The organism is Streptomyces sp. NPDC052701 (assembly GCF_040678355.1).
Lineage (GTDB): Bacteria > Actinomycetota > Actinomycetes > Streptomycetales > Streptomycetaceae > Streptomyces.
Window position 1 is genome coordinate 73,129 of the sequence record NZ_JBFATO010000001.1, and the last position, 57,180, is coordinate 130,308.

Below are 57,180 nucleotides of genomic sequence, written 5' to 3' on the forward strand. Positions count from 1 at the left end.
CGTGGCCTCGTTCCCCCGGCCGGCGCCGCGGGGCCCGTCCCGCCCCGCGGGGCGGGACGGGCCCCGCGGCGCCGGCCGGGGGAACGAGGCCACGGGGCGTCAGGCGGCCCGCCGGGGCCCGTCACGGCAGCTCGAAGCCCAGGGCCCGCGCCGCCTCCTCCGGCGTCGGCTGCGACCAGTACTCCGCCACCGCCCGGTGGGAGGAGAGCGAGCGCGGCTCGGCCCGGTCCAGGTACAGCGTGCCGTCGAGGTGGTCCGTCTCGTGCTGCACGATCCGCGCGGGCCAGCCGCCGACCACCTCGTCCACCGCGCGCCCGTGCTCGTCCTGCCCGGTCAGCCGCACCTCGGCGGGCCGCGCGACCACCGCCTGCCAGCCCGGCACGCTCAGACAGCCCTCGAAGAACGCGGCCCGGGCGGCGCCGGCCGGCTCGTAGGACGGATTGACCAGCACCCGGAACGGCTGCGGCACCCGCCCGCGCGCCAGCCGCACCTCCTGCGGCACCGGCGCCGGGTCCTCGATCACCGCGATCCGCAGCGGGACACCGACCTGCGGCGCGGCCAGCCCGACGCCCGGCGCCGCGCGCATGGTGACGCGCAGCGCCTCGACGAAGCGGGCCAGCAGCGCGGGCCCCAGCTGACCGTCGTAGGGCTCGGTGCCGCGCCGCAGCACCGGGTCGCCGGCCGCGACGATCGGCAACGGGCCGTCGTCGGCGAGGAGTTCCTCGACCCGCTCGGCCAGGGGCACGCGCTCGTACGGAGTTCCCATCGCGCCAGGATGCCACGGGAACCGCCGCGCCCTCAGGTCCCGCCCGTGGCGCAGGCCACACGAACCGCGGGGAACTCCGGGCCGCGCCGCCCCGACTACTGCACCACCACGGTCCCCACGACGTCCCGGAGAAGCCCGCCGATGACCACCGCTCCCCCGACCGCCACGGACGAGGCCCCGCAACCGGCCCCGCCTGCCCCGCCCAGGGGCGCCTGGGCCCCGCTGCGCCCCCTGATCCTGCGCCTGCACTTCTACGCCGGTGTGCTGGTGGCACCGTTCCTGCTGGTCGCCGCCGTCACCGGGCTGCTGTACGCCGCCTCGTTCCAGGCCGAGGAGATCGTGTACCGCCACGAGACCACGGTCCCGGTCGGCGACCGCAAGCTGCCGGTCTCCCGGCAGGTCGCCGCCGCCCGCGAGGCCCATCCCCAGGGCACGGTCACGGCCGTGCGCCCCTCGCCCGAGGCCGACGCCGCCACCAGGGTGCTGCTGACCGGCGTACCGGGCGTCGGCGAGGACCACGTGCTCGCCGTGTTCGTCGACCCGTACACCGCCGAGGTGCGCGGCGCCCTCGAACAGTACGGCTCGACCGGCGCCCTGCCGCTGCGCACCTGGATCGACGAGTTCCACCGCGACCTGCACCTCGGGGAGAACGGCCGGCTCTACAGCGAGCTGGCGGCCAGCTGGCTGTGGGTGATCTCGGCCGGCGGGCTGGTGCTGTGGTTCTCCCGGCGCCGCGCCCTGCGCAGGGTGCGCGGCACCGCCGGACGGCGCCGCACCCTCGGCCTGCACGGCACCGTCGGCGTCTGGGCGGCGGCCGGGTTCTTCTTCCTCTCGGCGACCGGCCTGACCTGGTCGGCACATGCCGGCACCACCATCGACGAACTGCGCACCTCGCTCGGCCAGGCCACCCCCTCCCTCTCGGCGACCGCGGGCGGCGAGCACGGCGGCCACGGCGGGGCGGCCGGCTCCGGCGGGAGCGGCGAGCACGGCGTCGGCCTCGACAAGGTCCTGGCCGCCGCACGCGCGAAGGGCCTGGGCGACCCCGTGGAGATCGTCCCGCCCGCCGACGCGGAGTCCGCCTACGTCGTCAAGCAGGTGCAGCGCAGCTGGCCCACCAAGCAGGACGCGGTCGCCGTCGACCCGGCGAGCGGCGAGGTCACCGACGTCCTGCGGTTCGCGGACCACCCGGTGCTCGCCAAGCTCACCCGCTGGGGCATCGACCTGCACACCGGCGTCCTGTTCGGCCTGGTCAACCAGATAGCCCTGATGCTGCTCGCGCTCTGCCTGATCCTGCTGATCGTGTGGGGCTACCGGATGTGGTGGCAGCGCGGCCGCGACCGCGCCTTCGGCCGGCCGGTCCCGCGCGGTGCCTGGCAGCAGGTGCCGCCGCAGGTCCTCGTCCCCCTGCTGGCCGCGGTCGCGGTCCTCGGTTACTTCGTACCGCTGCTGGGCATCCCGCTGGCCGCCTTCCTCGCCGTCGACGTCGTCCTCGGCGAGATCGCGTACCGGCGGGGGAGGCGGACGTACGGACCCGGGCCGGCCGCGAAGTAGCGCCTCGGCCCCCGCCCCGCGGCACCGGTGCCCGACTCCGTGACAGAGCCGGGCACCGGTGCCGCGGGAGGTGTCTCACAGGTGCGCGAAGTCGCCCGCGAGGGCCGAGGCGATGCGCAGGTGCCGCTCCGCCTCCTCGTGCCGCCCCTGCCGCTGGAGGGTGCGGCCGAGCATCAGCCGGGCGTAGTGCTCGACCGGATCGCGCTCGACGATGACCCGCAACTCGGCCTCGGCACGGCGCAGTTGCGCCGAGTGGTAGTAGGCGCGGGCCAGCAGCAGACGGGGGCCGGTCTGGTCCGGCACCTCCTCGACCAGCCCGACGAGGACGCGTGCCGCGGCGGCGTAGTCCTTGGCGTCGAAGAACATCCCCGCGCGCTCCCAGCGCTCCGCCGGCGTTCCGTGGGCGTAGTACGCCGACTCGTATGTCGTGTCCACCGGTGACCTCCTTCGGCGCCGACAACCGGCCACGGCGGTCCGCTATTCCACCGGCGGGTTCCGCCGCCGGCCCGGGGCGGCCGGCTCGGCGTCGGCCCGCCCGGTGACCCGTGCCGGCACACGGCCGGCGGCGACCGGGTCCCCGTCGGCGTGCGCGTCGGCCGCGTCGGCCTTCAGCGCGCCCGTGACCCGCCCGGCGGGCGCGTCGCGTGCCACGGGGGCCCCGGCGGCGGCGACGAACCCGAGGGCCACCGACTGCTGGAAGGCCGTGCCGTGCCGGGCCGGTACGGACTCCAGGACCGTGCGGGCGGCGTAGTGGGCCAGACCGATGACGCGGCTGTCGGGGCGGGGTGCGGTGAGGGCCATGGCTGCTCCTCCACGGGTGCGCGGGCCGGGGTGTCCCGGGCGGACGCGATCCGGGCGGACGCGATCCGGGCGGACGCGACCCGGGCGGGCGTCTCGCCGGTGGGCGGCGGGGCCTTCCCGGACGGACCGGGCGGCGCGTCGAGCAGGGCCGCCGGCTCGCGCGTGGACGCACGCGTGCCGGGCCGGCCGCGACCGCGCCCGGCGACGGACTGACGGAGGCGGGCCGGCGGCATTAGGTTGTCGGCATGAGCGATCTCGAGCGCACGGCGGTTCCCGCCCCGTGCGGTGGCCGCGGCTTCGTGGTCGCGGAACCCGTGCGTGAACTCCTCAGCCCGCGCCGCGTCAGGCTCGGCGAGTCCTCCGAGGTCCGCCGGCTGCTGCCCAACCTGGGCCGCCGCATGGTGGGCGCCTGGTGCTTCGTCGACCACTACGGCCCCGACGACATCGCCGACGAGCCCGGCATGCAGGTGCCGCCCCACCCGCACATGGGGCTGCAGACGGTGAGCTGGCTGCACGAGGGCGAGGTGCTGCACCGCGACTCGACCGGCAGCCTGCAGGTCGTCCGCCCCCGCGAACTGGGCCTGATGACCTCCGGCCGGGCCATCAGCCACTCCGAGGAGAGCCCGAGGCCGCACGCCCGCCTCCTGCACGGCGCGCAGCTGTGGGTCGCCCTCCCCGACAGCCACCGCCACACCGACCCGCGCTTCGAGCACCACGCCGACCTGCCGGTCCTCACGGCACCGGGCCTGACGGCCACGCTGATCCTCGGCGACCTCGACGGCGCGACCTCGCCCGGCACGGCGTACACGCCCATCGTCGGCGCCGACCTGGCCCTCGCCCGGGGCGCCGACGTACGCCTCCCCCTGGAGCCCGACTTCGAGTACGCGGTGCTGTCGATGTCCGGCGAGGCCCACGTGGACGGCGTGCCCGTGCTGCCGGGCTCGATGCTCTACCTCGGCTGCGGACGCGGCGAACTCCCTCTGCGCGCCGAGTCGGACGCGGGTCTGATGCTCCTGGGCGGCGAGCCGTTCGAAGAGGAGCTGATCATGTTCTGGAACTGGATCGGCCGGTCGCGGGAGGAGATCGAGCAGGCCCGCCGGGACTGGATGGAAGGCACGCGGTTCGGCGAGGTGAAGGGGTACGACGGGGATCCGCTGCCTGCCCCCGAGCTGCCCGCGGTGCCGCTGAAACCACGAGGGCGGGTGCGTTGACCCGCGGAGACGGCTGATCGGCCGATGGCGGTCAGGCGGCTCACCGTCTCCTGCGGAAGGTCCGCAAGGTGTGAATGCCGTAGCGGTGAGCGCTTTTGGCGTTGCTCTCCCTTTCCGCGGGGAGGACCAGCCCCGTGTGCGCGGGCGTGACGGAGCAGCCCGGTCGGCAGGGGCCGGGGCAGGCCGCCGCCGGCGGGAGAGTGATGGCGCTGTGCAGCCGGCGGACTGGTCGGCGACGAGGTCGCGCCGGCGGCCCGTCGTCGTGATGCCGGGCGCGCCGTTCCCGCCGAGCGAGCCGTGGGCCGCCCGAACGCACCGGTGAAGGCGGCTTCGTCCGGCGGCCCGGTGCCGTCGTGGCCCCGGCGTCATCGAGGCAGGGCCCTGCGGTGCTGGTCCCGGGACCGGGAAGCGATGGGCGGGGAGCGCCACCGGGCCGCTCCGCGCGCCGCACGCTGGTGCGCACGCCGGGGGACGGGCGCGCACTGTCCGCCTGTCGCGTGCCGGTGCGTGCCGACACCGGCACGCTGGGCAGTGCTGCCGGATCACTTGATGGATGGGTTTGCCCGCCGCAGGCCCGGACGGGGGACCGCGGGCCTCCAGCATGGGGGCAGCGCGCGCCTCCGGCGGCACGGTTGCTTCGTGCAGGAACACCGGAGACGTTCCCCGCCCGACCAAGAGGACCATGCCGGCCTTCACCGGTGCGGGCAGTACCGCACCCGGCCGGAACCGGCAGACCTGCGACAACCCTCCGTGGCGGGCGGTCAGTGAACGGCGAAGGGATGACGATGAGCACTGCCCGAGCGGCAGCTACAGACGGCCCGCACTCCGCCTCCCCGATCAGCACGGTCGCGGGGACCGGGGTTGCCGGGTTCAAGGGGGACAACGAGCCAGCCGCCACGGCTCAGTTGAACCGCCCGTACGGGATCGCGGTGGACAGCACCGGCACCCTCTACTTCTCCGACTTCTACAACCACCGGGTCCGGAAGATCACGACGGACGGGAAGATCAGCACGGTCGCGGGAACCGGGGCCGCGGGCTTCGGCGGGGACAACGGCCCTGCCGTCTCGGCCCAGCTGAACTACCCGCGTGAGGTGGCCGTGGACGGCGCAGGCGCCGTGTACGTCGCCGATGCCAACAACCACCGGATCCGGAAGATCACGGCGGACGGGAAGATCAGCACGCTCGCCGGCACGGGCATGGCCGGCTTCAGCGGTGACGGCGGCCCCGCCACCGCCGCCCGGTTGTACGGCCCGTTCGGGGTGGCGGTGGACAGCACCGGCGTCCTGTTCATCGCCGAGTACAACAACCACCGGATCCGGAAGATCACGGCGGACGGGAAGATCAGCACGGTCGCGGGAACCGGGGCCGCGGGATTCGCGGGGGACGGCGGCCCGGCGCTTTCAGCCCAGCTGAACGGCCCGCACGGGGTGGCGGTCGATGGCGAGGGCGCCCTCTACATCGCCGACTACGCCAATCACCGGATCCGGAAAGTCACGCCCGACGGGAAGATCGGCACGGTCGCCGGCACGGGCAGCGCGGGCTTCGGCGGTGACGACGGTCCTGCCGCCTCGGCTCGGCTGAACGCTCCGGTAGGAGTGATGGTGGACAGCGGCGGTGCCCTCCACATCGCCGACTACGGCAATCACCGGGTGCGGCGGGTCACGCCCGACGGGAAGATCGGCACGGTCGCCGGCACGGGCAGCGCGGGCTTCGGCGGTGACGACGGCCCGGCCGCCTCGGCCCAGCTGAACTACCCGTTCGGGCTGGCTGTGGACTGCGTCGACACTCTCTACATCGCCGACCACCTCAACCACCGGGTCCGCAGGATCGCGTCGGCGAGGCTGGCCGGGCTGCCCGAGTCGGGCACGGTGGTCTCCTGGGCCAACGTCCGCAGCAGGCTGCGGATGGGGGTCCTGCGCGAGTCCACCAAGGACGGCGCCGAGATCCACCAGTCGCTGGCCGTGCCCAGGGATCACCAGCGGTGGCGGCTGGTCGCGGCGGGCCAGGACAACGGCGATGTCCTGTACAGGATCGAGAACGTGCGCAGCGGCAAGGTCCTGGAGGTCGTCGGGGCGCAGCAGAGGGCCGGGGCGGTGGTCGCGCAGCGCGCCTACGAGGGTGCTGACGCACGCCACCAGCAGTGGAGGCTGATCCCGGTGGGCCCTGCGAACGGCACCCCGCGGGTGTACGAGATCGCGAACCGGAACAGCGGTCTGCTGCTGCGCGTCGACACCAACACCCGCACGGCGATCACGCAGGACGGAGCGGAGGGCGACCACCAGGGTCGGCAGTGGCAGCTGCTGCCCCTGTGACGTGCGAAGGGGTCAGGGGCGGCCTCGCCCCTGACCCCTCGGAACCGGTGCGTTCAGTCGGAGGCAGACGGATCCTCGGCGGTCGGCTTGGGGGCCTTGGGGGTCTCCGGGGCCTTGGGGGGCTTGGTGAAACCGCTCTTCTTCGGCCTGTTCTCCAGGTCCTCGTCCTTCTGGAGGCCGCTGTGCTCCGTGACCGTCGTGCTCGATTCCTGCATGCCGGCGGCGGCCGCCGTGGACACCGAGCCGGGATTCCGGGCGTACCGGGCCTGTTCTCCGGCTGACGCCTGGGTGGTCTGGATGAAGGAGCCGAGGAAGCCCAGGACGGCCCGCGCCTCGGGCGACTGCTCCCGCACGACCTTCGCGCGGGAGGACGCCCCGTGGATCGCGGTGTCGAACAGGCTCGTGCTCGTGTCGTCGTACGTGTCGTCGCCGGCGTCCTCGAAGTCGACGTCCGCACCCGGCTGCGGCTTGGAGCCGCCGGTGGTCACCGAGAAGAGCCCCGCGCTGTTGCCCGCGAAGCCGAAGATGTTGTCGAACACCATGGTCATCACCTCTGGTCGTCGTCGTGGCGGTGCCGCCCGCCGGTCAAGGCTGCTTGTACAGTGCTCGCGGGCTGTAGGTCAGGCTCTCGACGTCGAACATCGTGTGGTCGACCTCCAGGGCGGAGACGACCTCGGCCAGCCCCTTCATCCGGAAGCCGCCGCCGGCCAGGTCGATGTCGCCGATGTCACGGGCGACCAGCTGGTCGAGACCGGGGTGGTTCCCCGGCTGCGGGGGAGACAGGACCGCCACCGGCACGTCGTACTTCACCGCGATCAGTCCGGAGAAGGTCACCGGGATCTCGTAGGTGTACTGCTTGCGAGTACGCCGCTGCGTGACGATGGTCTGCACACGGGAGTTCGCCGGGACCTGGCCGGAGATCTGCGATTTCGAGGCCCAGCTGGTGGTCAGGGAGCCGCCGACGGAGGCCGAGATGCCCAGCAGCAACGAGGCGTTGAGCGCCGCGGTGCCGGTGGCGCTGCCCTGGGTCGTGAACCCCACCGAGTTCGTCACCGTGTTCGCCGCGGAGTTCCCCGCCGAGTTCGTCGTGGCCGTGTCGGTGGCGTTGGCGTTGTCGACCCCGATGTTGTCCTTGCTGTTCTTGTTGGTCACGGTGGTCGTGTTCTTGTTCGTCATGTCGTTGCGCAGCTGCGTCTGCAGCTGCGACTGCAGGTCCATCCGCAGCTGGTTCTGCAGCTGCAGCTGGAGCTGCGCGCTGACGCTGCCGCCGAAGGTGAGCTTCGCCTCCCCGTGAAGCGACCACGTGACCCCGTTCGACACCGTGAAATCGACCGAGTCGGTGAAATTCATCGGGGTCTGGCTGCGGTTGACGTAGGAGCGCGAGGAGAACGTGTCGGGCGGCGGCTGGCTGATGTCGCCCCGCTCCTCGATCAACGGCTCCCCGAGATTCATGTAGGCGATCCAGCCCAGCTGGGACGCGGTCCCGGGAAAAGCGCCGAAGCTCGACTTGTTCACGGAGAACCCGACCGGCTTGTGCTTTACACCGTTGTTGTCGACGTAGACCAGGTTGGGGTGGTTCAGGATGGCCTGCCAGGTCTGCTCGATGTCGAGTTCCCGCAGGTTCTTCTTCGTCAGTGGCTGGCGCTTGGCGCGTTCCAGGATGTACGCGGTGGAAGGCATTACCCGTCCTCGGCTGATTCCGGTGAACCGCGCTCGGCGAATGGGAAACGGGCATCTGTGCGCGATCCGGAAATCGAAATTATCACGGTCCCATTTTCCCGGGAAGACGTCTCCGTACATCACCCTCAAACGAGTGACGAGGATTCCCCGGCTGCTCAACTCACCGATTTTCAAGGTAACTTGGTGAACTGTCGGTCGCTCGGCCGACGTCTTTCCGACAGCCCTGCGCGCAAGCCCTGCAGCCTCGTACGGTGCCGTGGACGACGCCACGTTTTCGGTCATCCACGTGTTTCCGGAGACGTTTCGACCGAGGGTGATCCGTCTTCCTGCAATTCCGCCTGACAGATCACGGCGCTGAGTGTCCGACGCGTTGTTCCCCGCATCCAGGACAGGTGAGGTTTCCGCGATGTACACCCAAGAACGCACGACGATGACGAATTTGGTGGTCGGCGGCCCGGTAGCGGTGAACAGCTACGACAACGCGATCGTGGCGGCGCTGGTCGAGAACCGGCCGGTCATGCTCGTCCACGCCTTCAACGGCGGCTACCTGCGGCCCGTCGAGCTGAAGGAGGAAAGCCACGACAAGGGCGTCCAGCTGGCCACCGCGCTCGATCCGGCCACCAAGGAGGCCAACGGCCACCTCTGGCACATCACCCCCGCCGGCTTCTTCGGGCAACGACCGCTGTACTTCGTCGAGAGCGCCGCGGGCCAGGTGTCGCCCAAGCCCGCCGCCGCGGGCCAAGCCGACGCCGGCCGCGGCGACGACGGCGCGCCGAAGCCTCGGCGCAGGCGCATCACCGTCCACCGGGACGCCCCCAGGAGCACGGCCGACACCGTCCAGGTGGGCCTGCCCGCCAAGGTCGGGGACAACTGGCGCGGGAAGAACGGCGCGATCGAGGACACCCAGCTCTGGATCGTCACGGTGACGCCGTGGGGCGGGATCACCTTCGTGCCGATCACCCACCCCGACGCCATCCTCGGCTTCAAGGACCACGCGGTGACAGCCAACAGCGAGGTGCGCGTCACCTACAACTGGGGCGGAGACTTCACCGGGACGGTGATCAACACGTTCTACCCGCGGCTGCCCAACGAGTGGGACGTCCCCTACCACCACGTCTTCACGTGATCGCCGGCCGCCGCGCCACACCCGTCCCGAGTCAACGCCCGCACCGCCTGGGAGAGGCACCACGATGCACGTGCCCACGGAAGAACTGAAGCTTCGGATCGTCAACGCCGCCACGGGGAAGACCCTCGGCGCCAAGGCCGCGCCGGGCACGGACGGGGCGCTCGTCGTCCGCGACTTCCCCGACGGCGGTCCCGGGCCGGAGCGGTGGCAGCTCACTCCTGTCCAGGCCACGCGGGACGAACAGGCCTATGTGATCCGCAACGCGGTCGGCGGCAAGGTGCTCGACGACCCCGCCGCCGCGGACCGCGGCGTCCGCCAGTGGAACGCCACCGCCGGCAAGAAGGGCCAGCAGTGGCACGTCGTCCCCGTCGAGGGCGAAGCGGGCCTCTACTTCATCGAGGGCGTGGCCGACGGTGCCGTTCTCGACCTCGCCGACCACGGCGAGGAGGAGGCCCGGGTCGTCCTGCGCGAGTACGACGACAGCGCGGAGAGCCAGCGGTGGCGGTTCGTCCCGGCCGAGCCCGAGCGGATCAGCGACCCCGTGCTGCGCTGGACACCCCTGAGTCACTGGAACGGCCGCCGGTCCTGGCGGCTGGCCCGCTCGGCCGCGCTGCGGCCGGCACCCGACGCGACGCCTTCCTTCAGCGACATGCTGCTGGTCCTCAGCCGGTTCGGGAGCGACCAGGACGCCGGCGGGTGGAGGAGCGACGGACCCCACCGTTCCCCCGGTGGGCAACAGGGCTGGTGGGCCGGGCCCGGTGCGCGGTTCCTCGCCGACACCACCGGAGGGGGGCGGGCGGACATCGTGGGGCTCACCTCCGCGAAGGGGGCTGTGACCTCGCCCGGCAGGGGCGACGGGACGTTCGGCGACGAGCGTGTCCTGCACCCCTGCGCGCCCTCCTCGGACCCGGCGGACCTGTGGACCCTCGTGGACACGACGGGCGACGGCCGGCCCGACATCGTCGTGCTCGCCGCCGACGGCGTCCGGGTGTCCGCCCAGGACGAGACGGGGGCGTTCGCGCCCGCGGGCGGCAAGCTGGTCCTCAAGGCGTTCGGGCACGGCCGGCAGGCCGGCGGGTGGCTCGCCGGCAGGCATCCCCGCTTCCTCGTCGACACCACCGGTGACGGGCGCGTCGACATCGTCGGCTGCCACGACGACGGCGTCCGGGTCTCGCTGCAGAACGAGGACGGCACGTTCGCGCCGATCGCCGACGAACCTGTTCTCCGGGCGTTCGGCCACGGCGAGAAGGCAGGGGGCTGGCTGGCCGGCAGGCATCCCCGCTTCCTCGTCGACACCACCGGTGACGGGCGCGTCGACATCGTCGGCTGCCACGACGACGGCGTCTGGGTGTCGCTCCAGGACGAGGACGGCACGTTCGCCGAGCCCCTGTACGTCCTCGACGACTTCGGGACCGACCAGGGGTGGAGCTCGGTCGAGGACCACCCCCGCTTCCTGTCCGCCACAACCAGTGGCGGAACAGTGGACGTCATCGGGTTCGGCCCGCAGGGCGTCGTCGTCTCACGCGGGCGCGGCGACGGCACGTTCGCACCCTCGAAGCTCGTCCTGAACGACTTCGGCCTCGCCCAGGGGTGGACGGGCGGGAAGCACCTCCGCTTCCTCGCCGACGTCACCGGCGACGGCACCCCGGACATCGTCGGCTTCGGCGACGAAGGGGTCTGGGTGTCGCACAACCGCGGCGACGGCCGGTTCGAGCAGGCCCAGCTGGTGTGCCGCGGGTTCGGGTACGACGAGGACGCCGGCGCCTGGCGGGTCGACCGCCACCCCCGTTTCCTCGCCGACGTCACCGGCGACGGACGCGTCGACATCGTCGGCTTCGGCGGCCCGGGAGTGTACGTGGCCCGGAACCTCTACCGCCGGTTCCGGACCCGGTAACCCTCCGAGGACCTCCGGCCGCAGCACGGCGACCGGCCATCGGCGTGCGGCGCCCGTCCCCCGCCCCGACGTGCGGCCCGGCACGCCTTCGCCCGTGCGGCCGCACGTCACAGCCGCAGCGACGGGCAGGGGGGCGCGGGCGCCGAGCGGGTGGCGACTCCCGCAACGGCGAACGCTCCGAGACCGTGCTGAGCGGCGTCGGGCCGGTGGGGACAGCCGTGCCCCGCGACCGCCGTCCGCCACCGGCGACGACCGGTTCGGCGACCTCGCCCGCCGCAGTGCGTACGCCGTGGCGGAACACGCCTCCCGCGCCCCTCTCACCCAGTGCCACGGACTGGCGGGCAACGGGGACTTCCTCCTCGACATGGCCGCCGCCACAGGCGACTCCACCTACCGCACCATGGCCGAAGGGCTGGCCCGCCTCATCCTCGCCGAACGGGCCCACCGCCGCGGCCACGTCGTCTTCCCCAACGAGTACGGGGACGTCTCGACCAGCTGGAGCGACGGAAGCGCCGGAATCCTGGCCTTCCTCCTCCGCCTCCGCCACCCCTCGCCCCGGCACTGGATGGTCCAGCCGCCGGCCTGAGCGGCAGGAGGCCTGCCGCTGCCCACGGAAAACGGAAAAGGGAGAAACCCATGGAAAACCAGGAACTCGAACTGCTGGCCCGGCTCCACGCCCTTCCCGAGACCGACCCGGTCGAGGTCGACGGAGCCCCGTTCTCCGCGACATGTGACTGTCCCGGCCTGCTGACTCTCCTGAACACCCTCTGCCTGGGCGCCACCTGTTAGGCGGCCTCGTGGCGATACCACTCGTCCGGCGGCTGCCCCCAGCAGCCGCCGGACGGAGCGACGGTCGAACGAAGCCGCGGGGAAGGGACGCTCCGCGGGAGGCCGCCGGCCCGCCGCGCGGCGCGGCTCCCGGGCTCAGCCGCCGGCAAGGGGGTCGTGGCCCCAGTTCATCAGCGAATGACGCCACCGGGTGTCGCGCACGTCTCCCGACGGCCGCTGCGCGAGGTGGCGGCGGATGTACCCGTTGACCTTGCGCATGTGCGCGTAGTCCGAGTCCGAGAGGTCGCCCTTGTCCTTGCGCAGGATCTCGACGATCCTGCGGCCCGAGGCGTGCCCGGTCGACTCGCCGCCGTCCGTGTGCTGCCCCGCCGCCTGCGAGGTGTCCGTCTCCAGCCACTCCTCCAGGGCGGACGGTGACATGTTGACCAGCTCCCGGAAGGTGTCCCAGGTCTCGCCACGCTCGTCGTCGCTCGTCGTGTCGGCCACGGCGTCTCCCTCGTCTCCTGCGTCCGGACGTCTCCTCCCACCCTGCTGGAAGGCCGCGCTCCGCGCACACGGGCGGGGGCCGGCCGGTTCGGTGGTTCACCCGCCGGCGCGCAGCCCCGGGGCGGCCGCCCGGGTCACGGCCCTCGCGCCGGACCGGCGGCGGCCGCCGCACGGCATGGCCGGGCCCCGGCGCGAAAAACGTTTCACGTCCTGTCGCGTTATACTTGCGTCGCCCGGAGGACCACTGTCGTGCCTGTTCGCACGGCCGTCAGAGCGAGGGGGTGGACGCCGTTCCGGCACGCCCCGCCCGCATCCAGGACGTCGCCGCCGCGGCAGGCGTCTCGGTGTCCACGGTGTCGAACGTCCTGAACCGGCCCGAGCGCGTCAACGCCCGAACGGCCGAGCGCGTCCGCACCGCGATCGAGGCCCTCGACTACGTACCCCACCCCGGAGCCGCCGGCCTGCGCACCGGGCACTCGTCCTCGATCGGGCTGGTGCTGCCCGACGTCGCCAACTCCTTCTACTCGCGCATCGCCCGCGGCGCCGCGGAGGCGGCCTACGACCACGGCTACTCCCTCGTGCTCTGCCACAGCGGGGACGCGCCGGAGCGGGAACAGGGCTACTTCACCATGCTCGCCGCCCAGCGGGCCGTCGGAGCCGTGGTCGTGCCGCTCGGCGCCGATCCGGGCCGGCTGTCCCGGCTGCGCGAGCGCGGCATCCCGCTGGTCCTGGCCGACCGCGCGATGCCGGACCGGGACGGCTGCTCCGTCTCCGTCGACGACGTCGCCGGCGGGCGCATCGCCGTACGGCACCTGCTGGACCGCGGCGCGCGCGACGTCCTCGTCGTCAACGGCGAGCGCGGCATACGCCAGTGCGCCGACCGGTACCAGGGCGCCCGGCAGGCCGTGCGCGGCCGGCGCGGGGCGCGGCTGGACCAGGTCGTCGCCGAGGAGATGACGGCCGCCTACGGCGCCAAGATCGCCGACCAGCTCGGCGACCTGCCCGACGGCGTCTTCTGCACCAACGACTTCCTCGCCGCGGGGCTGTGCCGCGGACTCGCCGGCCGGGGGGTGCGCATCCCCGAGGACGTGCAGGTGGTCGGGTACGGCGACCTCGACATCGCGGGCTTCGGGGCGACGACCCTGACGACGGTCCGGCAACCCGTCGAGGAACTCGGCCGGGGGGCCGTCGAGTTGCTGCTCGACGAGATCGAGGCCCGCGCGGAACACGTCCACGAGTCCCGGGTCTTCCCGCCCGGTCTCGTCCTGCGGGACTCCACCCGGCCGCCCGCCGGCGACAGGACCTAGCCGTGCCGTCCGGGCCGCGGGATCCGCAGGGTCACCGGCCCCAGGAGGCCCGAGGCCAGCTGCGACGGGAAGGCCCAGGCGGTCGGTGTGGCCTCGGCGAGGTACGGGGCCAGGGTGTTGCGGACGGTGACGTCGATCCGGACCGTGCGCCCGGCGGCGCCGCGCAGCCGGAAGCGGTACGGCACGCAGAACGCCTCGCCGGCCGGTTCCCCGTCCACCGCCACCTCGACGCTGCCCCGTACCCGCCCCAGGTCCAGCACGGGATCCGGCCCCGGCGGCACCGCGAGCGCCCGCGAATAGGTCACGCCCCCGCTCCAGCCGCCCAGCCCCAGCGCGCGCCAGTCGCCCAGCGCCAGCGGCGCCGGCACGGTACGGACACGCACCGGTCCCCGCCAGGCGGAGCCGCCCCGCAGGACGGCCGTGGGGGCGGTGACGACCTCGATCGGCGTGGGCGCCCGCAACGGCCGGGGCAGCGTGAGGACCCGGCCGTCGAGGACGCGCCGCGCGCCGTCGCCGACGCGCACCCGCGCGGGCAGCCCCAGCGGCAGGTCGACCGACACGGTGCCCGCCGGCACGGTGAAGCGGAAGCGCTGCACCGCCGCCCGGACGTCGTCGGTGCACCGCAGCGGCAGTACGGCGCGGCCGAGCACCGGCGGGCCGGTGAGCCACTCCGTGTCCGGCAACGGGTGGGGCCGTACCGCGGCGTGACAGTGCTGCAGCTCGCCCCGCCTGCGGTCGTCCTCGACGGCACGCCCCCGCCACCGGCCCGCACGGGCCTCCCAGCCGGCACCGCCGACCAGCGCGGTGACGGCGGAGCCCGACCGCGCCACCAGGTCGACGAAGACCGCGTCCCGGGAACGGACGCCCTCGGCCACGACCTCCAGGACGTGCTCGCCCGCCCCGAGCCGCACCGCGTGGCGGAAGAACGCCGGCACCGCGCCCCAGTCCGCCTCGTAGTACTCCGCCTTCTCCTGCCGCGCCACCACCGCGCCGTCGAGCAGTACGGTGACCGCCGTCGCGGCACCCACGACCAGCACCGCCCGCGCGCCGTCGCCCGGCGCCCGCAGGCGCGCCCGGTAGGCGACCCGGCCGTCCGGCCGCACCCCGTCGGGCAGGCGCATGAACCGCGGGCGCGCCGGGAAACCGCCCGGCGCGGACAGGCAGAAGCAGCTGCCCAGCGGCGTGCCGGAGGCCGCGGAGATCGCCGAGGGCTGGTCCTGCGCGCCGGACAGCTCGTACTCGAGCACGTTGCGCGCCCGGGCCACCGTCACCCGGGCGGACGCCAGGTACCCGCCGGCGCCCGTGTCCAGCCGCTCGCCGTTCCACCACACGCGCTTGACCGCCTCCGCGCCCACGTGCAGATCGGCGGGGCCCCGGTGGCCGGTCTCCACGACGGCCCGGACGCGGGCGACGCGCCCGCCGCCCGGCACCGGGACGCGTACGAACTCCTCGGGCACCAGCGCCTTGTTGCCGAGCAGCCCGTCCGGACGCGGTGTCCCCCGGCTCGACGAGTACTCCGCCACCTCCCAACCCGCTCCCGGCGGCACGAGGGGCAGCTCCCCGGCCAGCACCCGCTCGGCACCGGCGGCGTCGAGCGGCTCCGGCGCCCGCGCGGAGGGCACCGGGGGCAGGACACGGACCCGGTTGCCGTAGGTGACCCGCGCCCGCCGCCACACCGCTTCCGGCGCGTCGGAGGCGGTCCCGGTGCCGGATTCCGCCCCGGTTCCGGCCTCGGTCCCGGTCTCGGTCCACCACATGTCCCAGATCTGCGGCTCGGCGACCGACGCCCCCGCGGGCAGTGCCAGGTCTCCCCAGGTGTTGTCCATGGTGGGGACCAGACGGCCCTCCCAGCCGGCCGAGACGTCGATCACCTCCGCCGGCTCGGGCACCGCCGCCGGCCCGCTGGCGGCGGTACGTGCCGGTGAGCCCTCGCGCCAGACGACCAGGGCGGCGGGGGCGCCGTCCAGCGGCACCTCGATGGTGGACAGGCCGTCGCCGGAGACGGTGACGCGCGCGGGGCCGCGGGCCCCGGTCGCCGGGTTCCACACCTCGGCCTCGGCGACCGGGGCGCGCACGGTGACGGACGAGGCGCGGGCGTAGCGCGAGGTGTCGACGGTGTGGTCCCGCCGCGGCCCGGGGGAGCCGGTGCGCGGATCCGTCCGGACACCGGCGTCGGGGAAGGCGGCCGTCACCAGGGCGACCGCCTGGCCGCCCCGCCTCTTGACGAGCAGCGGCACCTCGCCCCAGGCGTACCCGGTGCTCCCGGCCACCGCCGCCGCGCCCGCCTCGGCGTCGGGGACCCGCTCCAGGCGCGGGTGCGCGAGCAGCGCCGCCACGACGGCGTCGTCCCCGGCCGTTCCGGCGGCCGACCGGGGAGGACGCCCCACGGCCACGACCCTGCCGCCGGCGTCGAGGAGCCCGGTCAGCCGGCGTGCCGTCCCCTCCTCCAGGACGCTCGCCGAGGGCAGCAGCAGCGCGGTGTAGGCCAGGTCCCCGATCCGCAGGGCGCCGTCGGCGGGCTCGGCGCGCTGCACCGAGTCGTCGTCGACGACGTCGAAGGCGACGCGGTGCCGGTCCAGGGCGCCGATCCGGGGGTGGAGCCAGTTGTCGGTGCCGCACAGGTCCAGGTAGTGCCGCTGCGTCTGGTCGGCGTCGGCGTGACCGTCGCCGAGCCCGCCGTCGCCGAAGTGGCGGACGGGCGCGTCCAGCGGGACCAGGGCCTGCACGGTGGCGGTGGGGTGCAGGACGGCCACGTCGGCCGCGTGGCCTCCCCAGGACATGACCGAGCAGATCCGGGCCACCGCCCGCGAGAACGCCGGGTACTGCTTCCAGTAGGGCTGGCGCCAGTCGGTGGACGGCGGCGCCCACTCGAACCAGCCGCCCGCGGTGCCGAAGTAACTGGCGTGCGGGTTGTACAGGTCGGCACCGCGGCGCAGGAACGGCAGCAGCCACTCGTAGGTGTCCTCCAGGGTGCCGCCCCAGCCGGAGGAGTGGAACGCCTCGACCCACACGCGCTGGTGGCCGTACAGGCGGGCCATGGAGGAGTGGACCTTGGCGTCCCCGTGGTGGTCGCTGCCGACGGCGCCGTACCAGCGGTGGGTCCGGAAGTAGTCCGTGTAGATCTGCGTCGACTGCACCGGATGCCCCGCGCGGGCCGGATGGCTCTGGTCGGCCCCGATCAGCATGCCGCGCTCCTCGTGCCAGGCGGCGAGCGGCCGGAACAGGGCCTCCTCGGTGAGTTCGGCGCGGACCGCGTAGTAGTCGGCGCGGATCTTCGCCGCCCGGCCCGCCGCCGCGGGCGCGCCGAACAGGGCGGGCAGGTGCTCCAGCAGGTCGTAGCCGCGCCGGGCGCGGAACTCCGCGGGGAAGCGGTGGCTCCAGGAGTTCGTGCCCGGCAGCTCGTCCTGGAAGCTGCCCGCGACGACGGTGCCCAGGTACTCGGGCACGCGGCGGTCGAACTCGTGGTGCACCGCGTCCATCAGCAGGCCGACGGCGCGCGGATCCAGGTAGTCGAAGGCCGTGGGCACGGCGGTGACGAGCCGTACGTCCGTGCCGTCGGCGGCCGTGATCCGCGCCGCGCCCGTGACCGGCAGGCGCCGCCCGTCGGCGTCGTACGCGCCCACCAGCGTCTCGGCGTCCCGCAGGGGCGCCGTGCCCCGGGAGACGGTCGCCGTGCGGCTGCGCAGCGCCAGGCCCGCCGCCCGGGGGTGCCGCCGGGTGACGCCGCCCTGGACGTTGGCGCCGGAGAACCCGATCTGGTCGTAGAACCACAGCCGCGTCCCGAGTTCCGCGGCGATCCGGCAGGCGTCCGTGAAGCGGGCCCACCACTCCTCGCCGAACCAGGCCGGGTCGTCGGCCCGGGCGCCGAAAGCCGGGCCGGCCGGCGCCAGGTTGATCACCACGAGGTTGTGCACGCCGCCCTCGGCGAACCTGCGCATCTGCCATTCCAGACGCTCCCGGGTCACCTTCGCGCCCGACCACCACCACAGGGGAGTGGGCCCGTAGTCCCGGGGCGGATCGTCGAAGAGCTGCCGCAGCGCGGGGGAGAGCACGGATGCGGTCCTTCCCCTGAAACGTTTTCAGGCCGCTTTCACCGTAGGCGACCTGGAACCTTCGCGCCAGAGCCAAGGAAGGCGGGCAACAGGCGCGCGTCATGCGGGAGATGGCCGCGCGACACCTTGTTGCAACGTTTTTCTGCCCCTATATTCGCTGCGACCCGGCCCCCGGAGCCGCGATGTCACAAGACGACGGAGTCGCCCCATGGCCCGTACCCCGACCGCCCCGGACCCCGCCGAACGCCCCGTCCCGAGGCACCTGTGGAAGGCGGCGGCCCTGTCGGGCATGGCCTCCTACCTCGACGCCGGGCTGATCGTCAGCATCTCCGTCAACCTGGCCGTCTACCGGGACGGTTACGGCATGGGGGTGTGGATGGCCGGCGCGATCAGCGCGATCGTCACCGTCTGCATCGCCGTCGGGTCCCTGGCCGGCGGCTGGCTCGCCGACCGGTTCGGCCGCCGCCGCGTCTACAACCTGGACATCCTCTGCTACGCGCTGGGCGTGCTCGTCGTCACGCTGGCACCCGACGACACCGTGCTGCTGGCCGGTGTCCTGGTCGCCGGGCTGGCCGCGGGCGCCGACCTGCCGACGTCCCTGGCCGTCGTCTCGGACGCCGCCCCCTCCTGGGCCCGCGGGCGGCTCGTGGCCTTCACCCAGGTCATGTGGATGCTGGGCATCACCGTCGCCGTCCTCCTCGGGTTCGCCCTGTCGACGACCGGCATGACCGGGGCGAGGATCATCACCGGCCAACTGGCCCTTGCCGCCCTCGTCACCTGGCTGCTGCGCTCCCGGTTGAAGCTGTCCGCCGAACCCGGCCCGGCGCACGACCGGGACGCCGCCCACGGGACGGAGCGGGCGGCCGCCCCGCGCCGCGTCGCGCTGAGGGACGTGGGGACACGTGCCGCGCTGCTGCCGATGGCCGCCACCTTCGTCTTCTACGTCACCTGGGGCCTCGGCGCGAACACCTTCGGACAGTTCGGGACCTATCTGCTGGTCACCGTCAGCGACGCCTCGCAGAGCCTGGCCACCGGCATCAACCTGGCCTTCGTCCCGATCGGGGTGCTGCTGACCGTCGCCTTCGTCCGCGTCGCCGACGGCCCCTGGCGCGACCGGCTGTTCCACCTGGCCGCCGCCGTGCAGGTCCTCGCCTTCGCCATCGCCTCCCTGACCGCCGGAGCCCTCGCCGGCATGCTCGTCTTCTTCGTCCTCTACCAGCTCTCCAACCCCTTCGCCGGAGAGGCCAACTACAAGGTCTGGTCGCAGCTCACCCTGCCCGCGGACACCCGGGGCACCACCCAGGGGCTCACCTACGCCCTCGCGCGCGGGGTCTTCGCGGTCGCCGCGTTCTTCACCCCCGCCCTGGCCGAGTACAGCGCGGCCGTCCTGCTCTGGTCGATCACCGTCTGCATGGCGCTGGCGGCGTGCGCGGGCGTCTTCATCATCCGCGTCCTCGTCCCGCGCGCGCCCGGCGTCGCGTCCGCCCGGCCGGACCTGAGGACCGCCCGGACGTGACGGCGGCCCGCACCCGCCGGGCGCGAAGGCCGCCCGGGCCGGGGGCACCCGGACCCGGCGACGCCCGGACCCGGCGGCGGCCGCGTCCGCAGGACGCGGGGCTCCGGGCCGAACCGGACCCCACCCGACCCCCCGACCCGACAAGGAGCACCAGCCATGGCAACGACCACGGGCCGCGACGCCGGCCGGACCGCCCTGCTGCGCGAACTGCTTCCCCCGGTCACCCGGCGCCGCACCCGGATCGGACTGGTCTCCGGCGGGCTCGGCACGTACTGGCCGCAGTTCCCCGGACTCCTGCCGCAGCTGCGGGAGTCGGCCGGACACGTCGCCGAGCGCCTGCGGCGGATGGACGCGGAGGTGACCGACGCCGGATTCGTCTCCGACGCCGAGGAGGGCGCGGCCGCCGCCGAGCAGCTCCGCCGGGCCGACTGCGACCTGATCGTGCTGTTCCTGGCCACGTACCTGACCTCGTCGATGGTGCTGCCCATCGCACAGCGCTCGCACGCCCCGGTCCTGGTCGTCGACCTCCAGCCGTCCGAGCGGATGGACCACGCGTCCTTCGACACGGGGGCCTGGCTGGCCTACTGCGGACAGTGCCCGGTGCCCGAGGTCGGCAACGTCTTCCGCCGCGCCGGCATCCCCTTCCGGTCGGTCTCGGGCTGGCTGCGCCAGGAGTCCGCCTGGCGGCGCGTGGAGCAGTGGGTCCGCGCCGCCCGCGTCCGCGCCGCGCTGCGGCACGCCCGGCACGGTCTCATGGGACACCTGTACCCGGGGATGCTCGACGTCTCGACCGATCCGACCCTGCTGTCGACGACGTTCGGCTCGCACGTGGAGGTGCTGGAGTTCGACGACCTGCGGCACCGGGTGGAGCGGGTGACCGAGGCCGAGACCCGGGAGCGCATGGCGCTGGCCCGGCGCGTCTTCACCCTCGACGACAGCGTGGCGGACGAGGACTTCGCCTGGGGCGCGACCGTGTCGGTCGCCCTGGACCGGCTGGTGGCGGACTTCGGGCTCGACACCCTCGCGTACTACCACCGCGGCCTCGACGGCGAACTGCACGAGCGGCTCGGCGCCGGCATGATCCTGGGCGCCTCGCTGCTCACCGCCCGGGGCGTGCCCGCGGCCGGCGAGTACGAACTGCGCACCAGCGTCGCCCAGCTGGCCTGCCAGTGCGTCGGCACCGGAGGCTCCTTCACCGAGATCCAGGCCCTCGACTTCGAGGACGGCGTGGTGGAGATGGGCCACGACGGGCCCGGCCACCTCGCGGTCAGCTCCCGCGACCCGCTGCTGCGCGGACTCGGCGTCTACCACGGCAAGCGCGGCTGGGGCGTGAGCGTGGAGTTCGACGTCCGGCACGGCCCCGTCACCCTGCTGGGGCTCGGCCAGGACGCCGACGGCACGCTGTCCTTCGTCACCTCGCAGGGGACCGTCGTCCCGGGGCCGCTGCTGGAGATCGGCAACACCACCAGCCGGGTCGACTTCGGCCGCGATCCCGGCGAGTGGGTCGACGCCTGGAGCGCCTCGGGCGTCGGCCACCACTGGTCCCTCACGGTCGGCCACCACACCGCGGACTTCCGGGCCGCCGCGAGCCTGCTGGGCATCGGCCACCGCGAGGTGTGAGCCCCGGGGTCGCCCCCCGGGGCACCCTCACCGGGCCAGGAGCGCGCGCAGTTCGGCGGCGGTCTCCTGCGGGGCCTCCTCCGCCATGAAGTGGCCGCAGGAGACCGTCCGGTGGGTCAGGTCCGCGGCCCAGGCCCGCCAGAGCCGCCGCGCGTCGAAGCCGAGGACGGCGCCCCAGTCCTGCTGCAGCACGGCGACCGGCATGCGCAGCCGGTTGCCCGCGTCCCGGTCCGCCCGGTCGTGCTCGACGTCGACGGTGGCGGAGGCGCGGTAGTCGGCCACGATGGAGGGCACCGCGTCCCGGCAGGCGTCGAGGTAGGCGGCCCGCACCCGGGCCGGCACGGCCTCGGGCGCGCGGGTCCAGACGTCGAGGAAGTGGCCGAAGAAGACGTCCGGGTCGGCGGCGATCATCCGCTCCGGCAGGCCCGGGGGCTGGGCCATCAGGTACAGGTGGAACCCGACGGCCGCGCCGGTGCCGCGCATCACGTCCCACATGTCCAGCGTCGGCAGCACGTCGAGGCACGCCAGGTGGGTGATCGCGTCGGGGTGGTCGAGGCCGGCCCGGAAGGCGACCAGGGCGCCGCGGTCGTGGCCGGCCAGCGCGAAGCGCTCGTGGCCCAGGGCACGGGCCAGCGCGACGACGTCGGCGGCCATGGTCCGCTTGGCGTACGTGGCGCCGGTGTCGGCGGGCTTGTCGCTGGCGCCGTAACCGCGCAGGTCGGGGCAGATGACGGTGTGGTCGGCCGTGAGGTCGGCGGCCACGTGCCGCCACATGAGGTGGGTCTGCGGGAAGCCGTGGAGCAGTACGACCGGGCTGCCCGAGCCGCCGACGGCGACGTGGAGGGCGACGTCGTCGGCGACGCGGAGGCGCTGGTGGTCGAAGCCGGGGATGGTCGGTGTCATGGTGTGCTGCCTTCGTCTCTGGCGTACACGCGGATACGCGTGTCCGCGGATACGCGTGTACGGGGATACACAGCCCTCTGTCCGCGCGTGCCGGGGCATGGGGGGAGAGGGGGGAGTTCGCCGGTCGGCGACACCTCGACCTTCCCGCGCGCCGATCAGCGTTCGATCAGCGCGTACCGTGACCGGCGTACCGCGTACCGCGTACCGCGTACCGCGTACGACGGGCGACGGACGACGTACGACGGACGACGGACCGCGGACGGGGCAGGGCGCGGAAGCCGGAAGCGGGCGGGGAAAGGCGGAGGGAGGCGGACGTGGACGGGCAGAGGGAGCCGATCCGCTTCGGGGTGCTCGGGCCGGTGGTGGCGTGGGACGGCACCGGGGAGCCCCTCGGGCTGAAGGGGCCGCGGCACAGGGCGGTGCTGGCCCGGCTGATCGTCGCCCGCCGTCGCGTCGTTCCGGTCGCCCGTCTGGTGCGGGACCTGTGGGAGGAGCCGGGGGCGGGCGCGGTCGGCGCCGTCCAGACCTTCGTCGCCGCGCTGCGCCGCGTCCTGGAACCGGACCGCCCGCCCCGCGCCCCGGCCCGCCTGCTGGTCACCGAGGGCCCCGGGTACGCGCTGCGGGCCGCGCCGGACGCCGTGGACGCCTGGCGGTTCGAGGCGGCCGTCGGCGCCGCCGCCGCACTGCCGCCCGCGCGGGCCCTGGAGCGCCTGGAGCAGGCGCTGGGGGCGTGGCGCGGCCCGGCCTACGCCGACGTCGCGCGGGAGGAGTGGGCGCGCGGGGAACGCTCCCGCCTGACCGAGCTGCGGCTGCGGGCCGTCGAACAGCAGGCGCAGGCCCGGCTGGCGCTGGGCCTGGCCGCCGAGGCGGTCCCCGACCTGGACGCGCACCTGGCGGAGCACCCCTGGCGTGAGGAGGGTTGGCGGCTCCTGGCCCTCGCGCTGTACCGCGCCGGCCGCCAGGCCGACGCGCTCGCCGTGCTGCGCCGGGCCCGGGCCATGCTGGCCGACCGGCTCGGGGTGGACCCGGGCCCGCGACTGCGCCGCCTGGAGGCGGACGTCCTCGCGCAGGACCCGCTGCTGGATCCTCCGGCGGAACCGGTGACGGCGGCGGCCCGGCTGTGGACGCGGGCGGCCGAGGCGTACGACCGCACGGTCTCCGGGGGCGCGCGCTCCCGACTGGAGTCGACCGTCGGCCTGCTGCGGAACCTGGCGGTGACCGGGGGCGGCGGCCTCCGGGCGGCCCAGGAGCACCGGTCGGCGGCGATCACCGCGGCGGAGGAGTTCGGCGACCCGGAACTGACCGCCCGCGTCATCGGCGCCTACGACGTCCCCGCGATCTGGACGCGCGCCGACGACCCGGAGCAGGCGCGGCGGATCGTGGCCGCCGCCGAGCGCACCCTGGCCGCGCTGCCCGAGGGCGCCGCGCACGAGGCGGCGCGCTGCCGTCTGTTGGCCACGATCGCACTGGAGACGCGCGGCACCCGCTCCCCGCGGGGCGCGCGGGCCGCGGCCGAGGCGGAGCACATCGCACGCCGTCTGAACGACCCGGTGCTGCTGGCGTTCGCCCTCAACGGGGCGTTCCTGCAGTCCTGCGGCCGGGCCGGGCTCGCGCCCCGGCGGGACGCGATCGGGCGGGAGCTGATCGCCCTGGCCGCGCGGCACGGCCTGGTCAACTTCGAGCTGCTCGGTCATCTCGTCCGCATGCAGGCGAACGGCGCGCTCGCGGACTTCGCGACGGCGGACGGGCACGCCGACGCGGCGGACCGGCTGGCCGAACGTCACGAGCGGCCGCTGGCGGGGGTGTTCACCCAGTGGTACCGCGCGCTGCGGACGGCCGCCGCCGGGGAGCACCGGCGGGCCGAGGCCGCCTACCGGGCCGCCGCCGCGCGGCTGGACGGCGCCGGCATGCCCGGCCTGGAGCACGGACTGCTGCCCCTGGCCCGGCTGTGCCTGGGCCTGGGCGGCGTCGCCACGCCCGCCTCGGCGGCCGCCGCGCACATCGACCCGGAGGCCGACTGGGGCCCCTACCGCCCGTGGGCCGAACCGTTCACGCTGTTGCGGGCCGGCCGCCTTGCCGACGCCCGCGCCCGCCTGCGCGCCCTGCCGGAGCCGCCCGCGGACCTGCTCTACGAGGCCCTGTGCTGCCTGCAGGCCGCGGTCGCCCTGGAGCTCGGCGACCGGCCGCTGCTGAGGACGCTCCACGCCCGTCTGCTGCCGGCCTCGGGCGAACTCGCCGGCGCGGGCAGCGGACTGCTCACCCTCGGCCCCATGGACCAGTGGCTCACCACCATGGCAGCCGCCCTCGACTGACGGCCTGCGCCGCGTCCCGCCCGGCCCCGGACGGCCGCCCGGGACCGGGGCCGTGCGCCGGACGGTGGATCCGGACCCTGCTTCCTGGCCCGGGTCACTTCCAAAGGCGCACTGTGCCATCCCTTGGTGTGAGACCTGCTCCACCTTGGGCTTGGTGGCTGCGGCGGGCCCGCGCGTAGGGTGCCCGAATGATTGCGTTACCAGAGGAGTTCGCACAGGGCACCGTCGACCGCGAGAGGGAGGCCGGGGCGGTGTGGCTCGCCGAGCTGCCCGGGATCGTGGAGGAGTTGCTGGGGCGCTGGGGGTGTGTGCCGGACGGCGAGGTCATGCACGGGGGTGTCGGCGTCATCGTTCCGGTACGGCGGCGGGCTGAGGAGCGCGCCGTGCTGAAGGTGTCGTTTCCGCATCCCGGCAATGTCCATGAGCCGGATGCGTTCGTTGCGTGGGGCGGGTGCGGCGCCGTCCTGCTGCATGAGCGCGACGACGAACGATTCGCGATGTTGCTGGAGCGGGTTCAGCCGTCGACCTTGGCGGAGGTCGAGGACGGCGACGAGGTGGTGGCGGTCGCCGGGCGGCTCGGTCGCCGCCTGGCCATCCCCGCACCGCCCGGCCTGCCCCGGCTGCGTGAGCAGGCCGATGCCTGGGAGGAGCAGCTGTGCAAGGACGCCGAGGAGCTGACACACCCGCTGCCGCGTCAGGTGCTGGACGCCGCCGTGGTGACCGTTCGGGAGCTGGGTCGGGACCAGCCGGACACCCTCGTCCATGGCGACTTCCACGCCCGGAACATCCTGCGTGCCGACCGGGAGCCGTGGCTGGTTGTCGACCCCAAGGGGTACGTGGGGGATCCCGCCTACGACGGCGGCACCCTGCTGAAGTCCCGCGCGTTGACGTTTCTCGAAGCGGGAGACCTGCGCAAGGCTGTCCACCGCGCCCTGGACGTCTTCGCCGAGGCCGCGGAACTCGACCGTGAACGCGTCCGGCGGTGGGCCCAGTTGCATGCCGTCCAGGCTGCGTTCTGGGGCCGGCGCCACGGTTTTCGTATCGCCCGCGGCGGACCACGGCTGGACCGGCTCACCGGATTCGCCGACCACCTGGCGGAGTTGCTCACCGAACGCCGGTAGAGCGTGATGGTGCCGCACGGACCGAGAACTCCCAGGTCGCGGTCCACCTCGTCCACGTCGGCGCCCGGCGACACGCGGCAACGGACCGGGAGTTGTACATTCCGTTCCGCGGTCCGCGGCTACCGGTCCTCCCCGCGGATCACCGACACCTCCGGCGCCCGCCCGTGGCGCGCCCACGTCACCCCCGACCACGGGCCATTGTCGGGGCTCTCCCTGCCGGCCGCAGGGCCTCTCACGAATCGGACCAGCGGATGGGATGACCGGACGGGCCCGTGGTGAGCCAGGATCCGTCTCCGAGAGGCTGGACGTCGTAGGGGTTGTCCGCGCGCGCGTCGAACTCGGCCTGGATCTCGCCGGAGCGCGCATCGACGCGGTAGTGGTGGAACCACTCCCGCTCGTCCTCGGTTTCGCCGGCGACGGTGACGATGACGGTGTCCGGGCTCAGGTAGCCGCCGCTCCACTCCACATACGCCTCGTCCGGGTCGTGGCCGAAGGCGTCGAGTGAGAGGGCGAACGCCACCTCGCCCTCGGGATAATCGTGGATGGCCATGTCGGCCTGCTCGTGGTGAACGGTCATGAACCGGCGCCCATCGGGCGACAGGCCGATCAGACACCGGTCGTCCCAGGGATAGGAGAAGAGGTCCATCCCGGCCTCGGTCAGCGACGCGCGGTAGATGACCGAACCATCCTGTCCCTCTCCGACATCAAGCAGGACATGACCGCTCGTCCGGTGCAGCAGTTGCTGGCCACCATGTCCGACGGTCCGCAGGTCCGCCTGTGCGATGACCGCTCCGGATCCTGCGTCCAGGGCAACCCACTGATCGGGCCGGCCGCGGCCGGCCAAGGCGTCAGGCCGGTAGACCCAGACCACACCTCCGTCCAGCGACAGCACGCAGCTGGGCCGGTGTCCGCGTCGCTGAACGGCCTGCGGCTCAAGGCTCGATCGCCATACTTCGGCTCCGTCCGTCGTCACACAGACGACTGCGTCCAGGGTGGTGTAGTAGGCGTGCCGAAGGCCGGCGGCAACGGTGTGGTCGACGACGTCGTCCCCGGGAGACGGCCGAAAGGCCATGGCGGGTGACAGCACGCCCCTTTCATCGGTGGCCAGGTCGTAGGCACAGATGTGTCCGTCGACGAGTCGCGTGATGATCTCGTGGGAGCGCTGGGATCGAGCCATGTCCCGGAGGTTAGCGTCCCAGCCGCGGGATCGGCTTCTGCTCGCTCCACGGGCGCCTGGACACCACCGTTCCCGGTGGCCGACTGGTTTTCCACGTCTTCGCCGTGCTCGCCGAGTCCAACCGCGAACTGATCGTCTCCGGCGCCCGTGAGGGCTCGGACGCCGCCGTGCCGGCGGCCGGCCCGCCGTCGCCACCCCTGGGACCATCCGGACCGCCCGGGACATGTTCCCCAGCCCCGGGAACTCGATCACCTCGATCGCCGAGCTGCTCACAACCGGCTGACTGCTGTCGCTCCCGGTCGTTCCGGTTCTCCCCAAGGGCCGCGCCGGGCCCCGACCCGAGTACCCCGAGTACATCCCGTACGCGGGTCAGGGCCCGGCACGCCGAGCGCACGGGCCCGACGCCGCCGGGCGGGCGACGGGAGGTCGGCGACGGGCTAGAGCGGGCCCGCCGGGCTCCGGGTGAGCACGGGCGCGGCCCCGTGGCGGCGCTGGCGCGCACCGTAGGCGGTGACGGCCTGCCACAGGTCGCGCCGGTCGACGTCGGGCCAGTGGTGGTCGGTGAAGTACAGCTCGGCGTAGGTGGCGTGCCAGGGCAGGAAGTTGGAGGTGCGCTGCTCGCCGCCGGTACGCCACAGCAGGTCGACGTCCGGCAGGTCGGCGGAGGGGAGGCGGCGCGCGAAGTCGCGCTCGCCGATCAGGTCGGGATCCACCTCTCCGGCGCGGGCGGCCCGGGCCAGTGCCGCCGCGGCCCGGGCGATCTCGTCCCGGCCCCCGTAGTCGACGCACACGGTCAGTGTCAGGCCGCCGCGGTCACGGGTGGCGTCCTCCTGCCGGCGCAGGGCCTCGACCAGGTCCGCGGGCAGACGGCCGGGGCGTCCGGACCAGCGCAGGCGCACGTCGAGTTCGCGGTAGGGGGCGGCGTCGATCTCGTCGCGCAGGGCGCGGAGGATGGCGCCGACCTCCTCCGGGTCGCGTTTCCAGTTCTCGGTGGAGAAGGCGTACACGGTCAGGTGGCGCAGGCCGATCTCCAGGGCGCCGTGGACGGTTTCGTGCAGGGCGCGGGTGCCGGCCCGGTGGCCCTCGTGGCGGGGCAGGCCGCGCTGCTGCGCCCAGCGCCCGTTGCCGTCCATGACGACGGCCACGTGGGCGGGCATCCGGTCGGCCGGGATCCGCGGGGGCTGCGCACCGCTCGGGTGTGCCGGCGGCGGCCGGAAGCCGGAGACCGGGACCAGGCGGGGTCCGGCGGGCGCGGCGCCCGGGACGGCCGGGCGGGGCGCGGGGCCGGGAACGGTCAGCGGCGTCAGGCGCCAGGCAACGGCCGAACGCAGCCGCGCGGGCGCGAGGACGCGGACGCCGGCGGCCGGGTGCGGGCGGGGCGCGGAGCGCAGCAGTGCGGGACCCGCCGCGTCCACTGCGTCCAGCTGGGCGCGCAGCAGGCCGGCCATGGCGCACAGGACGACGGCCGGGCCCGGGTGCATGCCGTGCGTCAGACGGGGCTGGGTCACCCAGCGGCGGGCCAGACAGGTCAGGTGCGCGGTCAGGCCGGCGACCGCCTCGCTCCAGCGAGCCCGCAGCAGGTCCTCCTCGGCGCCGGGAAAGCGCGCCAGGGCCTCCTCGGGCAGGAGGAGGTCGCCCTGGGCCAGGTCGGCCGCCAGGTCGGTCAGGATGTCGGTGAGCCGGAAACCGTCGAGGAACCGCTCGTAGCCGTCCTGGCAGTCCAGGCGCAACGCGACCGGCACCCCGGCCCGGTCGAACAACTCCCGCACCTGCTGGAACCAGGGCATCAGGTTGCCGCGCCCCCAGGCCCGCCACGCGGCCCAGTCGGCGAACCTGCGGCCCGCCGTGTCGTCCCGCACCACGCTCAGCGCCCCGCACAGCCCGGCCAGGTCCAGCCGCCAGCGCAGCACGGTGTCGACCAGGGCGTGCCGGACGGGGTCGCTGCCGGTTCCCGCCGCCAGGTCGCGTTCGAGCCCGGCGATCCAGGCCTCGACGCGCGCGGTGCGCTCGGCGACCGTGGCCCGCCGGTCGTCGGCCAGGTCGTCGACGGCGTTCGCCGCCGCCCACAGCGCCCAGCACGCGGGACGCAGGACACCGGGCAGCAACTGGATCAGCGCGAACTCGGCGGGGTCCTGCCGCCGGGTCCGGCGCCGGCACAGCTCGTACGCCGCGCGCAGGGCGGGATCGTCGCCGATCACCGACCGGGCCGTGGCCGGCCCGCTGAACGCACTGCGGTTCCGCCCCGTCTGCGGAGCACTGCGGCGGTCGGAAGGGAGGGGTGGTGTCGCTGGCACGTCCGTGACAACGACGCGGCTGCGGCCAGGTGGCGATGTGACCGGCAAAAGGGGCGGTTCAGCGGCGCAATCGGGTGCACGGGCCCGGGTCCCGCGCAAGGGCCGGCCCGGGCGGTGGCCCCGCCCCCGGAAGGCGCACGGCCTGCCGGCCCGTGCCCGCTGCCGCCCCGGCCGGCGTGCGGAGCCCCGGGGCACCGCGCCCGCGTGCGCCGGCGCACGTGCTCCGGGCTGCCCACCGCCCGGGCGGGGAGCCACGAGGTCCCGCCCGGGCCGGGCCTACGCGGCGGTCAGCAGGGGCGCCCGGTGTAGAAGGCGCCGTCGATCTCGCCGGCGGTCCGCCCCCGCCGGGGATGCCGTACGACCCGGGCGACGGCTTCTCCGTGTGCCCGGGCGGCGAGGACGACGCCGAGCCGCGCGGCTGCCGGGAGAGGCGGTCCGCCGGCGTCTCGGGGTCCGCGCCGCCGGACTGGGGGGCAGATGCGGGCCGACGTGTTCCCGGCCGGGGGCCCGGCCGTCCCGGAGATCCGCCGGAAGGGGCCTGGGGAGCCGGGCGGTGACGGTCGTCGTGGCCCGTGCGCCGAGGGGCCCGATCCCGCCCGCCCGCGGACCCGGCCGGCGCCCCGCGCCCGGACCTGGACCTCCCCGGCGAAGCCCTGACCGGCGCCGGAGCGCCCGGGACGGCGCCGGGCCGCGGTTCCCCCGGCGCCGCGTGAGCGGACTCCGGCCGTTTTCCGTACCCCTGGGTGCAAGTCCGGGTCCGGATGCGAGGATGAGGCGCCATGACTGCAGGGTGGTGTGCTCGCACGGTACGGGCCGCGGTGTTCGCGGCCGTCTGTGTGGTGCTCGCGGCCCTGGGCCACGCCATGATGTCCGGCGACCACGTGTCCCCGGCGATCCTGGTGGCCGGCTGGGCCGCCACCGGCGTCGCCGGGTGGTGCCTGGCGGGCCGCGAGCGCGGGCTCGTGGTGATCACGACCGTCGCCGTGGCCGCCCAGGCGCTCCTGCACTCGGCCTTCTCCCTCGCACCGCCGGCGCCCGTCACCGGGGCGCCCGTCGCGCCGATGACGGGCGGCCCGGGCGCCGTCGACGCGGCCGCCGCCGGCCACGACATGGGCTCCCTGCTCCGCTCGGCGCACCTGGCCGTGTCCATGGGCACGGAGCACGGCGCGGGTGCCCATCTCGGGCACGCCACGGGCGGCGACTCGTCCCCGGGCATGCTCGCCGCCCACCTGCTGGCCGCCCTGCTGTGCGGTCTGTGGCTGGGGTACGGGGAGCGGGCGGCCTTCCGCCTCCTGCGCGCGGTGGGCGGCCGGCTGACCGCACCGCTGCGGCTGCTGTTCGCCCTGCCCGCGCCGCCGCACCGGCCGGGCGTGCGCGTGCGGCGGGCCCGTTCCGACCGGGCCCCGCGTCTCCTCCTCCTCGTCCACGCGATCACTTCCCGGGGTCCGCCCGCGGGGGCCGCTGCCGCCTGACGGCAGCCGGCACACCCGGGGCCGCCCGACTGCGCCCCGGGTCGCGGCCGTAGGCCCGCGCCGCCGTCCGCGGACACGTCCGGACGGGGCCGAGGGCCGTCGTACGGCCGTACTCCCCGCTCTCCGGACCACGCGTCGACGCGCACCCGCCCCGTGCGGGCGGACGCGCGGGCACACCCGCGCGCGTGCGTGCCCACGACCCGTGGCCCGGACATTCCGAGAAGGACATCCGGTGATCACTCCTGCCCTGCCCGCCCCGCGCGAGAGGACCCGCACCTCCGCGCCGGCGGCTTCCGCGTCGGCCGCTTCCGCGTCGGCGGCTTCCGCGTCGGTGGCTTCCGCGTCGGTGGCTTCCGTGCCGGCCGCCTCCGTTCCGTCCTCGTCCGCCGCGTCGGCCGACGAGTCGACGACCGCCTGGGCGCTGGCCGCCCGGGGCGGCGACCCCGACGCCATCGACCACTTCGTGCGCGCCCTGCACCGCGACGTCATCCGCTACGTCGCCCACCTGTCCGCCGACCCGCAGGCGGTGGACGACCTGGCGCAGGACACGTTCCTGCGGGCGCTGGGCAGCCTGCACCGGTTCGAGGGCCGTTCCTCGGCGCGGACCTGGCTGCTCGCCATCGCCCGGCGCGCGGTGGCCGACAGTCACCGGTACGCCGCCGCACGGCCGCGTCCGGCCGACACGGCGGACTGGCGGCTCGCGGTCGAACTCGCCCAGCCGTGCGGCCTGCCCGGCTTCGACGACGGCATCGCGCTGCTCGACCTGCTCGCCGCGCTGCCGGAGGAGCGGCGCGAGGCGTTCGTCCTCACCCAGATGCTCGGCATGCCGTACGCCGAGGCGGCCGCCCTGAGCCGCTGCCCGGTGGGCACGGTCCGCTCCCGCGTGGCCCGCGCCCGGGCGACGCTCGTCGCCCTGCTCGCCGAGGCGGAACAAGCCGCGCCGGCCGCCCTGGCGGTGGCCTGACGTGAAGGGCCGGCGCCCGCGGGACGGGCGCCGGCCCCCGGACCGACCTCACCCGTGCCGACGGCCGGCACCCTGCTGGACTGCCAGTCCAGTGGCTGGACGTGTAGTCTGGCGCCGGATGCGGCGAGAGGAGCGGCCCATGACGGCCGAGCGGAATACGGACCCGCAGTGCGCGGCGGGTGCGGAGCGGGATGCGGACGCGGACGCGGAACGGGACGCGATCATCGCCGCGATGACCCCCGTCGTAGACGGGATCGCGGCGACCCTCGGGCCGCTGTGCGAGGTGGTGCTGCACGACTACCGGCGTCCGGAGGCGTCCGTGGTCGCCGTGGCCGGTTCGGTGACCGGGCGGACCGTGGGCGGGGCGATGAGCGAGATCGGCATGCGCGTGCTCGCCCGCGGCGCCGAGGCGGCCGACGACCTCAACTACCTCACCCGCACCCGCGGCGGGAGGCTGGTGAAGTCCTCCACGATGGTGCTGCGGGACTCCGCGGGAGCCGTGTTCGGCGCCCTGTGCCTCAACCTGGACGTCACCGCCGTGGGCCAGGTCCACAGCCTGCTCGGCACGCTCGCCGGCCTGGACGGCGCCCCGGCCGAGCCGCCGACGACCACCTTCGGCAACGACATCGACTCGGTGGTCGACGCCCTGGTCGACGCCCACCAGGTGCGACAGCGGGGGAGCTGGGCGGAACTCGACCGCGCCGAGCGCGTCGAACTGTTCCGCGGCCTCGACGCCCGGGGCGTCTTCGCCGTGCGCCGCGCCGTCGAGCAGGTCGCCGCCCGGCTCGGCATCTCCCGCGCGTCCGCCTACCACTACCTCTCCCTGGCCAGGGCCGCGACCGGCACGACACCCGACGGAGGATCCGCGTGACGACCACCACCCCGCCCCTCACCCTCGACGACGTCCGCGCCGCCGCCGCGCGGCTCGAGGGCGTCGCCCACCGCACCCCGGTGCTGCGCTCCCGCACCCTGGACGCGCTCGTCGGCGCCGAGGTCTTCCTCAAGTGCGAGAACCTCCAGCGCGTGGGCGCCTTCAAGTTCCGCGGCGCCTACAACGCGGCCTCCCGTCTCACCCCCGGGCAGCTGGCCCGGGGCATCGCCGCCTACTCGTCCGGCAACCACGCCCAGGCCGTCGCCCTGGCAGCCCGGGAGCTCGGCACGACCGCGGTGATCGTCATGCCGGAGGACGCCCCGCCGTCGAAGCGGGCGGCCACCGCCGGATACGGAGCGGAGATCGTCACGTACGACCGCTACACCGGTGACCGCGTCGCCATCGCCGAGGCCCTGGCCGCCGAGCGCGGCCTGACCCTGATCCCGCCCTACGAGCACCCGCACGTCATCGCCGGGCAGGGCACCGCCGCCCTGGAACTGCTCGAGGAGGTCGGCGAACTGGACGCCCTGATCGCGCCGGTCGGCGGCGGCGGACTGATCGCCGGCAGCGCCACCGCGGCCAAGAGCCTGCACCCGGGGATCAAGGTGATCGGTGTCGAACCGGAGGCCGGGGACGACACCAAACGGTCGCTGGAGGCGGGCCGGCGGGTCAGCATCCCCGTCCCGCACACCATCGCCGACGGGCAGGCCCTGCACACCCCCGGGGAGCTGACCTTCTCCGTGAACCGGCGGCTCCTCGACGAGGTCGTCCTCGTCGGCGACGACGAGATCCGCGACGCGATGCGGTTCGCCTTCGAACGCCTGAAGACCGTCGTGGAGCCCAGCGGCGCCACCCCGCTGGCCGCGCTGCTCACCGGCCGCGCCGGCCGCCTCCCGCGCCGGGTCGGGGTGATCGTCTCCGGCGGCAACGTCGACGCCGAGCGCTTCGCACGGCTGTGCGGCCGGGGGGAGTGAAGGGCCGTTCCCCCGAATGGCGGCCCCGGCTTGACGGACGGACGATGAAGTGGTGGGCGGGCTGCCGCCGTGCCGCCCGGGCAGACGGAGACCGGCCCGGGCCGCGGGGAACGCGGCCGGAAGGAGGAGCGTCATGCTGGAGGTCAAGACGCTCGACCAGCCCGACGAGCGGCGCGATTTCCCCCGGGGCCACCTCGAAGCCGTCCACCTGAGCGGGCTGGACTTCGCCGTGGCCACCTTCGAGCCGGGCTGGCGCTGGTCGGAGTCGGTGGCGCCGATCGCCGGGACCGGCAGTTGCATGGTCCACCACAACGGCTACATCGTGCAGGGCCGCCTGCGCATCCGCATGGACGACGGCGCCGAGAGCGAGGTCGGGCCCGGCGACGTCTTCGTGTGCTCGCCGGGGCACGACGCCTGGGTCGTGGGCGACGAACCCGTCATCGCCCACGACTTCGCCGGCCAGATGGCCCAGGAGTACGCGAAGGCCGAGTAGAGCCGAGTGGAGCCGAGTCGAGGAGTACCCGGTCCGGGCGGGCACCCGCCCGTCCCGTCACGCGGCCGGGGCGGCCGCCCGCACGGCCGGGACGCGCAGGACCCGCCGCGCCGTCACCAGGCTGGTGCCCAGCATGACCACCGCCGCGACCGAGGCGACCGCCGCCCAGACGCCGGGCAGATGGCCCGGCAGGACGTCGTCGCCGCGCACGACGGTGAACGGGACGATCCCCGCCAGCGCCGCCAGCGTGCCGAAGAGGACACCGGTGACCGTCAGGACCGCCGCCTCGGTCCCCACGACCTGGAGCACCTGGCCCGGGGTCGCCCCGGCCAGCCGCTGCTGGCCGAACTCCCGGACGCGGTAAGCGGTGGCCGCGTACAGCGAGTTGACCAGCATGCGGCAGACGAAGACCGCGATGACGCCGACGACCGTGAGGTTGAGGGTCTCCAGGGTCTTGGCGTCGGTCGACTTCACCGTGCCCGAGGCCGCCACGGCGTCGCTCTCCACGGCCTGCATCGTGAGCGTGGCCGTGGCGACCGCCGTGAACAGCATCAGCGACATCAGGATCCCCGCCAGGTGCCCGGCCCGCTCGCGCAGGTTGCGCACGGCCAGCCAGCCGCCGGCCCCGATCTGGGGCAGCCGGTCCGGCAGGGCCGTCAGCAGCCGCGGCGCCGGCAGCGCACAACCGGCCGCCAGCAGGATCGTCCCGTACACGGGCGGCGTCATCAGCGCCTCGTCCGTCGCCGAGAGGGCGAAGGTGGCCGACACCGACGCGGCACCGGCCAGCAGCGCCGCGCAGGCGAGGAACGTCCGCGCCCGGCCCCGCCGCCGCGGCCCGCGCGTCGCCCGCCGCACGGCGGGGAACGCGGCGCCCGCCGCCGCGAGCAGCGTGATGCCGACGCCCGTCGTGAGCGCGACCGGCCCGAAAAAGTGCTCGACCGATCCGGCGACCTGGCCGCTGTCCCGGAACACCTCCAGCAGCGCCCGCCCGCCGAGCACCGCCGGGCCGACCGCCAGCCCCGCCCCCACCAGCGCCACGGCCACCGCCTCACCCACGACCATCCGCCTGATCTGCGCCGGGGTGGCTCCCGAGCAGCGCAGCAGCTCCATCTCGGCCGTCCGCTGGCGGACGTTGACGGTCAGCGTCGAGGCGACGGCGAAGAACACCAGCAGGGTGCCGTAGCCGCCGACCACGCTCGCCGCGGTGGACAGGGTCTGCGCGCTCGTGGAGTCCACGCCGGGCTGCCCCGCCGTGTCGTGCAGCGACTGGAACGTCATGGTGATCGCCGCGCCCAGGAAGGCGGACAGCAGCGTCGCGAGGAACCGCCCGCGATCGCCACGCGCTGGCGCTGACCGCCGGAGAGCTGGCCGGGCCGGTGGCCGAGCCGGTCGCCCAGGCCGATCGCCGTCAGCACCTCCCGGACCCGCCTCCGGTCGACGCGCCGCCCGGCGAGCTTGAGGGGCAGCACCGTGTTCTGCACGACGGTCAGCGTCTCCAGCAGGTTGTACTGCTGGAAGACGAAGCCGACCCGGCCGCGCCGGAACCTGGTCAGCTCCGCCTCGTTGCCGCCGGTCAGCTCGGTGCCGTCCACCCGCACGATCCCGCTGTCGGGCCGTTCCAGCCCGGCCGCGCACTGCAGCAGCGTCGACTTGCCGGACCCCGACGGCCCCATCACCGCGGTGAAGGTGCCCCGCTCGAGACCGAGCGTCACCCCGTCCAGGGCGGTCACGGCACGGTCGGCGCTGCCGTAGCTCTTGGTGACCTTGACCAGCCGCAACGCCTCGGGGGCGGGTCCGGTGTCGTGTGTGGGCCGTGAAGTGGTGCGGAACATCGTCATCACCTTCCGTGCGGCACGCCCTGTCCCCTGCCGGAGACGCTGCGGAAGGCACGGGGCGGCGGCACGGGGTGCAGTGCCCGTATCGCGGGCTGGACCCAGTACCACCCCGGTGGGGTCAGGCCCCGCTCACCAGCACCACTTCCAGGGTGCGCGGCCCGTGCACCCCCTCCACCCGGTCCAGTTCGATGTCACTGGTCGCCGACGGGCCCGAGATCCAGGTCGACGGACGGACCGGGTCCAGCCGTTCCAGGGCCTGCGGGACGGAGGAGACCACCTGCTCGGGGACGCGCACGACACAGACGTGGTGGTCAGGGACGAGCGTGATGCGGCGGCGGCCCTGGCCGGGGGAGCCGTCCAGCACGATCGTGCCGGTCTCGGCGATGGCCAGGGCGCACGCCGTGACCACGCTGTCGACGCGGTCGAGCTCGCGCGGCGTGCTCTCGGCCCGGTCCGCGATCCGCTCGGCTCCGCTGCGCGCGAGCCACTCCCGGTCCAGGCCGGACGGCACCAGCACCGTCCTCGCCCCCCGGGCGGCGAGCAACCCGGCGATCACCGAGGGGAGTTCGCCGACGGTGCAGCGGTGCACGAGCGCCCGGTAGTCCGCCAGGTTCTCGGCCAGCAGGTCCACCGTCTGCTCGACGCTCCGTTCGCCGTGCTCCCGGAGGTAGCCCCGGGACAGGGCCCGTTCGTACGGCGTGTCGTCCCGCGGTACGTCCGCCAGGGCGCGCCGCACCCGGCCGAGGATCCGTTCCCTGCTGCTCGGGTGGCCGCTCACCTGTCGCCGTCCTTTCCGCCGTGTGTGCGCCGCCACCAGTCGCGGAACGGTTCCGCGGGCACCGGCGGCAGATCCCGCGTGCCGCTCCACGCCCGCCCGGGGCCCGGCAGCGAGCGCGGGTGGAAGCGCCGGGTCCGGGACGCCAGCCGCTGGCCGGTGCGCAGGGCGCCCGGACGCGTGAGCGTCCAGCGGGCCGCGCGCATCGCCGCCCGCTCGGCGGCGTGTCCCTTCGCGGGCCGCAGCACCACCTTGTTGCCCTCCCGCGTGACCGGACCGCCCTCCACCACCCGTTCCCTCAGGTGCACCAGCACCTCGGGGATGTCGATGGCGACCGGGCAGACCTCGTAACAGGCCCCGCACAGCGACGAGGCGTACGGCAGCGAGGCGTCGATCCCGCTCGCCGTGCCCCGCAGCTGGGGGCTGAGGATCGCGCCGATCGGGCCCGGGTAGACCGAGCCGTAGGCGTGCCCGCCGGCCCGCTCGTACACCGGGCAGACGTTCAGGCACGCCGAGCAGCGGATGCAGCGCAGCGCCTGGCGGCCGACCTGGTCGGCGAGGGTGTCGGTGCGGCCGTTGTCCAGCAGCACCAGGTGGAAGGCGCGCGGCCCGTCGGCCGCCCGGGGGTCCGTCGTCCCCGTCCACATCGAGGTGTACGGGTTCATGCGCTCGGCCGTCGAGGAGCGGGGGAGCGTCTGGAGGAAGACCTCCAGGTCCCGCCAGGTCGGCACGATCTTCTCGATGCCGACGACCGAGATCAGCGTCTCGGGGAGCGTGAGGCACATCCGGCCGTTGCCCTCGGACTCCACGACGACCAGCGTGCCGGTCTCGGCGACCATGAAGTTGGCGCCGGAGACGCCGACCTTGGCGCGCAGGAACTTCTCCCGCAGGTGCAGGCGCGCGGCCTCGGCGAGTTCGGCGGGCGCGTCGGTCAGGTCCTCGGGCGCCGGACGGCCCCACGCCCCCATCTCGGAGCGGAAGACGTCCCGGATCTCGCCGCGGTTGCGGTGGATGGCGGGGACGAGGATGTGCGAGGGCCGGTCCCTGCCCAGCTGCACGATGAGCTCGGCGAGATCGGTCTCGTAGGCGCGGATGCCCGCCGCTTCCAGGGCCTCGTTGAGCCCGATCTCCTGGGTGGCCATCGACTTGACCTTCACGACCTCCGACTCGCCGGTCTCCTTGACGAGTCGGGTGACGATCCGGTTGGCCTCCTCGGCGTCGACGGCCCAGTGGACCGTGCCGCCCGCCGCCGTCACCGCCTCCTCCAGCTGCACCAGGTAGCGGTCCAGGTGGCGCAGCGTGTGGTCCTTGATCCGCTTGCCCGCCTCCCGCAGCTCGGCCCAGTCCGCCAGCTCCCGGACGGCCTTGGCCCGCTTGGCGCGGATGGTGTGGGTGGCGTGCCTGAGGTTGGCACGCAGGGTCGCGTCGTGGACGGCCCGGCGCGCGGCCTCGGGAAACGCAGGGTGGGCGGGTGGGGGAAACGCAGGGTGGGCGGGTGGGGGAGACGCCCGGTGGGCGGGCGGGGGAAACCCCGGCATCCCGACGAACGTTCCGCTCATGCCGCCGGTTCCTCCTTCGTGCTCGCCAGGATCTGCGCGATGTGCACCGGCCGCATGCCGGTCCGCAGCCGGGCCATCGTGCCGCCGATGTGCATCAGGCAGGAGTTGTCGGCCGCGCACAGCACCTCCGCGCCCGTGGCGGCGGCGTTGCGCACCTTGTCGGCGCCCATCGCCGCGGAGACGTCGGCGTTCTTCAGCGCGAAGGTGCCGCCGAACCCGCAGCACTCCTCCGCGTCCGGCAGCTCGGCCAGCTCCAGCCCCTCCACGGCCCGCAGCAGCCGCCGGGGCCGGTCGCCCAGGCCCAGGCCGCGCAGTCCGTGGCAGGTCGGGTGGTAGGTCACCCTGTGCGGGTAGTACGCCCCGACGTCCGTCACCCCCAGCACGTCCACCAGGAACTCGGTGAGCTCGTACGTCTTCGGCACCACCGGCGCCAGGGTGGCCGCGAGGGCGTCCCCCCGTCCCTCGGCCCTCGCCCGCTCGCCCATCCGCGGATACAGCTCCCGCACCATCGCCCCGCACGACCCGGACGGCGTCACGATCGCCTCGTACTCCCCGAAGACATCGCAGAAGTGCCGGGCCAGGGGCTCCGCCTGGTGCCGGTAGCCGGTGTTGTAGTGCGCCTGCCCGCAGCAGGTCTGGGCCAGGGGGAAGTCGACCTCGACGCCCAGCCGGGTCAGCAGTTTCACCACGGCGCGTCCGGTGTCCGGGTAGAGCGTGTCGTTGACACAGGTCAGGAACAGGGCGACACGCATCGCGGCTCCTTGTGGTCGATCTTCGGATGAGAAGCGTAGTCAGGGGCGGGAGCCCGGGGGAGACCCCGTCACCCTCCGGCGAGCCGGGCCTGCGCGGCCCGCCACCGCCGCGTGCCGCCCCGCGGCTCGTACCGCGTGAGCGGCTGCGTGCGGGCCAGCAGGTCCCGCATCCCGGCCAGGTCGCCGACCAGCCCGTGGGCCCGGGCCTGCACGAGGACGTTGCCGAGGGCGGCGGCCTCGGCCGGGCCCGCCACCACCGGCAGCCCGCAGGCGTCGGCGGTCAGCTGGCACAGCAGGGCGTTGCGCGTGCCGCCGCCGACCACGTGCACCACGTCGACGGGGTGGCCGGCGAGGCGCTGCGCGTCCTCGACGGCCCTGCGGTGGGCGAGGGCCAGGGAGTCCAGGACGCAGCGCGTGACCTCGGCGGGCGTCCGCGGGACCGGCTGTCCCGAGGCCCGGCAGGCCTCGGCGATCCGCTCCGGCATCCGGCCGGGCGCCAGGAACGCCGCGTCACCGGCGTCGACCACCGACCGCAGTACCGGCACCTCGGCCGCCTCCGGCAGCAGCGTGTCCAGGTCCGGCCCGCCCCAGGCCCGCACGCACTCCTGGAGCAGCCACAGGCCCGTGATGTTGCGCAGGTAGCGGACCGTGCCGTCCAGGCCGAGCTCGTTGGTGAAGTTGGCGGTCCGGCTCTCCTCGGTCAGCACGGGCGCGTCCAGTTCCAGGCCGGCCAGCGACCAGGTGCCGGTGCAGATGTACGCGAACCGCTCGCCGCCGGCGGGCACCGCCGCCACCGCGGAGGCGGTGTCGTGCGACCCGACCGTCGTCACCGGCACCGGCCCGGCCAGACCGGTCTCCTCCAGCACCTCCGGCCGCAGCACGCCCGCCGGGTCCCCGGGCCGCCGCAGCGGCGCGAACAGGGCGAGGTCGATGCCCAGCCGCTCGGCGAGGCCGTACGACCACTCCCGGGTGCGCGGGTCGATCAGCTGGGTCGTGGAGGCGTTGGTCAGCTCGGTGCCCTGCTCGCCCGTCAGCCAGTACGCCATCAGGTCCGGGACCAGCAGCAGCCGTCGCGCCGCGGCGAACCGGGCGGTGGAGCGGGCGGCGGTGAGCTGGTACAGCGTGTTGAAGGGCGCGTACTGCAGGCCGGTGGCCGCGTACAGCTCCTCGGCGGGCACGGTCGCCCACACCTTCTCCGCGGCGCCCTCCGTGCGGCCGTCGCGGTAGTGCACGGGGTTGCCGAGCAGCGCCCCGTCGGCGTCCAGCAGGCCGTGGTCCACGGCCCAGCCGTCGATGCCGACGGAGTCGAGCCGCCCGAAGGAGGCGCCCGCCGCCCTCAGGCCGTCCAGCACGCCCGCGTACAGCGCGAGGACGTCCCAGCGCAGCCCCTCGGGGATCCGTACGGGCCGGTTGGGGAAGCGGTGCACCTCGGTCAGCTCCAGGCTGCCGGGGCCGACCCGGCCGACCATGACGCGCCCGCTGGACGCGCCGAGGTCGACCGCGGCGTACGACTTCACCGGTCCCGCCGGGATCGTGCCCGTCGTGCCCGTCGCGCCGGTCGCGCCGGTCGCGCCGGTCATCCTCGTCACCCCCGTCACCGCAGGAAGGCGGCGGCGACGCCGGCGTCGACCGGCACGTGCAGTCCGGTGGTGTGCGTGAGGTCGCCGCCGGTCAGCGCGAACACGGCGTTCGCGACGTGTTCCGGCAGCACCTCCCGCTTGAGCAGGGTCCGCTGCGCGTAGAACTCGCCGAGCTTCTCCTCCGGCACCCCGTACACGGCCGCCCGCTGCGCCCCCCAGCCGCCCGCGAAGATCCCCGAGCCGCGCACGACCCCGTCCGGGTTGACGCCGTTGACTCGGATCCCGTGCTCGCCGAGCTCGGCGGCCAGCAGCCGCACCTGGTGGGCCTGGTCGGCCTTGGCCGCGGAGTAGGCGATGTTGTCGGGCCCGGCGAAGACGGCGTTCTTGGAAGCGATGTAGACGATGTCGCCGCCCAGGCCCTGCGCGATCATCACCCGGGCCGCCTCGCGCGAGACGAGGAAGGAACCGCGGGCCATGATGTCGTGCTGCAGGTCCCAGTCCTTCGCGGTCGTCTCCAGCAGCGGCTTGGAGATGGAGATGCCCGCGTTGTTCACGACCAGGTCGACCCCGCCGAAGGCGAGCACGGCCGACTCGAACGCCTCGGCGATCTGCTCCTCGGAGGTGACGTCCACGGTCACGGCGACGGCCCTGTCCGGCCCGCCCAGCTCCTCGGCGACCGCTGCGGCGTTGTCCCCGTCCAGGTCCGCGACCACGACGCACGCGCCCTCGGCGACCAGCCGCCGGGCGACGGCCCTGCCGATCCCGCTGCCCGCGCCGGTCACCAGCGCCACCCGGGCCGCCAGCGGCCTGGGCCCGGGCATCCGCCGGAGCTTGGCCTCCTCCAGCGCCCAGTACTCGATGCGGAACTTCTCCGACTCCTCGATCGGCGCGTACGTGGAGACCGCCTCGGCGCCGCGCATCACGTTGACGGCGTTGACGTAGAACTCGCCGGCCACCCGCGCGGTCTGCTTGTCCTTGCCGAAGCTGAACATGCCCACGCCCGGGACCAGCACGATCGCCGGGTCGGCGCCGCGCATCGCGGGGGAGCCGGGCCCGGCGTGCCGGGCGTAGTAGGCGGCGTACTCCTCGCGGTAGGCGGCGTGCAGCTCCTTCAGCCGGGCGATCGCCTCGTCCAGCGGAGCCGTCGGCGGAAGGTCCAGCACCAGCGGCCGCACCTTCGTGCGCAGGAAGTGGTCGGGACAGGAGGTGCCGAGCGCGGCCAGCCGCGGGTGCTCGGCGCGCGCGAGGAAGTCGAGCACGACGTCCGCGTCGGTGTAGTGCCCGACCTGCGGCCTGTCCCGGGAGGCGACGGCACGCACGTACGGCGCCAGCGCCGCCGCCCGCTCCCGCCGCTCGGCCCCGGGCAGCGGCTGGTACCCCTCGACCACCGGCCCGAAGGGCTCGGCCTTCCCCCGCTCGGCCAGGAACGCCTCGGCGGTGCGGATGATGTGCAGCGAGTTGCGCTCGCACTCCTCGGAGGTGTCGCCCCACGCCGTGATGCCGTGCCCGCCGAGGATGCACCCGACGGCCCGCGGGTTGGCCTCCTTCACGGCCGCGATGTCCAGGCCGAGCTGGAACCCGGGCCGCCGCCACGGCACCCACACCACCGTGTCGCCGAAGCACTCGGCGGTCAGCTCCTCCCCGTCGGCCGCGCACGCCAGCGCGATACCGGAGTCGGGGTGCAGGTGATCCACGTGCGGGGCGTCGACGAGTCCGTGCATCGCGGTGTCGATGGAGGGCGCCGCGCCTCCCTTGCCGTGCAGGCAGTAGTCGAACGCGGCGACCATCTCGTCCTCGCGTTCCACCCCCGGGTACACGTCGACGAGCGCCCGCAGCCGGTCCAGCCGCAGCACGGCCAGCCCCGCCGCGGTCAGTGTCCCGAGGTCCCCGCCGGACCCCTTGACCCACATCAGCTCGACGTCGCCGCCGGTGACGGGATCGGTGGCGACGCCTTTCGCGGACGCGTTGCCGCCCGCGTAGTTGGTGTTGCGCGGATCGGAACCGAGCCGGTGCGAGCGGGCCAGGAGGGCGGCGGCTTCGGGGTGGGGTGTCATGGGGAATCAGTTCCTTTTCGACGGATCCGGCGGAAGGGTGCGTGCACGGGGGAGCGGAGAACCGCGCGGCCGGCCGGGGACGGCCCGCGGCCCGCCGCGGACGTGACCGGGCGGACGTGACCGGGCGGACGTGACCGGGCGGTCAGGCCCCCCAGCCGGCCTGCCGCCCGCCGACCCGCTCGGCGACGATCTTCTCGGCCCACCCGGACCGGCGGTAGGCGCCGAGGGGGTCGGGGTCCAGCCCCATCTCCTCGCGCACCTCGGCCAGCAGCGGCCGCACGTCCGTGCCGTACGCGTCCATCAGCACGGCGTTGGCCCCGAGCACGTCGCCGCGGGCCTGCGCGCCGGCCAGGGCGGCGCGGTCGACCAGCAGCGCCTTCGCCGTCGCCTCCTGCACGTTCATCACCGACCGGATGATCGCCGGGATCTTCGCCTCGATGTTGTGGCACTGGTCGAGCATGAAGGCGACCTCGGGCGTGAACCCGCCCCCGCGCACCACCTCGTACATGATCCGGAAGAGCTGGAAGGGGTCGGCGGCCCCGGCCATCAGGTCGTCGTCCGCGTAGAACCGCGAGTTGAAGTCGAAGCCGCCGAGCCTGCCCTCGCGCAGCAGCGTCGCGACGATGAACTCGATGTTCGTGCCCGGCGCGTGGTGCCCGGTGTCGACGACGACCTGCGCCTTCGGCCCGAGCTTCAGGCAGTGGGCGTACGCCGTGCCCCAGTCGGGGACGTCCGTCGTGTAGAAGGCCGGTTCGAAGAGCTTGTACTCCAGCAGCATCCGCTGCCCCTCGCCGAGCCGCTCGTACACCTGCGCGAGCCCTTCGGCGAGCCGGTCCTGCCGGACCCGGATGTCGTCCTGCCCCGGATAGTTCGTCCCGTCGGCGAACCACAGCTTGAGGTCCCTGGACCCGGTGGCGTCCATGATGTCGACGCACCGCAGCAGGTGGTCCACGGCCTTCCTGCGCACGGCGGCGTCCGGGTGGCAGACGCTGCCGAGCCGGTAGTCGTCGTCCTGGAAGGTGTTGGAGTTGATCGCGCCCAGCCTCACCCCCCGCTCCTCGGCGAACCGGGCCAGCGCGGCGTAGTCGTCGACCTCGTCCCACGGGATGTGCAGCGCGACGGTCGGCGCGACCCCGGTGAACTCGTGCACCTTGGCCGCGTCCTCCAGCTTCTCGCGGGGCGTGCGGGGAACGCCCTGCTGGGCGAACACCTTGAAGCGCGTGCCCGAGTTGCCGTACGCCCACGACGGCGTCTCGACGGCCTGTGTCTTGAGGGCGGCCTTCACCGCGGCGAGCTCGGTCACGTCAGGACTCCTGTGACATCGGGTCGTAAGACCACTGAGTGAAACGATTCAGAAGGGGAAGCTATGGGCCGGTGCGAGGGGTGTCAACCCCTCGCGCCGAGCCCTGTTCCCGTGACCCTCGCGTGGCCTACTGCTCCCGAAAAGTTTTCGATCCGGACCCATTGACGTGACATGCGGGGCACGCCTACCGTCCCGGCAACCCAGTTGAAACCTTTCACGACGTCGGGAGGGCCGTCCCGCCGGCGTCGCCGAGGAGCCCCCATGACCCACCCGTCCACCACGGGTCCGGCCCCGGTCCTGGCGCTCAGGGACGTCTCCAAGTCCTTCGGCGCGGTCCGCGCCCTGCGGGACGTCTCCCTGGAGCTGTTCCCCGGGGAGGTGCACGCCCTCGCCGGTGAGAACGGAGCCGGCAAGTCGACCCTCATCAAGACGCTCGCCGGAGTGCACCGGCCGGACGCCGGCCAGGTGCTGCTCGACGGGAAGCCCGTCGTCTTCCACGGCCCCGGCGACGCCCGGGACGCCGGCATCGCCGTGATCTACCAGGAGCCCACGCTCTTCCCCGACCTGTCGATCGCCGAGAACATCTTCATGGGCCGGCAGCCCCGGCGCGCCCTCGGCCAGATCGACCACAAGGCCACGTACGCCGCGACCGCCGCCCTGATGCGGCGGCTCGGCGTCGGACTCGACCCCGGCCGCCCCGCCCGCGGCCTGTCCATCGCCGACCAGCAGATCGTCGAGATCGCCAAGGCGCTCTCCTTCGACGCCCGCGTCCTGATCATGGACGAGCCGACCGCCGCCCTCACCGGCAGCGAGGTCGCCCGCCTCTTCGGCGTCGTGCGCACCCTGCGCGACCAGGGCACCGCGGTGCTGTTCATCTCCCACCGGCTGGAGGAGATCTTCGAGATCGGCCGGCGGGTCACCACCCTGCGCGACGGCGCCCGGATCGCCAGCGAGCCGCTGGACGGCATGACCGAGGACGACCTGGTGCGCCGCATGGTCGGCCGCGACCTCGACGAGCTCTACCCCAAGCAGGACGTGCGCCCGGGCGGGGTCGCGCTCAGCGTGCGCCGGCTGACCCGTGAGGGCGTCTTCACCGACGTCTCCTTCGACGTGCGGCGCGGCGAGATCGTCGGTCTCGCCGGACTCGTCGGCGCCGGGCGCACCGAGGTGGCCCGGGCGGTGTTCGGCATCGACCGGTGGGACGCCGGCGAGGTCGAGGTCGAGGGCCGCAGGCTGGCCAACGGCGCCCCGTCCACCGCGATGGCCGCCGGACTGGCCCTCGTCCCCGAGGACCGGCGCGCCCAGGGCCTGGTGATGGACATGTCCATCGAGCGGAACATCGGCCTCACGGGGCTGCGCACGACCGTGCGGGCCGGGCTCGTGGACCGGGGCGCCGAGCGCAGCCGCTCCCTCGACTGGGCCGTCCGGCTCCAGGTCAAGTACGCCCGGATCGCCGACGCCGTCTCCACGCTGTCCGGCGGCAACCAGCAGAAGGTCGTCCTCGCCAAGTGGCTCGCCACCGCCCCGAAGGTGCTGATCGTCGACGAGCCGACCCGCGGCATCGACGTCGGCACCAAGGCCGAGGTGCACCGGCTGCTGTCCGCACTGGCCGCCGACGGCGTCGCCGTCCTGATGATCTCCTCCGACCTGCCCGAGATCCTCGGCATGGCCGACCGCGTGCTGGTGATGCACGAGGGCCGGCTCACCGCCGAGATCCCGCGCTCCGAAGCCACCGAGGAAACCGTGATGGCCGCTGCCACCGGGAGGGCCGCCGCATGACGACGACTACGTTCGGGAGGGCCGCCGCGTGACGACGACCGCCTTCGGGAGGGCCGCCGCATGACGGTCACCGCACCCGACCACGCGACCGTCGCCGAGGAGCCCCGGTCCGGCGGCACCCGCCTGGTCGACCGCGTCCTCAGGATGCGCGAGCTCGCCATCGGCGCCGTCCTCCTGGTGATGATCGCCGTCACCCAGGCGGGCAACAGCGAGTTCCTGTCCGAGCAGGGCGTCAAGGACCTGCTGCTGAACGCCACCATCCTGGTGCTGGTCGCCACCGGCCAGTCCCTGGTGGTCATCACCCGCAACGTCGACCTGTCGGTCGGCTCCACCCTCGGCATCAGCGCCTTCGCCGCCGGCACGTACCTCCAGGGCGGCGGCGGCCCCGTGGTGGCCGTGCTGCTCGCGGTCCTCATGGGCGTCGGCCTCGGCCTGCTCAACGGCCTGCTCGTCAGCCTCGGCCAGGTGCCCGCGCTCGTGGTCACCCTCGGCACGCTCTACATCATCCGCGGCATCGACTCCGTCTGGGTCGGCTCCCGCCAGATCACCGCGGCCGACCTGCCCGGCGGATTCGTCGACTTCGGATCCGGCGGCATCCGGGCGGTGCCGTACCTGGCGCTGATCGCCCTGGCCGTCCTGGTGGCGACCGCGTACTGCCTCAGGCACTTCGGCGGCGGACGCGAGCTGTACGCGCTCGGCTCCAACCCCGAGGCCGCCCGGCTCGCCGGCATCCCGGTCCGCAGGCGGATCCTCGCCGCGTACACCTTCTGCGGGGCGCTCGCCGGACTCGCCGGTGTCCTGTACCTGGCCCGGTTCGGCAACGTCGACTCCGGCACCGGCAACGGCTACGAACTCACCGTCGTCAGCGCGGTCGTGGTCGGCGGCGTCGTCTTCACCGGCGGCTCCGGCAGCGTCTACGGCGCCGCCCTCGGCGCGCTGCTGCTGACCTCCGTCAACAGCGCGCTGCCCGCCCTCGGCGTCAGCTCCGTCTGGGTCCTCGCCATCAACGGCGTCCTGCTCGTCCTCGCCATCGCGGTCGACCGGGTCGTCGCGCTGCGCGTGGCCTCGGCCCTGAAGAAGAGGAACGCCCGCCATGCCTGAGTCCCTCACGCGCGCGATCCGCCGGCCCGCCTCCTGGAGGTGGGACGGGGCCGTCGGCGCGCTCCTGACCGTCGTCCTGCTGCTCTCCTTCGGCTTCGTGGACGGCTTCGGCAACGCGCTCAACCTGTCCTTCCTGATCGGCAACACCCTGCCGATCGCGCTCATCGCCCTGCCGATGACGCTGCTCGTGGTCTCCGGCGAGATCGACCTCTCGGTCGCCTCCACGGCCGGCCTGTCGGGCGCCGTGATGGGCGCCCTGTGGAACCAGGGCATGGCGATCGAGGCGATCATCCCGGTCTGCCTGCTGCTCGGCGTGGTCTGCGGCCTGGTCAACGGCCTGCTGGTGACCAGGCTCGGGCTGCCGTCCCTGGCCGTCACCATCGGCACGCTCGCCGCCTACCGGGGCATCGCCCAGATCGTGCTCGGATCGGACGCGGTGACCGACTTCCCCGCGCGGTACCTGGACTTCGCGGCCGGACGCATCGGCGACACCTTCGTCCCGTACGCCCTCCCGCCGTTCCTGGTGCTGCTCGCCGTCGCCGCGGTCGCCCTGCACGCCACCCCGTTCGGCCGGTCGCTGTTCGCGATCGGCGCCAGTGAGGAGGCCGCGCGCTTCGCCGGGATCCGGGTGAAGCGGCAGAAGCTGATCCTGTTCACGGCGACCGGCCTGATGGCCTCCCTCACCGGCGTCTTCTGGACCCTGCACTACGCCAGCGCCCGCTACGACAACGCCACCGGCCTGGAACTGTCCGTCGTCGCCGCCGTGCTGCTGGGCGGCATCGACTTCGACGGCGGCAAGGGCACGCTCGGCGGTGCGATCGCGGGCGTCTTCCTGCTCGGGGCGCTGCAGAACGTGATGAGCCTCGTCGACGTCTCCGCCCAGTCGCAGATCGTCGTCACCGGAGTCCTGCTCGTCGTCTCCGTGCTCGGCCCGAGGGCCGCGCGGCAGATCGCCGTCGCGAGGGCCGGGCGCCGAGCCGCCCCGGTGCCCAAGGCGCCCACGCCCGCCTCCTGACCCTTTCGCCCACCCCGTAAAGGAAGCACCGCCATGCGCAAGAGCACCCTTCGCCGCACCTGCGCGGCCCTCGCCGCCGTCACCTCCCTCGCCCTGGCCGCCACCGCCTGCGGGGGCACCACCAAGAAGGACGTGCAGAACGAGGGCGGTCCGGCCGCCGCGGCCGGCGAGGCCGACCCGAACGCGGCCGTCAAGAAGGGCCTGACCGTCGGTTTCCTGCCCAAGCAGGTCAACAACCCGTACTTCACCACGGCCGACAAGGGCGGCGAGAAGGCCCTGAAGGAACTCGGCTCCGGCTACAAGGAGGTCGGCCCCTCCAGCGCCACCGACACCTCCGGCCAGGTCTCCTACGTCAACACCCTCACCCAGCAGCAGGTCGACGCGATGGCCGTCTCCGCGCAGGACCCCGGCGCCCTGTGCACCGCGCTGAAGCAGGCCATGAGGAACGGCGTCAAGGTCGTCACCTACGACTCCGACACCAAGCCCGACTGCCGCAACGCCTTCGTCTCGCAGGCGTCCGCCGAGGACCTGGGCCGCACCGAGGTGCAGCTGCTCGCGGAGCAGATCGGCTACCAGGGCGAGATCGCGATCCTGTCCGCCGCGCAGACCGCGACGAACCAGAACACCTGGATCGAGTTCATGAAGGACGAGCTGAAGGACCCCAGGTACAAGGACGTCAAGCTCGTCGAGGTCGCCTACGGCAACGACGACGCCCAGCAGTCCTTCCAGCAGACCCAGGGCCTGCTCCAGGAGCACCCGGACCTGAAGGGGATCATCTCCCCGACCACGGTCGGCATCAAGGCCGCCGCCCAGTACCTGTCGGGCTCCAAGTACAAGGGCAAGGTCAAGCTGACCGGCCTGGGCACCCCCAACGACATGCGCAAGTACGTCAAGAACGGCACCGTCGAGGCGTTCGAGCTGTGGGACCCGGCCAAGCTGGGCGAACTGGCCGCGCGCACCGCCGTCGCGCTGGCCTCCGGGCAGATCACCGGCAAGGAGGGCGAGACCTTCGAGGCCGGCGCCATGGGCGAGTACACCATCGGCGAGGACGGCGTGATCAGCCTCGGCAAGCCGACCGTGTTCGACGCGAAGAACATCGACCGGTTCGACTTCTGAGACGGGGGAGGGGCGTCGACGCGCCGCGTGTGCGTCCCGCTGACGGTCCGGGCGGACCGGCTCGACGAGTACCGCGAGCGGCACGCCGGGGTGTGGCCCGGGATGCCGGACGCGCTCCGGGACACCGGCCGGCGCGACTGCTCGCCGTTCCCGCGCGAGGACGGGCTGCTCGTCGGCCACCTGGAGACCGGGGACTTCGGGGCCGCCCGGGCCGGTATGGACGCCACCGAGGCCGACGCCCGCCGGCAGAAGGAGAGGGCGCCGTTCTCCGAGTCGCTGGACGGCGCCCGGCCCGACGAGGCCATGACCCCCTGACCGGGGTCTTCCACCTCGACCGATCGCAGACCGCCCGTGAAGAGGCGCAGCGTGCCGGCCACCGCCCCGCCGGGCCTGGCCGCGGCGCCCGGCACCGCCCGCGCCGCCGGCCCCGGCCCGTCGGTCACCCGGACCGGCACCACCACGCTCGGCATCTGGCCCGGCACCACCACGCTCGGCACCCGGACCCTCGGCCGCACCGGCCGGAGGCCGCCGTCCGAAGGCGGCGGCCTCGATGTCTTCGGCGAGGTCGTCGCCGCCGGGACCCGCGTCGCGCGGGACGGGGCGCTCTCCGTCCCGTACCAGGAGAGGCCCAGCGGCACGGCCCCCTCGCCGCTGCGCGCCGCCGGCTTCCGGCCGCCCGCCCGACCGGCCGCGCCGGACCGGCATGACGGTAATGTGAAGGCCCTCCGGCCGCCCCCCTGTCCCCCTGGACTCGTCCCATTGGAGGTCCCTGCCCGATGGCCCAGTCGGTCGGTATCAAGGACGTCGCCCGCGTCGCCGGAGTCTCCGTCGGCACCGTGTCGAACGTGATCAACCGCCCGGAGACGGTCGCCGCCGAGACCCGGGCCCGGGTGCTGTCCGCGATCGACCGGCTCGGCTACGTCCGCAGCGAGTCCGCGCGCCAGTTGCGCGCGGGCCGCAGCCGGATCATGGGGCTGCTCGTCCTCGACATGGGCAACCCCTTCTTCGTCGACGTGGCGCGCGGCGCCGAGCGCGCCGCGCGCGAGGCCGGGCTCGGCGTGATGGTCTGCAACAGCGCCCAGGACCCCGGCGAGGAGGCCGAGTACCTGTCGCTCTTCGCCGAGCAGCGGGTGCGGGGCGTGCTGCTGACCCCGACGGACGCGAGCGGCCGCGGCATCGCCGCCTTCCGCCGCCACGGCATCCCCTTCGTGCTGGTCGACCGGGTCGCCGAGGGCACCACCGAGTGCTCGGTCTCCGTCGACGACGTGACGGGCGGCGCCCTGGCCGTACGCCACCTCGTGGACGCGGGGCACCGCACCATCGCGTACGTCAGCGGCCCGCCCGGCCTCAACCAGGTCCGCGACCGCCGCACCGGCGCCCTGAACGCGCTCGCCGAGGCGGGCCTCGGCCCCGGCGCGCTGCGCGAGCTGCCCACCGAGCGGCTCGACGTCGCCGCCGGCCGGGACGCCGGCGCCCGCCTGCTGGGCCTCGCCGACCGCCCCACCGCCGTGTTCTGCGCCAACGACCTGCTCGCCCTCGGTGTCCTGCAGGCCATGTACGCGGCCGGGGTCGACGTCCCCGGCGACCTCGCGATCGTCGGCTACGACGACATCGAGTTCGCCGCCGCGGCGGCCGTCCCGCTGACCTCGGTGCGGCAGCCCGCCGTGACGATGGGCGCCCTGGCCGCCGGACTCCTCCTGGAGGAGACCGAGGCGCAGGGCGCGGCCGGGAAGCACGAGCACCGGCGGGTCGTGCTCCAGCCCGAACTGGTGGTGCGGCGCTCCAGCCTGTCCGCCCGCTGAACCGCCGTCCGGCGAGAAGTCGCGGTCCCGGAGGGCCGGACGGCGAGGGATCGTGTGCTGGACTGGGACACGGCCCGAAACCCTCCGTCCCAGGAGCCCCGTTGAGCATCAGCTACCGCCAGCCCGGCGTCGTCCTCACCGACCGCAGCTTCACCGTGCCCCTCGACCACGACGACCCCGCCGGGGAGACGATCGAGCTCTACGCCCGTGAGGTCGTCGCGAGCGACAGGAGCGACAAGGACCTGCCGTGGCTGCTCTACCTCCAGGGCGGCCCGGGCTTCGGGGCGAACCGGTTCGTCGGCCGGCAGGCCTGGCTCGGCCGCGCCCTGGACGAGTACCGCGTCCTGCTGCTCGACCAGCGCGGCACCGGCCGCTCCACGCCCGCCAACCGCCAGACGCTGCCGCTGCGCGGCGGCCCCGCCGAGCAGGCCGACTACCTCGCGCACTTCCGCGCGGACTCGATCGTCCGCGACTGCGAGGCCATCCGCCCCGCGGTCACCGGCGGCGCCCCCTGGACCGTCCTCGGCCAGAGCTTCGGCGGCTTCTGCACGGTGACGTACCTGTCCACCGCCCCCGAGGGCCTGGACACCGCCGTGATCACCGGCGGTCTGCCCTCCCTGGACGCCCACGCCGACGACGTCTACCGCGCCGCCTTCCCGCGCATCGAGCGCAAGGTCGCCGCGCACTACGCCCGCTACCCGCAGGACGTCGACCGGGCCCGCCGCATCGCCGACCACCTCCTCACGCACGACGTGGTCCTGCCGGGCGGCTACCGGTTCACCGTGGAGGCCTTCCAGTCCCTCGGCATCCTGCTCGGCGGCAGCGACGGCAGCCACCGCCTGCACTACCTCCTGGAGGACGCCTTCGTCCGCACCCCGCAGGGCTTCGAACTGTCCGACGCGTTCCAGGAGCAGGCGCGGGGTCTGCTGTCGTACGCGGGCCACCCGCTGTACGCGCTCGTCCACGAGGCGAGCTACGCGCAGGACGCCCGGCCCACCGCCTGGTCGGCCGAACGGGTCCGCGCCGAGTTCCCGCGGTTCGACGCGGCCAAGGCCCTGGCGGGCGACGAGCCGCTGCTGTTCACCGGTGAGTCGGTCCACCCCTGGACGTTCGACTGCGACCCGGCCCTGCGCCCGCTGCGCGAGACCGCCGAGCTCCTCGCCGCCCGCACCGACTGGACGCCCCTGTACGACCCCGCCCGCCTCGCCGCCAACGAGGTCCCGGTCGCGGCGGCCGTCTACCACGACGACATGTACGTCGACGCGGACCACTCCCTCAGGACCGCCCGCTCGGTCCGCGGCCTGCGCACCTGGGTCACCGACGAGTTCGAGCACGACGGCGTGCGGGCCGGCGGCCCCCGGGTCCTGGACCGGCTGCTGGCGCTCGCCCGGGACGAGGCCTGACGGCCGGTGCCGCCGGCTGCTCCGCGGGCTACTCTGCGGACATGACGGAACCGACGACGACCCCGCTGGAGCCGATGCCCGCCGACTGGCGGCGCGCCCTGGCCGTCGTGGCCCACCCCGACGACCTCGAGTACGGCTGCTCGGCGGCGATCGCGGCGTGGACCGACGAGGGCCGCGAGGTCGCCTACCTGCTGGCGACCCGCGGCGAGGCGGGCATCGACACCCTGGAGCCCGCCCGGTGCGGCCCGCTGCGGGAGCGGGAGCAGCGGGCGAGCGCGGCCGTGGTCGGGGTGTCGGTGGTGGAGTTCCTCGACCACCGGGACGGCGTCGTCGAGTACGGCACCGCCCTGCGCCGCGACATCGCCGCCGCGATCCGCCGCCACCGACCGGAACTGGTGATCACCCTCAACCACCGCGACACCTGGGGCGGTGCCGTCTGGAACACCCCGGACCACGTGGCCGTCGGCCGCGCCACGCTCGACGCGGCGGCCGACGCGGGCAACCGGTGGATCTTCCCCGAACTGGTCGGGCAGGGCCTCGAACCCTGGAACGGGGTGCGCTGGGTCGCCGTCGCCGGTTCCGGCACGCCCACGCACGCCGTGGACGCGACGCCCGGCCTGGAGCGCGCGGTGCGCTCGCTGCTGGAACACCGCACCTACATCGAGGCGTTGACGGACGAGGACCCGGAGACGTACGTGCGCGGTCTCCTCACCCGGTACGCCGAGGAGACGGGGGAGCGGTTCGGGGGCGGGCCGGCGGTGGCCTTCGAACTGTTCACAAGGTGACGGCGCGTCAGGAGGAGCGGGCAAAAGGGGAGTTCGCGGCGGGTGGGGCCCCGGCCGGCCCGTGAGGGCGTCCCGTGGACCCGGGAACGCGGCGAGGAGTTCCCGTTCCGTATGCTGAACGGCATGCGAGAGTCATCGGCCGGCCTGGCGGAACTGCGCGGCGACTGCGCCCGGTGCTTCGGGCTGTGCTGCGTCGCCCTGCCGTTCGCGGCCTCGGCGGACTTCGCGCTCGACAAGGACGCGGGGACGCCCTGCCCGAACCTGCGCGACGACCACCGGTGCGGCATCCACGCGAAGCTCCGGCAGGAAGGTTTCGCCGGCTGCACGGTCTACGACTGCTTCGGCGCCGGGCAGAAGGTCTCCCAGGTCACCTTCGGCGGCCGGGACTGGCGCGCGGGGCCGCCCGGGCACGCCCGCCGCATGGCCGAGGTGTTCCCGGTCGTACGGCACCTGCACGAGCTGCTGTGGTACCTGACCGAGGCGCTGGCCCTGCCCGCGGCCCGCCCGGTCCGCGCCGAGCTGCGCCGGGCCCTGGACGAGACCGAGCGGCTCACCCGGCGGACCCCGGAGGAACTGGCCGCACTGGACGTGGCGGCACACCGCCGGGAGGTCGACGTCCTGCTGCTGAGGTCCAGCGAACTGGCGCGGGCGGGGGTGCGCGGACGCCGGAGGGACCGCCGGGGCGCGGACCTGATCGGCGCCCGGCTCAAGGGCGCCGACCTGCGCGGCGTCAGTCTGCGCGGCGCTTACCTGATCGCCGCCGACCTCACCGGCGCCGACCTGCGCGGCGCCGATCTGATCGGTGCCGACCTGCGCGGCGCCGATCTCACGGACGCGGACCTGACCGGGGCGTTCTTCCTCACACAGCCGCAGGTCGAGGCGGCCCGGGGGAGTGCCGGCACCCGGCTGCCGGAGACGGTCGGCCGTCCCGCGCACTGGGCGACGGGGGCCTGACGCGGCCTCCCCGGCGACCGGGCCGCCCGCCCGTCCGGCGGTCCGGTCGCCGGGGCCGGGGCCGCGGCCCTCGCGGGAGGGACCGGCACAGGCCCCGCAGCCGGTGGGCCGGGGTGCGGCTCGTGGCGGCGCAGCGGCGGGCCGGGGGTGAACGTCGCCTCGTGCGGGACCGGCTGCCGCCCGGTGTGGGCCCGCGCCCCGGTCCCGAACGGCTCGAAGGCGTGCGAGGGCCGTGGCCGCCCGGCGTGGCCGCGCGGCTCGCGGACGTCCCGCCGGCGGGCGCGATCCGTGTGCGCGCCCACCGGGTCTCCTCGCACCCCGGAACACCCCGCAAGGACCACCCGGCCCGGTTGGCGTGCACCCCGATCTCCGATAGGTTAGGTGAGGCTTACCTAAGGAGGTTTGGCATGGGTGACGACAGCCACGGCTGGAGGGCCGCGCCCGGCGCGGCGGAGCGGGCCCGTTCGGTGCTCGCCGTCGCATGGTCCTGCGCGGTGACCGCGGAAGGCAGCCGTGAGGAACTCGTCGGGGCGCACACCGTGACCGGGGACGGCCGGGTACTGCTCGACGTGCCCGAGGACAGCGCCCTGCGCGCCGCCGCGATCTGCGCGCCCCGCGGCGAGCCGTCCGCCGTGCTGGAGTTCGCCGACGTCGCGCCCGTCCCGGTGCGCAAGCGGATCCGCTCCCGGCTGTGGCTCGCGGGCTGGCTCACCCCCGAGGACGGCGGACTCGCCCTGCGGGCCACCCGCGTGGTGCTGCGGCAGCCCTCGGGCGCCGTGGTCGTCGACCCCGACGAGTTCGCCGCCGCCGCGCCCGACCCGCTCGCCCTGGCCGAGGCCCGGCTGCTGACCCATCTCGCCGACTGCCACGCCGACGCGGTGGAGCGGCTCACCCGCCTCGTCGAGCCCGCCAGCCTGCACGGCGCGGTCCGGGTCCAGCCGCTCGCCGTCGACCGGCACGGACTGACCCTGCGCATCGAACGCGTCCGCGCCCACGGCGACGTACGGCTGCCGTTCCACCGGCCCGCCGACACCGTCGCGCAGCTCACCGAACGCATGCACGTCCTGCTCGGGCAGGCGAGCGCCGCCGTCTGCCCCCGGGCCCTACAGCGGCAGCGCGCAGACGGCGACCGGTGAGGCGAACGGCTCGCCCGCCCGCCGCAGCGCCCCGCTGCTCTCGTCCACGTGGAACACGCTCACGGTGCCGGACCGCTGGTTCGCCGCGAACAGCAGCGCGCCGTCCGGCGAGAAGGCGATCTGCCGGGGGAAGTCGCCGCCCACCGGCACGGTGTCCAGCAGCCTGAGCCGGGCGCCGTCCGCCTCGACGGCGTAGCGGGTGAGGCTGTTGTGGCCGCGGTTGGCGAGATAGGCGTACGAGCCGTTCGCGGTCACCAGGATCTGCGCCGGGTAGCTGGTGCCGGACCCCGTGCCCGTGGACTGCGCCTCGCCGACGGTCAGACGGCCGGACTCCGGGTCGTAGGCGCAGACGGCGACCGTGTCGTCCACCTCGTTGGCGAGGTAGGCGTACCGGCCGCCGGGGTGGAAGGTGAGGTGGCGCGGACCGGCGCCGGGCCGCGTGTGCGCCCGCGCGACCTCGGTGAGCGTGCCCGCCCGCTCGTCGAGCCGGTAGGTGTAGACGGTGTCCGTGCCCAGGTCGACGGCGAGGACGTGCCCCTCGTCGGGGCTGGTGACGAACTGGTGGGTGTGCGGGCCGTCCTGGCCCGGACCGGGCGCCGGACGGGAGTGCGTGACCAGGTCGGTGCGCTCGCCGAGCGCCCCCGAGGCCTCGATCGGATGCACGGCCACGCTGCCGGAGGTGTAGTTGGCGCTGAGCAGCCAGCGCCCGCCCGGATGCACCGACAGATGGCAGGGGCCCGCGCCGCCGGTGCCCCGACTGCCCAGAACCGTGCGGTCGGACAGGCGGACGGCGGTCACGGCACCGTCTCGCCGCTCGTTCACCGCGTACAGGGTGCGGCCGTCCGGATGCACCGCGAGATACGACGGGTCACCGACGCCGGTGAGCGTGCCGGTGCCGGTGATCCGCCCGGTCCTCGCGTCGTACGAGGCCAGGCCGATGCCCCTGCCGCCGCCCTCGGCGGAGGTGTAGGTGCCGAGGTAGAGCGGGCGGGGGCCGGAGGGCCCGCGGGCCTCGCGCGAGGGACTCGGGCCCGCCCCGGTCCGGCCGCCGGCGCCCGTCGGCGGCGCCGATCCGGTGGGTGTCGCCGACGTGCCGCATCCCGGGAGGGCCGCCACGGCGGCCGCCCCCGTCAGGGCGCCGACGAATCGCCGCCTGCTCCAGCCACTGCTTCCCATCCGCGCACCTCGGGTCGTCGGCCGTCACGGTCGTGACAGCCACCCTGACCCGGACCACCCGCCGGGTGCAAGAACGGCACCGCGCGTTGCGCGCGGTGCAACACCCCCCGGGCGGCTACCAGTCGCCGTCCTCCACCGGCGCGCCCGGCGCGTGCCCGAGCGGCTTCACCTGCTGCGGGGAGGGCGGCTGCCAGGGATCGTGGTCGTCCCCGAGCCAGTCGCCGACCGGCTTGACCGTCTGCAGGGTGTCCGTCGGGGCCAGGTCCTGCGCGTCCTGGTCGTAGTAGTCGAACCAGGGCAGACCCGCGCGCGTGTACGCGGCCCGGTCCACCGGCGACGGCGGGGGTGCCTCGCCGGTGATGCGGCGCCACTCCGGAGGCGTCACCAGATGCACGAACACCCGTCCCGCGGGCCGCTCGGACCAGTCCGACAGCGGCCGGTCGTCCTGGTAGACCTCCTGGCGCATGGTGCCGCCGACGCCGAGCCCCATGGCCGCGGCCCCCCGGGGCCGGGCCGCCGGAGCCGCGCCGGGCGCCGGCGCCGCACCCGGCGCGGGCGGTGCCGCCATCAGCGGCGCGGCACCGTAGGCACCGGGCGCGGCACCGTAGGCACCGGGCGGGGCACCGTAGGCACCGGGCGGGACGATCGCCCGGGCCTGCTCGGCGCGCCGCCGCTCCTGCTCGCGCCAGTTCGCCAGCTCGCGGTCGTTCAGCGGGAAGGACTGCAACTGGACGCCGCCCCAGACCTCCTCGCCCGTGACCTGGCCCTCGACGGTCGCCCCGAGGCCCAGCGGCACGGCCACGAACTGGCGGACCGTGCCCTTCCCGGAGTTGATCCCGTCCAGCCAGGGCTGGCGGGGGAGCACCACGTAGTTCTGCGGCGTGCGCGCCAGACGGTCGCTCCACGGGCGGCCCGACACCGCGCACACCTTGCCCACCCCGACCTGGAGGGCGGCCGGCTCCGTGGTGCCCGAGAAGCTCAGCCACATGGCCTCGCGCAGGTACACCGGCAGCATCACGCCGCCGCGGGCCCGCCACTCGGCGGGCACCGTGTCCGGGTGGTCCGCGACCCGCCGGACGGGGAACTCGCCCAGGCCCGGCGGCAGCGGATGGGTGCCGCTCTCCGGCAGCCGCAGGGTGCGGACGAACCGCACCGCCACCCCGCCCGGCAGCCGCAGCGTGTTCCCGTCGATCCGCACGGTGGTGTCGGCCATCCGCACCGCCCCCTCTGTTCTCTGTGGCGGAGGCGCACCAGGCCCCCGTATGACTGTGTGACGCCGGTGCCCGACCGCCGTGCCGTGGGGCGCCGGCGCCCCACGGCACGGCGGCCGGGCGCCGCCCGGGGGCGGCGGCGGGCCGGGGGC

At 74.5% G+C, this 57,180-nt stretch carries 44 protein-coding genes and 3 pseudogenes; 27 read left to right on the forward strand and 20 right to left on the reverse strand.

Features of this window, described 5'->3' with window-relative positions; translation table 11 throughout:
* Window positions 1-121: 121 nt before the first annotated feature.
* Complete coding sequence (locus tag AB0L29_RS00355; RefSeq protein WP_365821712.1) at window positions 122-766, reverse strand: peptide deformylase; 645 nt, start codon at window positions 764-766, stop codon at window positions 122-124.
* 141 nt (window positions 767-907) lie between these two features.
* On the opposite strand from AB0L29_RS00355, the gene AB0L29_RS00360 reads away from it, so the two are divergent.
* Window positions 908-2,317 carry a PepSY domain-containing protein gene (locus AB0L29_RS00360; protein ID WP_365821714.1) on the forward strand — a complete coding sequence of 470 codons (1,410 nt, stop codon included), beginning with the start codon at window positions 908-910 and terminating at the stop codon, window positions 2,315-2,317.
* 75 nt (window positions 2,318-2,392) lie between these two features.
* Here AB0L29_RS00360 and AB0L29_RS00365 read toward each other — a convergent pair whose 3' ends face one another.
* Window positions 2,393-2,752, reverse strand: coding sequence for a tetratricopeptide repeat protein (locus tag AB0L29_RS00365; protein ID WP_365821716.1), 360 nt, complete (start codon window positions 2,750-2,752; stop codon window positions 2,393-2,395).
* Window positions 2,753-2,794: 42 nt separating this feature from the next.
* The gene (locus AB0L29_RS00370; RefSeq protein WP_365821718.1) at window positions 2,795-3,118 is read right to left on the reverse strand and encodes a hypothetical protein; all 324 of its coding nucleotides are present in this window, start codon (window positions 3,116-3,118) and stop codon (window positions 2,795-2,797) included.
* A 245-nt stretch (window positions 3,119-3,363) separates the two neighbouring features.
* Here AB0L29_RS00370 and AB0L29_RS00375 point away from each other — a divergent pair, with 245 nt between their 5' ends.
* Both AB0L29_RS00375 and AB0L29_RS00380 read left to right on the forward strand, forming a co-directional pair.
* Window positions 3,364-4,329, forward strand: a complete 966-nt coding sequence (locus AB0L29_RS00375) for a pirin family protein (protein WP_365821720.1) — start codon at window positions 3,364-3,366, stop codon at window positions 4,327-4,329.
* A gap of 785 nt (window positions 4,330-5,114) precedes the next feature.
* On the forward strand, window positions 5,115-6,641 hold the full coding sequence (locus AB0L29_RS00380; RefSeq protein WP_365821722.1) for an RICIN domain-containing protein: 1,527 nt from the start codon (window positions 5,115-5,117) through the stop codon (window positions 6,639-6,641).
* 53 nt (window positions 6,642-6,694) lie between these two features.
* Here AB0L29_RS00380 and AB0L29_RS00385 read toward each other — a convergent pair whose 3' ends face one another.
* Entirely contained in the window at window positions 6,695-7,183 is a 489-nt protein-coding gene (locus tag AB0L29_RS00385; RefSeq protein ID WP_365821724.1) for a hypothetical protein, read from the reverse strand.
* Between the two features lie 43 nt (window positions 7,184-7,226).
* Window positions 7,227-8,321 carry a hypothetical protein gene (locus tag AB0L29_RS00390; RefSeq protein WP_365821726.1) on the reverse strand — a complete coding sequence of 365 codons (1,095 nt, stop codon included), beginning with the start codon at window positions 8,319-8,321 and terminating at the stop codon, window positions 7,227-7,229.
* A gap of 406 nt (window positions 8,322-8,727) precedes the next feature.
* Here AB0L29_RS00390 and AB0L29_RS00395 point away from each other — a divergent pair, with 406 nt between their 5' ends.
* From AB0L29_RS00395 to AB0L29_RS00410, 4 genes and pseudogenes are all read left to right on the forward strand, one after another.
* Window positions 8,728-9,447: a hypothetical protein gene (locus AB0L29_RS00395; protein ID WP_365821728.1), complete on the forward strand. Its 720-nt coding sequence runs from the start codon at window positions 8,728-8,730 to the stop codon at window positions 9,445-9,447.
* Between the two features lie 64 nt (window positions 9,448-9,511).
* Window positions 9,512-11,341: an FG-GAP-like repeat-containing protein gene (locus AB0L29_RS00400; protein WP_365821730.1), complete on the forward strand. Its 1,830-nt coding sequence runs from the start codon at window positions 9,512-9,514 to the stop codon at window positions 11,339-11,341.
* 241 nt (window positions 11,342-11,582) lie between these two features.
* Window positions 11,583-11,927: pseudogene (locus AB0L29_RS00405) on the forward strand (lanthionine synthetase LanC family protein); the annotation flags it as partial.
* Window positions 11,928-11,977: 50 nt separating this feature from the next.
* Window positions 11,978-12,130, forward strand: a complete 153-nt coding sequence (locus AB0L29_RS00410; RefSeq protein WP_365821732.1) for a VenA family class IV lanthipeptide — start codon at window positions 11,978-11,980, stop codon at window positions 12,128-12,130.
* Window positions 12,131-12,265: 135 nt separating this feature from the next.
* On the opposite strand, the gene AB0L29_RS00415 is transcribed toward AB0L29_RS00410, so the two are convergent.
* Window positions 12,266-12,616 carry a DUF3140 domain-containing protein gene (locus AB0L29_RS00415; RefSeq protein WP_365821734.1) on the reverse strand — a complete coding sequence of 117 codons (351 nt, stop codon included), beginning with the start codon at window positions 12,614-12,616 and terminating at the stop codon, window positions 12,266-12,268.
* A 281-nt stretch (window positions 12,617-12,897) separates the two neighbouring features.
* On the opposite strand from AB0L29_RS00415, the gene AB0L29_RS00420 reads away from it, so the two are divergent.
* Window positions 12,898-13,923 (forward strand): LacI family DNA-binding transcriptional regulator, encoded by a 1,026-nt coding sequence (locus AB0L29_RS00420; RefSeq protein ID WP_365821736.1) that lies wholly within the window; start codon window positions 12,898-12,900, stop codon window positions 13,921-13,923.
* Here the strand turns inward: AB0L29_RS00420 and AB0L29_RS00425 are convergent.
* Window positions 13,920-17,975 carry a glycosyl hydrolase gene (locus AB0L29_RS00425; RefSeq protein WP_365821738.1) on the reverse strand — a complete coding sequence of 1,352 codons (4,056 nt, stop codon included), beginning with the start codon at window positions 17,973-17,975 and terminating at the stop codon, window positions 13,920-13,922. The two genes, AB0L29_RS00420 and AB0L29_RS00425, sit on opposite strands and share 4 nt — an antisense overlap.
* A 208-nt stretch (window positions 17,976-18,183) precedes the next feature.
* On the opposite strand from AB0L29_RS00425, the gene AB0L29_RS00430 reads away from it, so the two are divergent.
* Complete coding sequence (locus tag AB0L29_RS00430) at window positions 18,184-19,491, forward strand: MFS transporter (RefSeq protein WP_365821740.1); 1,308 nt, start codon at window positions 18,184-18,186, stop codon at window positions 19,489-19,491.
* 156 nt (window positions 19,492-19,647) lie between these two features.
* Window positions 19,648-21,111, forward strand: coding sequence for an L-fucose/L-arabinose isomerase family protein (locus tag AB0L29_RS00435; RefSeq protein ID WP_365821742.1), 1,464 nt, complete (start codon window positions 19,648-19,650; stop codon window positions 21,109-21,111).
* 27 nt (window positions 21,112-21,138) lie between these two features.
* Here AB0L29_RS00435 and AB0L29_RS00440 read toward each other — a convergent pair whose 3' ends face one another.
* Window positions 21,139-22,014 (reverse strand): alpha/beta hydrolase, encoded by an 876-nt coding sequence (locus tag AB0L29_RS00440; protein WP_365821744.1) that lies wholly within the window; start codon window positions 22,012-22,014, stop codon window positions 21,139-21,141.
* Window positions 22,015-22,328: 314 nt separating this feature from the next.
* On the opposite strand from AB0L29_RS00440, the gene AB0L29_RS00445 reads away from it, so the two are divergent.
* Together AB0L29_RS00445 and AB0L29_RS00450 are read left to right on the forward strand one after the other, a co-directional pair.
* Entirely contained in the window at window positions 22,329-24,326 is a 1,998-nt protein-coding gene (locus tag AB0L29_RS00445) for a BTAD domain-containing putative transcriptional regulator (RefSeq protein ID WP_365821746.1), read from the forward strand.
* A 188-nt stretch (window positions 24,327-24,514) separates the two neighbouring features.
* Window positions 24,515-25,447: an aminoglycoside phosphotransferase family protein gene (locus tag AB0L29_RS00450; protein WP_365821748.1), complete on the forward strand. Its 933-nt coding sequence runs from the start codon at window positions 24,515-24,517 to the stop codon at window positions 25,445-25,447.
* 232 nt (window positions 25,448-25,679) lie between these two features.
* Here AB0L29_RS00450 and AB0L29_RS00455 read toward each other — a convergent pair whose 3' ends face one another.
* Entirely contained in the window at window positions 25,680-26,624 is a 945-nt protein-coding gene (locus tag AB0L29_RS00455; RefSeq protein ID WP_365821750.1) for a hypothetical protein, read from the reverse strand.
* Between the two features lie 437 nt (window positions 26,625-27,061).
* On the reverse strand, window positions 27,062-28,822 hold the full coding sequence (uppS, locus tag AB0L29_RS00460; RefSeq protein ID WP_365821752.1) for a polyprenyl diphosphate synthase: 1,761 nt from the start codon (window positions 28,820-28,822) through the stop codon (window positions 27,062-27,064).
* Window positions 28,823-29,697: 875 nt separating this feature from the next.
* Between uppS and AB0L29_RS00465 the strand changes: the two genes are divergently transcribed.
* From AB0L29_RS00465 to AB0L29_RS00485, 5 genes are all read left to right on the forward strand, one after another.
* Window positions 29,698-30,390 (forward strand): hypothetical protein, encoded by a 693-nt coding sequence (locus tag AB0L29_RS00465; protein WP_365821754.1) that lies wholly within the window; start codon window positions 29,698-29,700, stop codon window positions 30,388-30,390.
* 355 nt (window positions 30,391-30,745) lie between these two features.
* A complete protein-coding gene (locus AB0L29_RS00470) occupies window positions 30,746-31,354 on the forward strand; it encodes a sigma-70 family RNA polymerase sigma factor (protein WP_365822653.1) in 609 nt (202 codons plus the stop codon).
* Window positions 31,355-31,586: 232 nt separating this feature from the next.
* Entirely contained in the window at window positions 31,587-32,225 is a 639-nt protein-coding gene (locus AB0L29_RS00475; protein WP_365822655.1) for a PAS domain-containing protein, read from the forward strand.
* Window positions 32,222-33,199, forward strand: coding sequence for a threo-3-hydroxy-L-aspartate ammonia-lyase (locus AB0L29_RS00480; RefSeq protein WP_365821756.1), 978 nt, complete (start codon window positions 32,222-32,224; stop codon window positions 33,197-33,199). The genes AB0L29_RS00475 and AB0L29_RS00480 overlap by 4 nt, the downstream gene beginning before the upstream one ends.
* A 133-nt stretch (window positions 33,200-33,332) precedes the next feature.
* On the forward strand, window positions 33,333-33,692 hold the full coding sequence (locus AB0L29_RS00485; RefSeq protein WP_365821758.1) for a cupin domain-containing protein: 360 nt from the start codon (window positions 33,333-33,335) through the stop codon (window positions 33,690-33,692).
* A 57-nt stretch (window positions 33,693-33,749) separates the two neighbouring features.
* Here AB0L29_RS00485 and AB0L29_RS00490 read toward each other — a convergent pair whose 3' ends face one another.
* The 8 genes and pseudogenes from AB0L29_RS00490 to rhaI form a co-directional block, all read right to left on the reverse strand.
* Window positions 33,750-34,970 (reverse strand): ABC transporter permease, encoded by a 1,221-nt coding sequence (locus AB0L29_RS00490; RefSeq protein ID WP_365821760.1) that lies wholly within the window; start codon window positions 34,968-34,970, stop codon window positions 33,750-33,752.
* A gap of 50 nt (window positions 34,971-35,020) precedes the next feature.
* Window positions 35,021-35,530: pseudogene (locus AB0L29_RS00495) on the reverse strand (ATP-binding cassette domain-containing protein); the annotation flags it as partial.
* A 115-nt stretch (window positions 35,531-35,645) separates the two neighbouring features.
* Window positions 35,646-36,305 (reverse strand): LUD domain-containing protein, encoded by a 660-nt coding sequence (locus AB0L29_RS00500; RefSeq protein WP_365821762.1) that lies wholly within the window; start codon window positions 36,303-36,305, stop codon window positions 35,646-35,648.
* Window positions 36,302-37,861, reverse strand: coding sequence for a LutB/LldF family L-lactate oxidation iron-sulfur protein (locus tag AB0L29_RS00505; protein ID WP_365821764.1), 1,560 nt, complete (start codon window positions 37,859-37,861; stop codon window positions 36,302-36,304). Before AB0L29_RS00505 ends, AB0L29_RS00500 begins: the two co-directional genes overlap by 4 nt.
* Window positions 37,858-38,613: a (Fe-S)-binding protein gene (locus AB0L29_RS00510; protein ID WP_365821766.1), complete on the reverse strand. Its 756-nt coding sequence runs from the start codon at window positions 38,611-38,613 to the stop codon at window positions 37,858-37,860. Before AB0L29_RS00510 ends, AB0L29_RS00505 begins: the two co-directional genes overlap by 4 nt.
* A gap of 68 nt (window positions 38,614-38,681) precedes the next feature.
* Window positions 38,682-40,082 carry a rhamnulokinase family protein gene (locus tag AB0L29_RS00515; protein WP_365822657.1) on the reverse strand — a complete coding sequence of 467 codons (1,401 nt, stop codon included), beginning with the start codon at window positions 40,080-40,082 and terminating at the stop codon, window positions 38,682-38,684.
* Window positions 40,083-40,207: 125 nt separating this feature from the next.
* Window positions 40,208-42,247, reverse strand: coding sequence for a bifunctional aldolase/short-chain dehydrogenase (locus tag AB0L29_RS00520; protein ID WP_365821768.1), 2,040 nt, complete (start codon window positions 42,245-42,247; stop codon window positions 40,208-40,210).
* Between the two features lie 142 nt (window positions 42,248-42,389).
* Window positions 42,390-43,550, reverse strand: a complete 1,161-nt coding sequence (rhaI, locus tag AB0L29_RS00525) for an L-rhamnose isomerase (RefSeq protein WP_365821770.1) — start codon at window positions 43,548-43,550, stop codon at window positions 42,390-42,392.
* Between the two features lie 261 nt (window positions 43,551-43,811).
* Here rhaI and AB0L29_RS00530 point away from each other — a divergent pair, with 261 nt between their 5' ends.
* The 10 genes and pseudogenes from AB0L29_RS00530 to AB0L29_RS00575 all read left to right on the forward strand — a co-directional run bounded on the left by AB0L29_RS00530 (window position 43,812) and on the right by AB0L29_RS00575 (window position 54,641).
* Window positions 43,812-45,329, forward strand: a complete 1,518-nt coding sequence (locus AB0L29_RS00530) for a sugar ABC transporter ATP-binding protein (protein ID WP_365821771.1) — start codon at window positions 43,812-43,814, stop codon at window positions 45,327-45,329.
* Between the two features lie 60 nt (window positions 45,330-45,389).
* Window positions 45,390-46,430 carry an ABC transporter permease gene (locus tag AB0L29_RS00535; RefSeq protein ID WP_365821773.1) on the forward strand — a complete coding sequence of 347 codons (1,041 nt, stop codon included), beginning with the start codon at window positions 45,390-45,392 and terminating at the stop codon, window positions 46,428-46,430.
* Entirely contained in the window at window positions 46,423-47,445 is a 1,023-nt protein-coding gene (locus AB0L29_RS00540) for an ABC transporter permease (RefSeq protein WP_365821775.1), read from the forward strand. Before AB0L29_RS00535 ends, AB0L29_RS00540 begins: the two co-directional genes overlap by 8 nt.
* Window positions 47,446-47,478: 33 nt before the next feature.
* Window positions 47,479-48,561: a rhamnose ABC transporter substrate-binding protein gene (gene rhaS, locus AB0L29_RS00545; protein ID WP_365821777.1), complete on the forward strand. Its 1,083-nt coding sequence runs from the start codon at window positions 47,479-47,481 to the stop codon at window positions 48,559-48,561.
* Window positions 48,562-48,588: 27 nt separating this feature from the next.
* Window positions 48,589-48,893: pseudogene (locus tag AB0L29_RS00550) on the forward strand (L-rhamnose mutarotase); the annotation flags it as partial.
* 444 nt (window positions 48,894-49,337) lie between these two features.
* Window positions 49,338-50,363, forward strand: coding sequence for a LacI family DNA-binding transcriptional regulator (locus tag AB0L29_RS00555; RefSeq protein WP_365821779.1), 1,026 nt, complete (start codon window positions 49,338-49,340; stop codon window positions 50,361-50,363).
* Window positions 50,364-50,464: 101 nt separating this feature from the next.
* A complete protein-coding gene (locus AB0L29_RS00560) occupies window positions 50,465-51,766 on the forward strand; it encodes an alpha/beta fold hydrolase (protein WP_365821781.1) in 1,302 nt (433 codons plus the stop codon).
* A 41-nt stretch (window positions 51,767-51,807) separates the two neighbouring features.
* Window positions 51,808-52,551 (forward strand): PIG-L deacetylase family protein, encoded by a 744-nt coding sequence (locus AB0L29_RS00565; protein ID WP_365821783.1) that lies wholly within the window; start codon window positions 51,808-51,810, stop codon window positions 52,549-52,551.
* Window positions 52,552-52,662: 111 nt separating this feature from the next.
* The gene (locus AB0L29_RS00570) at window positions 52,663-53,505 is read left to right on the forward strand and encodes a pentapeptide repeat-containing protein (RefSeq protein WP_365821785.1); all 843 of its coding nucleotides are present in this window, start codon (window positions 52,663-52,665) and stop codon (window positions 53,503-53,505) included.
* Between the two features lie 407 nt (window positions 53,506-53,912).
* Window positions 53,913-54,641 carry a DUF2470 domain-containing protein gene (locus AB0L29_RS00575; RefSeq protein WP_365821787.1) on the forward strand — a complete coding sequence of 243 codons (729 nt, stop codon included), beginning with the start codon at window positions 53,913-53,915 and terminating at the stop codon, window positions 54,639-54,641.
* On the opposite strand, the gene AB0L29_RS00580 is transcribed toward AB0L29_RS00575, so the two are convergent.
* The gene (locus tag AB0L29_RS00580) at window positions 54,609-55,817 is read right to left on the reverse strand and encodes a lactonase family protein (RefSeq protein ID WP_365821789.1); all 1,209 of its coding nucleotides are present in this window, start codon (window positions 55,815-55,817) and stop codon (window positions 54,609-54,611) included. The genes AB0L29_RS00575 and AB0L29_RS00580 overlap by 33 nt on opposite strands.
* Before the next feature lie 115 nt (window positions 55,818-55,932).
* Window positions 55,933-57,030, reverse strand: a complete 1,098-nt coding sequence (locus AB0L29_RS00585; protein ID WP_365821790.1) for a hypothetical protein — start codon at window positions 57,028-57,030, stop codon at window positions 55,933-55,935.
* Window positions 57,031-57,180: the final 150 nt, after the last annotated feature.

What these genes read in the sequence shown, in the direction of transcription:
- AB0L29_RS00355 (WP_365821712.1), bottom strand. Translation starts at nt 766, where the DNA reads ATGGGAACTCCGTACGAGCGCGTGCCCCTGGCCGAGCGGGTCGAGGAA.
- AB0L29_RS00360 (WP_365821714.1), top strand. Translation starts at nt 908, where the DNA reads ATGACCACCGCTCCCCCGACCGCCACGGACGAGGCCCCGCAACCGGCC.
- AB0L29_RS00370 (WP_365821718.1), bottom strand. Translation starts at nt 3,118, where the DNA reads ATGGCCCTCACCGCACCCCGCCCCGACAGCCGCGTCATCGGTCTGGCC.
- AB0L29_RS00375 (WP_365821720.1), top strand. Translation starts at nt 3,364, where the DNA reads ATGAGCGATCTCGAGCGCACGGCGGTTCCCGCCCCGTGCGGTGGCCGC.
- AB0L29_RS00380 (WP_365821722.1), top strand. Translation starts at nt 5,115, where the DNA reads ATGAGCACTGCCCGAGCGGCAGCTACAGACGGCCCGCACTCCGCCTCC.
- AB0L29_RS00385 (WP_365821724.1), bottom strand. Translation starts at nt 7,183, where the DNA reads ATGGTGTTCGACAACATCTTCGGCTTCGCGGGCAACAGCGCGGGGCTC.
- AB0L29_RS00390 (WP_365821726.1), bottom strand. Translation starts at nt 8,321, where the DNA reads ATGCCTTCCACCGCGTACATCCTGGAACGCGCCAAGCGCCAGCCACTG.
- AB0L29_RS00395 (WP_365821728.1), top strand. Translation starts at nt 8,728, where the DNA reads ATGTACACCCAAGAACGCACGACGATGACGAATTTGGTGGTCGGCGGC.
- AB0L29_RS00400 (WP_365821730.1), top strand. Translation starts at nt 9,512, where the DNA reads ATGCACGTGCCCACGGAAGAACTGAAGCTTCGGATCGTCAACGCCGCC.
- AB0L29_RS00410 (WP_365821732.1), top strand. Translation starts at nt 11,978, where the DNA reads ATGGAAAACCAGGAACTCGAACTGCTGGCCCGGCTCCACGCCCTTCCC.
- AB0L29_RS00430 (WP_365821740.1), top strand. Translation starts at nt 18,184, where the DNA reads ATGGCCCGTACCCCGACCGCCCCGGACCCCGCCGAACGCCCCGTCCCG.
- AB0L29_RS00435 (WP_365821742.1), top strand. Translation starts at nt 19,648, where the DNA reads ATGGCAACGACCACGGGCCGCGACGCCGGCCGGACCGCCCTGCTGCGC.
- AB0L29_RS00440 (WP_365821744.1), bottom strand. Translation starts at nt 22,014, where the DNA reads ATGACACCGACCATCCCCGGCTTCGACCACCAGCGCCTCCGCGTCGCC.
- AB0L29_RS00450 (WP_365821748.1), top strand. Translation starts at nt 24,515, where the DNA reads ATGATTGCGTTACCAGAGGAGTTCGCACAGGGCACCGTCGACCGCGAG.
- AB0L29_RS00455 (WP_365821750.1), bottom strand. Translation starts at nt 26,624, where the DNA reads ATGGCTCGATCCCAGCGCTCCCACGAGATCATCACGCGACTCGTCGAC.
- AB0L29_RS00465 (WP_365821754.1), top strand. Translation starts at nt 29,698, where the DNA reads ATGACTGCAGGGTGGTGTGCTCGCACGGTACGGGCCGCGGTGTTCGCG.
- AB0L29_RS00475 (WP_365822655.1), top strand. Translation starts at nt 31,587, where the DNA reads ATGACCCCCGTCGTAGACGGGATCGCGGCGACCCTCGGGCCGCTGTGC.
- AB0L29_RS00485 (WP_365821758.1), top strand. Translation starts at nt 33,333, where the DNA reads ATGCTGGAGGTCAAGACGCTCGACCAGCCCGACGAGCGGCGCGATTTC.
- AB0L29_RS00490 (WP_365821760.1), bottom strand. Translation starts at nt 34,970, where the DNA reads ATGACGTTCCAGTCGCTGCACGACACGGCGGGGCAGCCCGGCGTGGAC.
- AB0L29_RS00505 (WP_365821764.1), bottom strand. Translation starts at nt 37,861, where the DNA reads ATGAGCGGAACGTTCGTCGGGATGCCGGGGTTTCCCCCGCCCGCCCAC.
- AB0L29_RS00510 (WP_365821766.1), bottom strand. Translation starts at nt 38,613, where the DNA reads ATGCGTGTCGCCCTGTTCCTGACCTGTGTCAACGACACGCTCTACCCG.
- AB0L29_RS00515 (WP_365822657.1), bottom strand. Translation starts at nt 40,082, where the DNA reads ATGGTCGGCCGGGTCGGCCCCGGCAGCCTGGAGCTGACCGAGGTGCAC.
- AB0L29_RS00520 (WP_365821768.1), bottom strand. Translation starts at nt 42,247, where the DNA reads ATGACACCCCACCCCGAAGCCGCCGCCCTCCTGGCCCGCTCGCACCGG.
- AB0L29_RS00530 (WP_365821771.1), top strand. Translation starts at nt 43,812, where the DNA reads ATGACCCACCCGTCCACCACGGGTCCGGCCCCGGTCCTGGCGCTCAGG.
- AB0L29_RS00535 (WP_365821773.1), top strand. Translation starts at nt 45,390, where the DNA reads ATGACGGTCACCGCACCCGACCACGCGACCGTCGCCGAGGAGCCCCGG.
- AB0L29_RS00540 (WP_365821775.1), top strand. Translation starts at nt 46,423, where the DNA reads ATGCCTGAGTCCCTCACGCGCGCGATCCGCCGGCCCGCCTCCTGGAGG.
- rhaS (WP_365821777.1), top strand. Translation starts at nt 47,479, where the DNA reads ATGCGCAAGAGCACCCTTCGCCGCACCTGCGCGGCCCTCGCCGCCGTC.
- AB0L29_RS00555 (WP_365821779.1), top strand. Translation starts at nt 49,338, where the DNA reads ATGGCCCAGTCGGTCGGTATCAAGGACGTCGCCCGCGTCGCCGGAGTC.
- AB0L29_RS00565 (WP_365821783.1), top strand. Translation starts at nt 51,808, where the DNA reads ATGACGGAACCGACGACGACCCCGCTGGAGCCGATGCCCGCCGACTGG.
- AB0L29_RS00570 (WP_365821785.1), top strand. Translation starts at nt 52,663, where the DNA reads ATGCTGAACGGCATGCGAGAGTCATCGGCCGGCCTGGCGGAACTGCGC.
- AB0L29_RS00575 (WP_365821787.1), top strand. Translation starts at nt 53,913, where the DNA reads ATGGGTGACGACAGCCACGGCTGGAGGGCCGCGCCCGGCGCGGCGGAG.
- AB0L29_RS00580 (WP_365821789.1), bottom strand. Translation starts at nt 55,817, where the DNA reads ATGGGAAGCAGTGGCTGGAGCAGGCGGCGATTCGTCGGCGCCCTGACG.
- AB0L29_RS00585 (WP_365821790.1), bottom strand. Translation starts at nt 57,030, where the DNA reads ATGGCCGACACCACCGTGCGGATCGACGGGAACACGCTGCGGCTGCCG.